Source organism: Ruegeria sp. AF3, from assembly GCF_056536285.1.
The window spans coordinates 2,366,687-2,423,675 of the sequence record NZ_JBQFJM010000001.1 but is presented as its reverse complement, the minus strand read 5'-3'; the positions used below and the strand labels follow the sequence as shown (position 1 = coordinate 2,423,675).

Sequence of the window (56,989 nt, the reverse complement as noted above, 5' to 3'; positions counted from 1 at the left end):
ATTGCTTGTTTATGTGTTCGGGCCAATTCAATTGCGGCGGTATGGACGACCTGATTGACCGCTGCCTTAGCCACACGGTAGCTGATCCAACCACCTGTCCGATTATCCCCGATTGATCCCACCCGCGCCGAAAGCACCGCGAATACAGATCGTCTATGTCGCGGCAACAGCTGATACGCGCGGCTTAGCACCAATGCCGGACCAACGGCATTCAACGCAAACTGATCCATCATGGCTTTGGCTGAAATCGCCCGAATGGTCTTTTCCGGCACAGCGCCGTCTATCTCTAACGCGCCCGAAGCCACCAGAATCAGATCAAACTGGTCTTGCAGGCTTTCAAGCATCAGCATCACCCTGTCCCGATCAGTCAGGTCAAAGCCGTCCTCCGACCGGGACAAACGCGTGACCGAAACGCCCTGCTCAACCAGCCGTCCGGTAACAGCTGCGCCAATTCCGCCAGAAGCACCAATTATCAATGCAGTTTCCATCCGTGACCAGCTAGCGGCGCTGTGCGAACAATCAAGGCTGTCGAAAAAGGGCAGTTGCCAGAAGTTCGCGTATTGCAAATTGGTTCTTTCCATTCCCGGCGGGCTCTGTATAACCTCAATCCCATGATCAACCGCGCAGATATCCCTTGTGTCGACACCGCCCTTCGCGGTGCGTCGCTGCGTGGCCTACTGATCCTAATCCGCCTCTGAGCGTGCCATCCGGCGCGCCCGCTCAGAGGAGGACGCCAGCGCGCCATAGGCTTTAGGACAGAAGAAGAAAGAGAACCCCATGACCAACGTGACCGACCAAGACCGCGTCTTGATCTTCGATACCACTTTGCGCGACGGCGAGCAGAGCCCCGGCGCCACCATGACCCATGACGAAAAACTCGAGATCGCCGAGCTGCTGGACGACATGGGCGTCGATATTATCGAGGCCGGCTTCCCCATCGCGTCGGAAGGCGATTTCAAGGCTGTGACCGAAATTGCACAACGGTCGAAAAACAGCCGCATCTGCGGTCTGGCCCGCGCGAATTTTGCCGATATCGACCGCTGCTGGGAGGCGGTAAAACACGCCGAGAAGAACCGCATTCACACGTTCATCGGCACTTCACCGCTGCACCGTGCCATCCCCAATCTGACGATGGACGAAATGGCGGACAAGATCCACGAAACGGTCAGCCATGCGCGCAACCTGTGCGAAAACGTGCAGTGGTCTCCGATGGACGCGACCCGAACCGAATGGGATTACCTGTGTCGTGTGATCGAGATAGCGATCAAGGCCGGGGCAACCACGATCAACATCCCGGATACGGTGGGCTATACCGCTCCGGTGGAAAGCGCGGACTTGATCAAGCGGCTGATCGAAACGGTGCCGGGGGCGGATGACGTGATCTTTGCCACCCATTGCCACAACGACCTTGGCATGGCGACCGCGAATTCGCTGGCCGCTGTCGCAGGCGGTGCGCGCCAGATTGAATGCACCATCAACGGTCTGGGCGAACGCGCAGGCAACACGGCGCTGGAAGAAGTGGTCATGGCGCTGCGCACGCGCAACGATATCATGCCGTGGCACACTGGCATCGACACCACCAAGATCATGCACATCTCGCGTCGGGTTGCGACGGTCTCGGGTTTTCCGGTGCAGTTCAACAAGGCAATTGTTGGCAAGAACGCTTTTGCCCATGAAAGTGGCATCCATCAGGACGGGATGCTGAAAAACCGCGAAAACTTTGAAATCATGCGTCCTGAGGACATTGGTCTGTCGGGAACATCCCTGCCGCTTGGTAAACATTCGGGTCGCGCTGCCTTGCGCGACAAGCTGGAAACGCTTGGGTTTGAGGTTGGTGACAACCAACTCAAGGATATCTTCGTCCGGTTCAAGGATCTGGCGGATCGCAAGAAAGAGGTGTTCGACGACGATCTCATTGCGCTGATGACGCTGGACGAGGCTGACGACCACCTGCAACTGGTTTCGATGAAGGTGACTTGCGGCACGGGCGGTAAGGCGGAATCGACGGTCGAGCTGGAAGTTGAAGGCGTGGACAAAATCGCCACCGAACATGGCGACGGCCCGGTGGATGCAACCTTTAAGGCGATTCGTGCGATTTATCCCAACACGGCGCGTCTTCAGCTTTATCAGGTTCATGCCGTAACCGAGGGCACGGACGCGCAGGCAACGGTTTCCGTGCGCCTGGAAGAGGATGGCATGATCGCAACAGGCCAGTCGGCAAACACCGATACCGTCGTGGCGTCAGCTAAGGCTTATATCCACGCTCTCAACCGCCTGATCGTGCGCCGTGAAAAGGCTGGACCGGGCGCAGATGCGCGCGAGATCAGCTATAAAGACCTGACCTGATCGACGAAGCTCCAGAAAACGGCCCGAACTTCCGGGCCGTTTTTTACCTCAGGACAATCCGGCCTTAGCCAGCCCCTGGATAAGATGCTGCAAATCCTCTTCGCGTCCGTAATGAAGGTTCGCGACAAGGTCCTGAACAGTCAAATCCGGCTGTGACACATGGATTTCCTTGACATGTTGGCGGGCTTTGGCCTCGTTGCCCAGCCAACTGTGACACGCCGCAACATAGGCGTGCTGAACCACATCCAATGCCGGCAAGCGCGAAAAGTCCTCGATCGCAGCTTCATATTGCTTTGCGCCGAAATGGGCTTTGCCCAAATGGCTCCAGAACCGGGCCGGATGATGGGGGTTCAGCCGCATCGCTTTTTCGATCCACTCGGCGCCTTCCTCGGGCCGACCAGACCAGGTCAGCAACTCTCCCATCTGCACCACGACCAAATCGTAGTTTGGATTCAAAGACAGCGCGCGTTCCTGATGGTAGCGGGCGCGCCCAAGGTCATTTTGCAAAATTTCCACCGCCGCCATCAACCTGTGTACGTCGGCATCGTTATCGTCCAGTGATGCCGCCTTCTTGGCCGAATCCAGCGCCAGCATCTTCATCGCCTCGCCGTCCTCGGCCCAGCCGTACCCCCAGGCCTGACCGCGAATGCAACCGCGCCAGGCATGGGCATGAGCATATTCCGGGTCCAGTTCGATGGCCCGCTCGATCAGTTTCATCGCTTCGGCATTGTCCTCACGTGTGCTGCGGTGGTGCAGAACCTTTGCGGCCAGAACGCACTCATACGCCGCGAAATTTGAAGGGGTCTTTCGCTTTAACTCTTCCTGTTGCGACGCTTCGATGCGGCCCGGCAGTGTCGCCACAACTGCCGAAGTGACCTCGTCCTGGATGGTAAAGATATCATCCAGGTCACGGTCGTATTTCTCGGCCCAGATATGGGCGTCGTTCTGACTGTCGATCAACTGTACCGTGACGCGCAGGCGATTTCCGGCTTTGCGCACACTGCCTTCGACGATGTATTGCGCGCCCAGAGTCTCGCCGACTTGGCGAAGGTTCACGGCCTGCCCCTTGTAGACGAAACTGGAATTGCGCGAAATCACGAACAACTCGTGCCGACGGCTGAGTTCGGTTAACAGGTCTTCAGTCAAACCGTCGACGAAGAACTCCTGTTCGGGATCGCCGCTCATGTTCTCGAACGGCAGAACCGCAATTGTCGGTTTGACGACTCTGGTTGAGCCGTCCTCTTTGGAATTTTCACCAGCCGCCGCAGCAGGCGCGTCCAGTTCAACGCGGAAGGCATGAACCGGCTGGGAAATATTCTTGAGCGAAATCTCCCCCAGATCCTGAAAGCGAAGATCCAGCCGACTGGTCACCTGGTTGTGCACCGCGCCGGAAATCAACACGTCACCAGGAGAGGCAGACTGTTCCAGGCGCGCGGCCACATTGACCCCACTGCCGAAAATATCCCCGTCTTCAAAGATGATTTCATCCAGATTGATGCCGATCCGAAATTGGATGCGCTGATCCTTAGGCACATCTGCATTTCTGCGAAACATCCGGTTCTGGACTTCGACGGCACAAGCCACGGCATCGCAGGCGCTGGTGAACTCGACCAACATCCCATCGCCGGTTGTCTTGATAACAGTGCCTCGGTTTTTTTCGATCGACGGGTCGATTAATTCGATCCTATGAGTGCGCAAACGGGCCAAGGTGCCTTGTTCATCCGCTTCCATCAGGCGGCTGTAACCCACCATGTCTGCTGCCAGAACTGCTGCGAGTCTGCGATTCATTGCGATCCCCCCAGCGCCAAGTCTAGTGCCGCATGCCCTGACCGAACAAGAATTTTAATCGGTACATGCAGGGCGTGTATCGGCGAGGTGGCGTGCGCCTTCAACATGTCGTCTGGTGTCAGCCGAGACCGGAAAAAAGCGCATCCAGTTTTTGCGTTTCTTCGGCAAACCCGAATGGCGCATTCACAAAGAACATCCCGGACCCCACCATCCGATGCCCCGCGCGCGCGGCGGGAAAGCGGACCTCATGACGCACAGATTTCGGCATATTCTGAGCCTTCAAAGCGGCGACCATCCTGACGTGCCTCTCATCTGTCAGGATCGGGTACCAAAGGGCAATCACGCCCACATTCCACTTGCGGTGCAGCTTGGCGATAATGCCGGGCATGCGGTCGTAATCGGTTTTCACCTCGTAACTGGGGTCAATCAGCATCATGCCCCGGCGCGGAGTCGGAGGCAGCAAAGACTGTGCCAGATCGAACCCATCCTGCTGATAGACCTTCGCCCCAAACGGCGACATCGCCAACGACAGGGCCGCAAATTCCTGCGGGTGCAGTTCCGCGAGGTTCAAACTGTCCTGTTCCCGCAACATAGTCGCGGCAATCATCGGCGATCCCGGATAGGCCGTGTCGCCGTACCGGGCCTGTACCTGCTTCAGGACCCGCTCCATCGGGTGGTCGGACCCGAACCACCCTTCCCGCTGTGCGCGACCGATCCCTGCCGCTGCCTCTCCTGTCCGAATGGATTCGTCTGCATCCAACCGGTACAACCCGCGCCCGGAATGCGTCTCGATATAGCTGAGCGGCTTGTCTTTGCGTGTCAGATAATCCAGCACCCACGCCAGTAATGCGTGCTTTTGGACATCCGCCAGATTCCCGGCGTGGTAAATGTGTTGATAAGAGAGCATTTTGCCTTCTAAAGTCCCATTCAATAAGGCGGAAAGGTGCTGATTGTCGCGGAATCAGCCCTTTTACCAGGCGTGATGGCACCCTATAAGTCATCCGTCCCGGAACCGTCGAGTCGCGGGCAGTAGAAAACCGACATTACAGGATCAGGGAAAACATGGGGATCTTTGGCAATCTGGGCGGCCTGTTCACAGCGGACATGGCTATCGACCTTGGAACAGCAAACACGCTGGTTTACGTCAAGGGGCGCGGTGTCATCCTGTCTGAACCTTCGGTTGTGGCCTATCACGTCAAGGACGGTGTGAAGAAAGTTCTGGCCGTTGGCGAAGATGCAAAGCTGATGCTGGGTCGGACACCCGGTTCGATCGAGGCCATCCGTCCGATGCGCGAAGGTGTGATCGCCGATTTTGATACTGCCGAAGAAATGATCAAGCACTTCATCCGCAAGGTGCACAAGCGCTCGACTTTCTCGAAACCCAAGATCATTGTCTGCGTTCCCCATGGCGCAACCCCGGTCGAAAAGCGCGCAATTCGTCAGTCGGTCCTGTCAGCAGGTGCCCGTCGCGCGGGCCTGATTGCCGAACCGATTGCGGCCGCGATCGGGGCCGGCATGCCGATCACCGACCCGACCGGCAACATGGTTGTCGATATTGGCGGGGGCACCACCGAGGTTGCGGTTCTGTCGTTGGGCGACATTGTCTATGCCCGTTCGGTCCGTGTTGGTGGTGACCGGATGGACGAGGCCATCATTTCCTACCTGCGTCGCCAACAGAACCTTCTGGTGGGTGAATCCACGGCTGAGCGCATCAAGACAACCATCGGCACCGCCCGCATGCCCGACGACGGGCGCGGTCAGTCGATGCATATCCGGGGGCGTGACCTGTTGAACGGCGTGCCCAAGGAAATCGAGATCAGCCAGGCCCAGATAGCCGAAGCGTTGTCAGAGCCCGTGCAACAGATCTGCGAGGCGGTTATGACCGCACTTGAGACAACGCCCCCCGACTTGGCTGCGGACATTGTCGACCGCGGTGTGATGCTGACCGGTGGCGGTGCGCTGCTGGGCGATCTGGACCTGGCCCTGCGCGAACAGACAGGCCTGGCGGTATCCATTGCGGACGAAAGCCTGAATTGTGTGGCTTTGGGCACCGGCAAGGCACTGGAATATGAAAAACAGCTGCGCCACGCGATTGACTACGAAAGCTAAGGCGCGCACCCTCGGAAGATAGGGTTATATCGGCGCGAGCAGCACGGGAAGGTAACCTGTGGCAAAAGACCGATCACAGCGCGATGAGTACACGCCCCCCCTGCGACGCTTGTTGCTGGGGATCGTTGTGCTGTGCCTGCTTGGTATCTTCCTTTTGTGGCGGATCGACAGCCCGCGCGTAGAACGGTTCCGCGCGCGAATCGTGGATACGGTTGTACCATCGATGGAATGGGCCATGGTCCCGGTGACTGCCGCCGTCAATCTGGTGCGTGACTTCCAAAGCTATCAGCGCCTGACCGAGCAAAACAGGGAACTGCGTAGCGAACTGCGCCTAATGCGCGCCTGGAAAGAGGCTGCTTTGCAGCTTGAACAGGAAAACGCGCGATTGCTGGATCTGAACAATGTCCGCCTTGACCCTCGTCTGACCTACATCACCGGCGTTGTCATGGCCGACAGCGGGTCGCCATTCCGGCAATCCGTTCTGCTGAATGTCGGAGAGCGTGACGGGATCGTAGATGGATGGGCCACGATGGACGGCATTGGCCTGGTGGGCCGGATATCAGGTGTTGGCCCTGACACGGCACGCGTGATCCTTGTGACGGACGCGACCAGCGCCATTCCCGCAACCATTCAACCTTCTGGGCAGACCGCTCTGATCAAAGGCGACAACAACCCCGCGCCCGCGGTGGAGTTTCTTGAGAACCGCGAGTTGGTTCGCCCCGGCGACCGGGTGATCACTTCGGGTGATGGCGGCGTGTTTCCTGCGGGCCTGCTGATCGGTCAAATCGCGGCAGACCCCGGGGGGCGCCTGCGGGTCCGACTGTCGGCAGATTTCGAAAGGCTCGAGTTTCTCAGGGTTCTGCGGTTTCACTCGGCTCCGCCCATTCAGGATCCGGGCAGTATCGTAGGCCCCACCCGCCCAGAGGTGGCATTGACCCCGGATGAGGTCAGCGATGGATAGACCGACTTCGCAAATCTGGGCCATGCGCAGCCTTTATGCCTTGCTGGCTTTTGCTGTGCTGTTTCTGCACCTGTTGCCATTGGACGCTCAACCCGATCGTTGGCCTTTTCCCGACGTCCTGATTGCCCTGACTTTTGCCTGGGTGTTGCGGCGGCCCGATTACGTCCCGACTGTTTTGGTCGCGCTTGTCATGCTGATGGCCGACTTTCTGCTGCAACGTCCACCGGGTCTATTGGCAGCGCTGACCGTAGTCGGGTCGGCCTATCTGCGGTCAGCGGCTTTGGGTATGAGGGATGCGGGATTTGCCGGGGAGTGGATGTCTGTCGGCATTGTGATCACGGCGGTCATCTTGATGAACAGGTTAGTACTATCGGTGATGTCCGTGCAGCAGGCTGCAATGGGGCCGGTCGTGGTTCAGCTTGTGCTGACGGTCGCTGTCTACCCGTTGGTCGTGTTGCTTAGCCAAAGCGCGTTGGGGGTTCGCCGCATATCCGCTGCTGATGTCAGCGCTGTGGGAAGCCGGGCATGAAACAGCGCAAACCCAAATCCCAGGGCCTTGCCTATAAGCGTCTGCCACGCAGAGCGCTGTTGCTGGGCGGTCTACAGGCGGTGTTCATAGGCAGTCTGGCGGCACGAATGCGGTTCATGCAGGTAGAACAGGCCGACGAATATCGCTTGTTGGCCGAAGAAAACCGCATCAACATCCGGCTTATCCCACCGACCCGTGGGCGTATCTATGACCGGAACGGTCAGATCATCGGCCAGAACTCACCTTCCTATCGCATCGTCATTGTGCGTGAGGATGCCGATGACGTGGAAAAAGTCATCGCCAAACTGTCGGAACTGATCCCTCTGAACGAAGATGAGATCGAGCGCGCCAGGACTGAAATGCGCCGCTCGGCCCCGTTTCTGCCGGTGACGCTGGCGGATCAGGTTACGTGGGAGGATATCTCGAAGGTTGCGGTCAATGCTCCGGCGCTGCCGGGCGTAACGCCCGAGGTCGGCCTGACGCGGCAATACCCACGATACGAGGATTTCGCCCATATCGTCGGCTATGTCGGCCCGGTCAGCGACTATGACCTCAGCAAAATCGAAGACCCTGAGCCGGTATTGCGCATCCCAAGATTCCAGATTGGAAAGGTCGGCCTTGAGGCAAAGCAGGAAATCGAACTGCGCGGCAAAGCCGGTGCAAAGCGGGTCGAGGTCAACGCGACGGGGCGTGTCATGCGCGAGCTTGACCGGCAGGAAGGACAACCCGGGGCAGATCTGCAACTGTCCATCGACGCTGAACTGCAACAATATGCACAGGCGCGACTGGCGGGCGAAAGTGCGGCCGCAGTTGTCATAGACTGCGAAACCGGCGACCTGCGCGCGGTCGCCTCGGCACCCAGTTTTGATCCGAACCTGTTTGTTCGCGGCATTTCGGTCGCCGATTACCGGGCACTGACAGAAGACAAGTATCGTCCGCTGGCGAATAAGTCCGTGCAAGGCACATATCCTCCGGGATCGACCTTCAAGATGGTCACCGCGCTGGCCGCGTTGGAAGCTGGCGTAGTCTCCCCCGGCAACACCGTGTACTGCCCCGGGCACCTGAAGGTCGGCAGTCGTCGCTTCCATTGCTGGAAACGTGGTGGGCACGGGACGGTCGACCTCAACCTCTCGCTGAAACGCAGCTGCGATGTCTATTACTATGACGTGGCTCTGCGGGTTGGCATCGACAAGATCTCTGACATGGCCCGCACTTTGGGACTGGGGGTCAAGCATGATATCCCGATGTCTGCAGTGGCAGATGGGCTGGCCCCCAATCAGGAATGGAAGCAGCGCGCGTATGGTCAGGAGTGGCTTGTGGGCGATACGGCAAACGCGTCCATCGGTCAGGGCTTCATGCTGGCTTCGCCGCTGCAACTGGCTGTGATGACCGCCCGCATCGCCACCGGTCGTGCAGTCACGCCGCGCCTGGTGCGCTCGATCGACGGTGTTGAACAACCCTCGGGCGCCGGAGAACCACTGGGCCTCAATTCCTACAATCTGGAACAGGTCCGCAAGGCCATGTTCTCGGTCTCGAATGACAGGCGGGGCACGGCATATCGAAGCCGCATCATCGCGGATGAGTTCCGGATGGCAGGGAAAACCGGAACCAGCCAGGTTCGAAACATAACCAAGGCCGAACGGGCGGCAGGCGTGATCCGCAACGAGGACCTGCCGTGGGAACGCCGCGACCACGCACTGTTCGTTTGCTTTGCACCGTTTGATAACCCGAAATACGCCGTAGCCGTGGTTGTTGAGCATGGCGGCGGCGGGTCCACGGCCGCAGCCCCGATTGCACGCGACATCATGCTGCAAGCTCTTTATGACGGCACTCCGCCGCTTGAAGCCTACCCCGTCGCCGACCGCGAACACATCAAAGAACAGCAAAAACGGCTGGAGGGTGAAAAACGCCCCAAGGCGCGACCGGATGGAAAGGACCGTGCATGAGCTATCTTGAATATGCCGTCAAATCCACGCCGTCGGGGTTTCGCAAATTCCTGTATATGAACTGGCCGCTGACGTTGCTGTTGATCAGCACCGCCAGCGCGGGCTTTCTGATGTTGTATTCCGTTGCGGGCGGTTCGTGGACGCCCTGGGCCGAGCCGCAGATGGAACGTTTCGGGCTTGGTCTGGCAGTGATGTTCATCATCGCACTGGTTCCGATCTGGTTCTGGCGCAACATGTCGGTGCTGGCCTATCTCGGCTCGGTGGCTTTGCTGGTATTTGTTGAACTGTTCGGCACCATCGGAATGGGTGCGCAGCGCTGGATCGACCTTGGGTTCATGCGCCTGCAACCCTCGGAGGTCATGAAAGTCACGCTGGTCATGTTGCTTGCGGCCTATTACGACTGGCTTCCCTCGCATAAAACATCCCGCCCGCTTTGGGTTCTTATCCCGGTTGTCCTGATCATCCTGCCTACATTGCTGGTTCTGAAACAGCCCGATCTCGGCACATCTATCCTGCTTCTGGCCGCAGGAGGTGGGTTGATGTTTCTGGCAGGGGTTCACTGGGCCTATTTTGCCGCCGTTATTGCTGCTGTCGTGGGTCTGATCGCCACTGTTTTCAACAGCCGTGGGACCGACTGGCAATTGCTGAAGGACTATCAGTTTCGGCGCATCGACACCTTTCTGGACCCGTCCACCGATCCCCTGGGGGCCGGTTACCACATAACCCAATCCAAGATTGCCTTGGGTTCCGGGGGCTGGAACGGGCGTGGGTTCATGCAGGGCACGCAGTCCCGCCTGAACTTCCTGCCCGAAAAGCACACCGATTTCATTTTCACGACGTTGGCCGAAGAGTTCGGATTTGTCGGGGGAACGACCCTGTTGACCCTTTATGCCTTGATTCTGGTTTTCTGCATGGTCACGGCACTGGCAACCAAGGACCGGTTTTCATCTCTGGTCACGCTGGGTATCGCGCTGAACTTCTTCCTGTTTTTTGCCGTCAACATGTCGATGGTGATGGGCATGGCTCCTGTCGTGGGTGTACCATTGCCGATGGTCAGCTATGGTGGCTCGGCCATGCTGGTTCTAATGGCAGCCTTTGGCATCGTCCAAAGCGCCCATATTCACCGCCCCCGTTGATCTGAAAGGTCTCTGATGTCTGTGAACGTCCTGTTTTCCGCGCGCCCTGCCCTATGGCCGGTGTATGAGCCGCTGCTGACACAATATCTTGATGAGGCGGGTCTGGACGTTCAGCTTGGAACCGAGTTCGAACCGGATCAGGTCGACTACGTTGTTTACGCCCCAAACGGAGGGGTACAGGATTTCAGACCTTTCACGCGCCTGAAAGCGGTGCTGAGCCTTTGGGCCGGGGTCGAAAAAATCGTGGGTAACGAAACACTGACCGTTCCGCTGGCGCGGATGGTGGATCACGGTCTGACGCAGGGTATGATCGAGTGGGTGGTTGGCCACGTGCTGCGCTACCATCTGGGGATGGACCGGCACATCATGGTACAGGACGGTGTCTGGACCCCAGACGTCCCACCGCTGGCGCAAGAGCGCAACGTTTGTATTCTGGGGATTGGAGCATTGGGTGAAGCCGTGGCCCGCGCGCTGACAGCGCTTGAGTTTCGGGTCTCAGGCTGGAGCCGTACAGCCAGGGACATTCCCGGTGTAACATGCCTGCATGGTGCCGAAGGGTTGCGCCAGGCGCTTTCTCACGCAGAAATTGTAGTACTGTTGCTGCCCGATACTACTGCCACTGAAAATGCGCTGAATGCGGAAACGCTGGCCCTGCTGCCCAAAGGTGCGCGGATCATCAACCCGGGACGGGGGCCGCTGATTGATGATGATGCGCTGTTGAATGCCCTGAACTCGGGTCAGGTGGGCCACGCAACGCTGGATGTGTTTCGTGTCGAGCCCTTGCCCGCCGACCACCCCTATTGGGCGCATCCGAATGTCACCGTGACCCCTCACATAGCGTCCGAGACACGCCCTGTCACTGCCGCACAGGTCATTTGCGAAAACATCCGGCGTGGCGAAGCCGGTGAGCCCTTTGTGCACCTGGTCGACCGCACGCTGGGCTACTGACGTCACGCCGCAATCAAACCGCGGCCTTTTAACAGGGCATCCACGCCCGGCAATCGCCCCCGGAACGCAAGATACAGGTCCTCCGCCTCGCGCGAACCGCCGGTGGACAAGATATTATCTTCCAGCGCTTTGGCCCTTTCGGGATCGAAGGCGCCACCTGCTTCTTCGAAGGCGGCAAAGGCGTCAGCATCCATCACCTCGGACCACATATAGCTGTAATAGCCCGAGCTATAGCCATCGCCTGCGAATACATGCGCAAAGTGGGGCGTGGCATGGCGCATTCCAATGGCTTGCGGCATCCCCAACCCGGCTAGAACCTCGGCCTGTTTTGCCATCGGGTCTGCTGGGGCGTCGCCATCGTGGAAGGCCAGATCAACAAGGGCCGAGGAGACATATTCCACCGTCTGGAACCCCTGGTCGAAATTGGCGGCATTCAGCACTTTTTCAAGCATCTCTTGCGGCATCGGCTCGCCCGTTTCCGCATGGGTGGCAAACTCGGTCAGAACTTCGGGCACTTCCAGCCAGTGTTCATAAAGCTGGCTGGGCAGTTCGACAAAATCGCGCGCAACCGAGGTACCCGAGATGCTTTCATAGGTGACGTTGGACAGCATCTGGTGCAAGGCGTGGCCAAACTCGTGGAACAGGGTGCGTGCATCGTCATAAGACAGCAGTGCCGGATCACCCTTGGCGAAGTTGCAGACATTGACGACAATCGGTGCCTGTTCATTCGGGAATCTGGCCTGTGCCCGCATCGCGCTGCACCAGGCACCTGATCGCTTTGACCCCCGTGCAAAGTAGTCACCGATGAACACGGCGACGTGCCGACCGTTGCGTGTAACCTCCCACGCGCGGCAATCAGGGTGATAAAGCGGCACGTTCAAAGGCTTGAATTCCAGCCCGAACAGGCGATTTGCGCAAGCAAACGATGCCTCGATCATTCGGTCAAGCTGTAGGTAGGGTTTCAGTTCCGCCTCATCTAGATCATGTTCCGCCTTGCGCCGCTTTTCAGAATAATAGCGCCAGTCCCATGCTTCCAGCGGGCCGTTGACGCCGTCGTCCTGCATCATCCGGGTCAGGATTTCTGCGTCCGCATCGGCGCGGGCCCTGGCAGGTTCCCACACCTGCATCAACAGCTCACGCACCCGGTCCGGCGTGCGCGCCATCTCGGTTTCCAGCTTGTAATCGGCAAAACTGTCATAGCCTAACAGCTTGGCACGTTCTTCACGCAAGCCCAGAATCTCAGCCGCGATCTCGCGATTGTCGGTCTCGCCGCCATTCGCCCCGCGGGCAGCCCAGGCGCGATATGCTTTTTCGCGCAGGTCCCGACGAGGTGAAAACTGAAGAAACGGCACGATCAGCGACCGGGACAGGGTAACAACCGGCCCCCCCGCGCCCTTTTCCGCACCAGCAGCGCGCGCCGCATTCACAACAAAATCCGGCAGGCCCTGCAGATCTTGTTCGGTCAGGTCCATGAACCAATCCCGCTCATCCGCCAGCAGGTTCTGGGTAAAGGATGTCCCCAACGAGGCGAGGCGCGACTTGATTTCTTGCATACGAGCGTCTTCCTCCCCGTCCAACGCCGCGCCTGCACGAACAAATCCTCGATGGGTCAGCATCAGAACGCGTGCCTGTTCCTCAGTCAGGTTCAGGTCATCGCGCCGTGCCCAAAGGTCGGCAACGCGTTCAAACAGCGCCTTGTTCGAGGAAATTCCCGAGAAGTGCGCCGAAAGCTTGGGTGAAAACGCGCGCTGCAACTCTTCCCGCTTTGGGTTGCTGTCTGCGCCTGCAACGGTGAAGAAGACCGACAGAACCTTGTCCAGCTGCTCGCCCGCAGCCTCGAGGGCTTCGACTGTGTTGGCGAAAGTAGGGGCCTCTGCATTTGCTGCAATCGCATCAATCTGGGCGTTATGCGCGGTCATCGCCTGATCCAGAGCCGGGGCAAAATCATCATCCGAAATATCGGCGAAAGGGGCTATTTCGAATGGGGTGGTCCAGTTGGACAGGATCGGGTTGGTCATGCGGATCTCCTTTGACCCTATAGCTAGTTCGCCATGGCCGGGTGTTCCAGAACCCCCAGCCCACGTTAAGAAAGGTTAATTGCTTGCGGTACCGCAGATGAGGCAATCGGCACGGCGGGTCAGAGTGATCCTGCGGCTTTCGCCGTATAGGGCGTCGTAGATCAGCATCTCACCCCGCAGCGCCATGCCAGCGCCCGTGATCACCTTTATCGCCTCAACCGCCATCATCGATCCGACGACGCCCGGCAACGGGCCAATCACACCGGCCTCGGAACAGGACGGGGCCAGACCCGGTGCCGGGGCTTCGGGAAAGATACACTGATAGCACGGGCTGCCATTGGCTGGGTCAAACACGCTGAGCTGCCCTTCCCACTGCGACAAGGCCCCCGAAATCAGAGGCTTGCCCAGCGCGGCGGCAGTCCGGTTGGCCAGATATCGGGTCTCAAAATTATCCGTACCGTCAAGGATCAGATCGAAGTCGGCAAAAAGATCTGCCGCGATTTCATCGCTCAATCTGCGATGAAAGGGCAGAACCACCACATTCGGGTTCTGCGCCTCCATCGCTTGCTGGGCGGAAAAGACCTTGGGCATATCGATATCTGCATCGCGGTGGATCACCTGCCGCTGAAGGTTCGCATTCTCGACTATGTCGTCGTCAATGACCCCGATTGTACCCACACCTGCGGCCGCCAAGTATTGCAGCGCCGGGGCGCCCAAACCTCCCGCACCGATCACCAGAACACGGGCTTGTTTCAACTTTTTCTGACCCGGCCCGCCCAATTCGCGCAGCACGATGTGGCGGGCATACCGGTTCAGCTCGGTTTCAGTGAAACGGTCAGAGGGCATGGTAGATTCCGGCTTGGAGGCTTGTACTGCGCGGTTGCGCAGGGCCTTCAGCACACGGCCATATAGCAAAACGATGGCAGCGAATCCCGCAAGGATCAGCCACAGCGCCGCAGACCCACCGGTTGCTTCGCGCAGGGGATGCCCATTCGGCAAGATCAGATGAGACAGGATCACCCCGACCAACAACACACTCACCAACACCACGCGCGCGGTTTTTGACGTGCCAGCGATATAGCCGACGCCCCATAGCCCCGCTGCCAGAACAAGAACCAGCAGCATCAGCCGCGCCCGGTCGAGCCGAAACCACCAGCCCCGCGATCTGTTTCACCCAATGCCTCAGCCAGTTCGAATGCCGCCTGCACAACAGGGGCAACTACCAGCTGCGCGATACGATCGCCATGGGCAATCTCGAACCGTTCCTGACCGGCATTCATCACGATCACCCCCAGAGGTCCGCGATAGTCACTGTCGATAGTGCCCGGCGTATTGAGCAGCGTGATCCCGTGTTTCAGTGCAAGGCCCGAGCGGGGACGGACCTGAACCTCGTATCCCTGCGGGATTTCAATGCGCAGACCGGTCGGCACTAGCGCCCGCTGTCCGGGCTCCAGCATAATCGAAGCCCCCTCGGGCAAATTGGCACGCACGTCCGCGCCAGCAGCACCCGCAGTTTCGTAGGACGGAAGCGCCACGGCGGGGTCTGCCCCGTCTTCGCGGATCACTCGAATTGCAACCATGGTTTTGCCTTTCCTTCAGCCCGCCAACGCGTCTGCGATCCTGCTTGCCAACCGCCGCGCAACCTCGGCCTTGCCCATACGCGGCCATTCTTCGGCTCCGCTGTCCGAGATCAGGATAACTGCATTCTCGGACCCGCCCATGATCCCGGTGGCAGGGCTGACATCGTTGGCAACAATCCAGTCACAGCCTTTGCGCAGTCGCTTGGCGGTGGCATGTTCGATCACGTCATCGGTCTCGGCTGCAAAGCCGACAACCAAAGGTGGGCGCCCATTTTCCATCCGCGAGACGCGTCTGAGAATGTCGGGGTTCTCGGCAAATTCCAGAACCGGCAGACCGTCGCGGCTTTTCTTCAGTTTCTTGTCCGACGCACTGGCCACGCGCCAATCTGCCACAGCCGCCGCAAACACGCCCGCGTCGACGGGCAGCGCCGCATCAACCGCGTCCGACATCTGTTGCGCGGTCTCGACCGGCACGACCTGCACACCCGCCGGTGGCGGTACGTCAGCAGGGCCCGTGACAAAGATCACCTCGGCCCCCAAATCCGCAAGCGCCTGTGCCACGGCCGAGCCCTGCGCCCCGGAAGAGCGGTTCGCGATATACCGAACCGGATCAATCGGCTCATGCGTCGGGCCCGACGTCACCAGCACGCGCTTTCCCACCAAGGGTCCTGCCGCAAGCTGCGCCTCAACCGCCGCGACGATTTCCAGCGGTTCCGACATGCGTCCGGGGCCATATTCACCGCAGGCCATATCACCTTCATTTGGGCCAACAAAGCCCACGCCATCCGCTTGAAGCTGCTTCAGGTTGCGTCGCGTCGCCGGGTGTTCCCACATGCGCACATTCATCGCGGGCGCACATAGAACAGGCGTGTCCGTCGCCATCAGAAGGGTCGATGCCAGATCATTTGCCAACCCCCCGGCCATCTTGCCCATCAGGTCCGCGGTTGCGGGGGCCACAACAATCAGATCGGCAGAGCGTGACAGTTGGATATGACCCATCTCGGCCTCGGCGGTCAGATCGAACAGATCGCCATAGACCTTTTCTGAGGCAAGAGCAGACACGGACAGAGGTGTTACAAATTCCTCTGCCGCACGCGTCAGTACAGGCGTCACAGCTGCGCCACGCTCACGCAGCCTGCGGATCAGATCCAGCGATTTGTAGGCCGCTATTCCGCCGCCAATGATCAGCAGAATGCGTTTGGATGACAGCATGTTCAGCCCTTCCTGTCCCGGTCGGCCCCGACATTAGGCAAGGCCAGCAGGTTGTTCCAGCGATTAATTCTGAACCTGAAACGCCGCACAGGGGTCTTCACGCTCTACTGTGGGGCTATCGATTACGAGATCAAAGTCGCCATCGATAATATCGTCCTCAGACTGTCCGACCGAGACCACCTTCCATCCGGGTTGAAGCCGTTCAAGATATGTCGGGATACCTCGGTCTTTGCGCGCATGTCCGTTCCCAGTGATCACGGCAACCGGGCCACCCGTTTCTTCCATCGCGCGCATCACGGCGCGAGCCAGCACAGCATCGCGCAGTCGCTGGATCGCAACCATCTGGGGTAACATCTCGGGCGGGAGAGCATCGCAATGCGCGGCCAGTTGATCCGCCTCGCGCGCCTCCTGCTCCTCAGGCGTCAGCGGTACAGTCAAACCATAGCGCGCCGCATCTGCACCCAACGCGGTGGCTGCTCCGCGTTCCATCGCGGCCCGCGCGGCAGCACGCGGCACCATGGCCCCGTAAACCGGCGCGCCTGAGGCCTTGAACACCGGATAATACAGCCTAAGAGGTGGCCAACCGCTTTCTGCCCATTGCAGAATGCGGCTCAACTCTTCAGGGTTGGACACCGCTTTTTGCGCCAGCCGTTGCGCGCCTTCTTCGGTAACCATCTCCCAGACAACAGCCGAGGGTGAGATTTTCATAATCGCTTCAGCTTGAATAAGGTGGTGGCGGGGATTGTCGTGAACCTCTCCCAGAATGACCACATCCGCATCCCGCATCGCGAGAGCCACATCATCAGAAATAAGATTTTCCGCCAGTCCGGGTCGCGCTGCTGTAACCGTAAGGCCCAGAACACAGGCAAGAATCGCAAGCTGTTTCATGCGATGAAGTGTTGCACCTCGCTCGACTGGGCTTCAAGGTTCTTGCGCATTTTTGCGAACGCCGCAGCCTCAAGCTGTCGCACGCGTTCCTTGGACAGACCCAACTCGACGCCGAGACTTTCCAGTGTCCGCGCAGGCTCGCGCAGTTTGCGTTCGCGCACAATGAACCGCTCGCGGTCATTCAGTGCGTTCATCGCGATCAGCAACCATTGGCGCAATTGTTTGGTATCGTGGGTGTGTTCAACTGCTTCGGCGGCCTGTTCACGTTCATCTTCCAGCGCATCGATCCATTCACGCCCGTCTTCGTCGGCGGATTGCACCGCGTTCAGGGAAAAATCCGACCCTGACAGCCGACCTTCCATCAGTTCCACGTCGCGCAGAGGAACCCCGATTTCCGTGGCGATCATCTGATGCAACTGGTGGCGATCCAGTTCAAGACCTTCGGTCGCGGCCTCGCGTTCAAGGCGGGCCTGAACCCGACGCATGTTGAAAAACAGCGATTTCTGCGCCGAGGTGGACCCCGTTCGCACCATGGACCAGTTCCGCATCACATAGTCCTGAATGCTCGCCTTGATCCACCACACCGCATAAGTCGAAAACCGCACGCCGCGATCAGGGTCGAACTTGTCTGCGGCCTTCATCAATCCCAGACCGGCCTCTTGGATAAGGTCATTCATCGGCGCGCCATAGCGTTTGAACTTGGCTGCCATCGAAATTGCCAGCCGCATATACGCTGTGATCAGGCGGTGCAGTGCCTGTTCGTCACGCTGGTCACGCCAGGCATAAGCCAGCTTCAGTTCCGTTTCCGCATCCAGCAACTCGGCCTTCATCGCTTGCCGGGACATCGAAAAATCTGTCGCGTTGTCCAGAGCCATAAACCTCTCCCCTGTTTTGCAGGCGTTGGCCGGGCTTGCCATGCCGACCTATGACCGATACGCAAAACAGCACCAATTGGATCATCTTTAGGTAAGTACTGTGACGTCAGATTTAACCTTAATTCTGGGTGGAGCTGCTTCGGGCAAGTCGGCATTTGCCGAGAACCTCGTTGTTTCCACTGGGAAAAATCGAGTTTACCTAGCGACATCACAAGTGTTTGATGACGAGATGCGGCAGAAGGTTGATCGCCATCTGGTACAGCGGGGCGGCGGTTGGACCACGATTGAAGAGCCTCTTGACCTGGGACCGGTGCTGTCCAGCCTATCCTCGGATCAGGTGTGTCTGGTAGATTGCGCCACTTTATGGGTCAGCAATCATTTGCTGGCCGAAACCGATCTGGGGGCAGTCCAAACTGACCTGCTAAAGGCCCTGCGCGCATGCACAGCGCAGGTAGTGATCGTGTCGAACGAGGTCGGGCACGGTATTGTTCCCGATAACCCGCTTGCCCGTCGCTTTCGCGAAGCGCAGGGTCGGCTGAACATCGCACTTGCGGCACAGGCTGATCTGGTGGTGCAAGTGACCGCCGGGTTGCCGTTGGTCCTGAAAGGGCAGCTGCCGTGACGCGACTGCATCTTGTTCGCCATGGGCCTACGCATGCAAAGACGATGGTTGGCTGGTCCGATCTGCCTGCTGATCTAAGCGATACAGCAGCGCTGAAGCGCCTGCACGATCATTTGCCACCCGATGCATTTGTGATTTCGTCCGACCTGTCGCGTGCAATTGACACTGCTTCGGCCATTCAGGGCCAGCGTCACCGTCTGCCACATCACCCGAACCTGCGGGAAATCCATTTCGGTCAGTGGGAGCTTCGCGGGTTTGCCGACATTGAAGCCGAAGACCCCGAGCTGGCTTTTGCCTATTGGGACAACCCCGGTGATGTCCGCCCACCGCAAGGTGAAAGCTGGAATGAGGTCCGCGACCGGGTCGATTCCGCGATCGACGCGCTTATGTCCGCGCATACGGGCCGCGATCTGGTGATCGTCGCGCATTTCGGCGTAATCCTAACGCAAGTACAACGCGCCCTTGGTCTGGACGGGCAGCGGACCTTTGCGCATCGGATCGACAACCTTTCCGTTACGGATATTGCTGTCAACGGCGGGGTGTGGACTGTCGGATCGATCAATCACCTTCCGTGAACAGGTCCAACACAAATCACTGATTTACCGGTCCGCAAAACTGAGGCATCGTCCGCGCATGACTTATGACCTTTATATCGGCGATCGCCTCTTCTCCAGCTGGTCAATGCGCGGCTGGTTGATGCTTGAGAAATTCAACCTGCCCTATCGCAGCCACATGATCGGCCTCTATTCCGGCACCATGGCGCAAGACATGGAACCGCTGGCCCCTGCCCGCCTTGTCCCTGCCCTGCGCATGCCGGATGGAACGGTTGTGGGGGAAAGCCTGGCGATGGCCGAAACCCTGGCCGAACGCCACCCCGATGCCGGGTTGTGGCCTTCGGATGCCGCAGCCCGGGCAACAGCCCGCTGGCTATGCGCCGAAATGGTAGCCGGTTTCAGCGCCCTGCGTGGAGAATGCGCCATGCAGCTGCGCAACGTGTGGCAAGGCTTTACGCCGTCTGAGGCGACTTTGTCAGACCTGGAGAGGATTGAAACACTCTGGGCACATGCGCGGAGCATGTCAGGGGTAGACCAAGGCCCGTTATTTGGTGCCTATTCACTGGCAGACGTCTTCTACACACCCGTTGCTGCGCGGATAATAGGATATGGGCTGCCGGTGTCAGAGGCGAACCGGGCTTATTGCATGGAATTGCTCTCTGATCCCATAGTCAGACAGTGGCGCGCCATGGGATTGACCGTTGTGTACGACACCTTCCCATACGCGCAGGATTTACCGTCCAGCCCCTGGCCGGTCGGGGGTGTATCTGCTGCGAAGCCGGTTTCAGGTGGTCCGTCAATCAACGCCGCCTGCCCGTATTCCGGCAAGCCTGTCACCGATTTCCTGGAGCTAGACGGACAATGTTGGGGGTTCTGCAACCCATTCTGCCGGAACAAAACCGTGGCCGATCCCGAAGCATGGCCCAAATTCGCGGCCATGCGCGCAGCCGTTAACGACTCTTAAACCAGAACCGTGGCAGCAACGTCCTGTTAACCAAAACAGGACTGCCATGGTCGCCCGCGCCCACACCGTTGCTTTTCAAGGCGTTGATGCCCGCCCGGTCGAGGTGCAATGCGCAGTCTCACCCGGACTGCCAGCCTTTTCCATCGTGGGCCTGCCCGACAAAGCCGTGTCCGAGGCGCGTGACCGCGTCCGCAGCGCGCTGAACGCGATGGCCATTGCGCTGCCGTCCAAGCGGATCACCATCAACCTGTCCCCCGCCGACCTTCCTAAAGAAGGCAGCCATTTCGACCTGCCCATCGCGGTCGCGCTTTTGTCCGCGCTCGACATCATCCCTGCCGATGCCGCGGAAAGCACCGTTGCATTGGGGGAGTTGTCACTCGACGGTTCTCTGGTGCCCGTTGTTGGTGCTTTGCCCGCCGCGATGACGGCCGCGTCAGAAGACCGCACATTGCTTTGTCCGCGCGCCTCCAGCGCCGAGGCGGCCTGGGTCGATGCCACTCAGGTGATCGGTGCCGGATCGCTTGGAGAGGTCGTGCGCCATTTCTCAGGCCAATCCCCTTTGCCAGCGGCACAACCCGGCGAAGTGAACCTGACACCGTCCAACCGCGACCTGCGCGATGTGAAAGGGCAGGAGCGCGCCAAACGCGCCCTGGAAATCGCCGCCGCCGGACGTCACCATCTGATCATGATCGGCACGCCGGGATCGGGCAAATCCATGCTGGCGGCGCGGCTTCCCGGAATTCTACCGCCGCTTACAGCCGTGGAAGCCCTGGAAACGTCGATGATCCAATCGCTATGCGGGTTGCTGGATGAAGGCGGAATAAACCGCACACGCCCGTTCCGCGAACCGCACCACACGGCCTCGATGGCGGCCATAGTAGGTGGTGGGAAAGGGGCCAAACCGGGCGAAATCTCATTGGCCCACAATGGTGTGTTGTTCATGGATGAATTCCCTGAGTTTCCACGGCCGGTTCTGGAAACCCTGCGCCAACCCATTGAAACCGGCGAAGTCATAGTGGCGCGCGCGAACGCCCATGTGAAGTACCCTTGTCGTTTCATGCTGGTGGCCGCCGCCAACCCTTGCAAATGCGGCTATCTGACCGACCCGTCCCGTGCCTGTTCGCGGGCACCGGGATGTGGCGAAGATTACCTGAACCGAATCTCGGGCCCTTTGATGGACAGGTTCGATCTGCGGATCGAAGTTCCGCCCGTGGGCTTTATTGACCTTGATCTGCCCCCTTCGGGCGACAGTTCGTCGACGGTTGCAGCACGTGTCGAAAGGGCGCGTGCCATACAGGCAGACCGGTTCCGTGACACGCCGGAGTTACGACAAAACGCTGACGCAGAAGGCAAAATACTGGAAGAGATCGCCACGCCCGATGCCGAAGGAAAAGAACTGCTGTTGAAAGCTGCGGATCGGTTCGGCCTGTCAGCTCGGGCCTTCCATAGAATCCTGAGGGTGGCGCGCACCATCGCCGATCTGGACGGCGCGACCGATATCCGCCGCCCACACGTGGCCGAGGCACTGAGTTTTCGCATCTCTGCCCGGGTTATGGCCTAAAGCCTGGCCTCGATGGCCTGCCAGATCTTTTCCGCAATATTTACGCCATCAAACCGTTCCAGCTCTTGAATGCCAGTCGGTGAAGTCACGTTAATCTCGGTCAAATAGTCGCCAATAACGTCAATTCCGACAAAGACCTGACCCTTTTCCTTCAGCAAAGGTCCAATCGCCGCGCAGATCTCAAGATCGCGTTCGGACAAGCCGATCTTTTCCGGACGTCCGCCAACATGCATGTTCGACCGCGTTTCGCCTTCGGCTGGTACACGGTTAATCGCGCCGACCGCTTCGCCATCCACCAGGATCACCCGTTTGTCGCCATTGCTGACATCCGGCAGGAATTTCTGCACGATCAAAGGTTCGCGCGAGAATCCGGTGAACAGCTCATGCAAGGAAGTCAAGTTGCGGTCATTGGCATCAAGCCGGAACACACCCGCGCCGCCGTTCCCGTAAAGCGGTTTGAGGATGATATCGCCGTGCTGTTCCTTGAACGCCTTGATCGTCTGCAAGTCGCGCGCAATCGTTGTTGGCGGGGTCAGTTCGGGGAAATCCAGCACCAGCAGCTTTTCCGGGTAATTGCGCACCCAGAACGGATCGTTGACGACAAGCGTCTGCCCCTTGAGACGATCCAGCAAATGCGTGGACGTGATGTAATGCATGTCAAAAGGCGGGTCCTGACGCAGCCAGACGACATCGAAATCGGCCAGATCCACCTCACGTTCGGGGCCCAGAACCGCAGGATCTCCGGCAACCCTTTGCACGGTCATGTCGTGACCTCGCGCGGTGATACGACCTTGCTGATAGGCCAAGTGATCCGGACCGTAGAAAAACAATGAATGCCCGCGCGCCTGCGCCTCTTCCGCCAGACGGAACGAACTGTCGGCGTTGATATCCACGGCCCCGATCGGGTCCATTTGAAAGGCGATCTTCATGGCATGTCCCTCAGTTTCCCGCCAGATACATGGACCAGCACGCCTGTGGGTTCAATGGGGCTTAGCCAAAACCAAAGGCGTTTTCGATGATGTGAACCGCGCCAGAGCCATCTACAAGTGCCGCGTCAAAGCGCACGTTTGTCAGTTGCCCGGTCGGCTCGTTTTCCAAGAACTGCGCGGCAGAGGCATAGATTCGTTCGATCTGCCTGCGGCTGATCCGGGCAGCGGCCTTTTCAAAGCTGGTGCTTTTCTTAACTTCGATGAACACAAGCCCGTCGCCGTCGCGCGCAATCAGGTCGATCTCTCCGCCAGCGCCCCGCCAGCGGCGATGCGCTATGGCAAAACCCCGACGTTCGTAATCTGCGGCGACCTGTGACTCTGCGGCCTGTCCAGCGTGGTATGAGATCGAACCCTGTCGTTCACTCCGCCCCATGTCATCCCTTGCCCAATTTCAGAGCTTTCTGGTAAATCGGTCGGCGCGGCAGGTCGTACATTTCCGATATAAGATCCGCTGCATCCCGAACCGAGTGATTTTCCAAAGCTCGTTTCAAAGCTTCTTCTAGGTCGGATTCGTTAACACTTTGCGAATGACTGCGGTCCACCAACAGGACGATTTCGCCTTTGACGGTCTTGTCCCGATACTCCGCTGCCAGTTCGGACAGGCTGCCGCGGCGGACCTCTTCAAACTTTTTCGTTAGCTCTCGACAAAGCGCAGCCTGCCGTTCAGGTCCCAGGCATTCAGCCAGGTCCGACAGACAGGCGGCAACGCGTTTCGGAGATTCGTAGAACACCAATGTGCCGGGGATGTCCTTCAACGCCTCGATGCGGGTGCGGCGCGCTTTGGTTGCGTTAGGAAGGAAGCCTGCAAAAAAGAAGGCGTCAGTGGGAAGCCCCGCCAACGTCAGGGCCGTTACAACAGCAGACGCGCCGGGGGCACAGGTAACGGTATACCCGGCTTCTGCGGCCTGCTTGCCCAGATCATAGCCCGGATCGGCAATCAGCGGCATTCCCGCTTCGGACGCGTAGGCCACCGATTGCCCTTGCGCCAGCGCCTCCATAATCTTGCCGCGTGCGCCTGCGCCGCTGTGGTCGTGATAGGCCTGGATACGCCGGCCTTCCAGCGGGATGCCATGTATTTCCATCAAGCGACGTAAACTGCGGGTGTCTTCTGCCGCAATTACATCGGCTGAGGCCAAAACATCCAAGGCTCTGAGCGTAATGTCGCGTGCTGTTCCAATCGGAGTGGCAACAAAATACAGGCCCGCAGCCAACTTGATCTTTTGGAAATTCAAAGCTGGACCCTCACAGCGTGACGTTTATTATCGCGGCTCAACAGAACAGAAGCATTCGCAGCCGTCGGATCAGGGAGTTTTCATTTAGATGTTTACCGTTTGCAAGCCCGTAAGCAAGCTGGCGAAAGTCGCCGCTGCCCTGACGACCGCAGCGTTTCTTGCTGCCTGTGAACCGGGTGGTCTTGGCGGAGGCCCCTCGATCAATACCTCAAAGCCGGTTCCTGTCGCCTTGCTGGTTCCCAGAGGATCTGCGCAATCTGGTGATGCAGCGCTGGCGCAAAGCCTTGAGAATGCCGCGCGGCTTGCGATGTCGGATTTGCCGAATGTCCAGATCGACTTACGCGTTTATGACACGGCCGGAAACCCGAACACGGCGACAGCCGTTGCACAGCAGGCTGTCGCGGACGGGGCAAAAATCATCATTGGTCCGGTATATGCCCAGGCAGCAAATGCTGCCGGATTGGCGGTGCTGAGCAAGAACGTCAACGTTCTTTCGTTTTCAAACAACGCCAGCATTGCAGGCGGCAACGTCTTTGTATTGGGCCCGACCTTTGACAACACGGCCAACCGGCTGGTGAATTATGCGGGCAGTCAGGGCAAGGTTAACACGGTGGTCGTGCACAGCAACGACGCCGCAGGACAACTGGGCCAGTCCGCTATCGCCAATGCCATAGCGAACAGCCGGGTCAACAATGCAGGGACCGTCGCATACGACCGGTCGCAACAGGGCGTCATCAATGCGGTTCCCACGATCAAGGCCACTGTTGATTCGACGGGCGCGGATTCGATCTTCCTGACGGCGACCACGGCGGGGGCATTGCCGCTGTTCTCGCAATTGCTGCCAGAGGCCGGTGTTTCTCCAGCAACCACGCAATACATTGGCCTGACACGTTGGGATATCCCTCCGCAAACTCTGGAACTTCCAGGGGTTCAGGGGGGATGGTTTGCATTGCCTGACCCGTCCAAGGCACAAGCCTACCGTCAGCGTTACAACGCAACCTACGGCGAAGCACCGCACCCAATCAGCGGTTTAGCCTATGACGGTATCGCCGCAATTGGGGCCTTGGTCAGCCAGGGCAAATCAGATGCCCTGACCGCTTCGGCCCTGACACAGAACGCCGGTTTCCAGGGCGTTGGCGGCATCTTCCGCCTGCGCCCGGACGGCACCAACGAACGCGGTCTGGCGGTTGCCACGATCCAGAACAAACAGGTGGTTGTGATTGACCCTGCCCCACAAAGCTTCTCTGGCGCCGGTTTCTGATCTGACTGGCGCGATCAACGTGCCCGAAAGCGCGTTGATCTGCCCCGCCGGGGACATCTTCGACAGCACTGCCGTCAATGATGCACTGGCTCAGGCCTTTGAGGCCTGCCCGGACAACACCAAAATGCGGTCCGAGACGGTGCGCATTCTGCGCGAGGCTCAAAAGTCTGGCCGCGCGGTCATTGCAGAGGCATTTGGCGAACGTCCTTTCGACGCGCGGGCACTCACGCGCTCATACACTTACCTGACGGATCAACTGGTTGGGACGGCGATGCTGGTCTCAAGCACACGCCTGCATCCGCTTGCAACGCCCACCCAAGGTGAAAAGATCGCCGTTCTGGCTGTTGGCGGTTATGGGCGCGGGGAAATGGCGCCGTTTTCCGACGTCGATCTGCTGTTTCTCACCCCCTACAAGATCACCGCATGGGCCGAGAGCGTTATCGAGTCGATGCTTTATATCCTGTGGGATTTGCGGCTGAAGGTCGGGCATTCCTCACGCACGATCAAAGATTGTCTGCGGCTGGGTGCCGAGGATTTCACGATCCGCACAGCGATGTTGGAGCAACGCTATCTGGCCGGTGACAAGGCGCTGGCGGACGGGTTGGACCGAAGGCTGAAAGACGAACTGTTCAAGGGAACCGAACGCGAATTCATCGAAGCAAAGTTGCACGAACGTGATGAACGCCACCACAAACAAGGCGAGCGTTACATGGTCGAACCCAACGTGAAGGAAGGCAAAGGCGGCCTACGCGATTTGCAATCCCTCTACTGGATCGCGAAATATGTCTATGGCGTTCAGGACGTGGCCGAACTGGTGCCTTTGGGCTTGTTCACACCCGAAGAGTTCAAGACCTTCGTTCAGGCCGAAGAATTCCTTTGGGCTGTGCGTTCGCACCTGCATCTTGTCACCGGTCGTGCGACCGAGCAGCTTACCTTTGACATGCAGGTCGAGGTTGCCGCGCGCATGGGGTACGAGGACCGCGCCGGGCGTCGCGCAGTCGAAGTGTTTATGCAGCGGTATTTCCGCGAAGCCACCCGCGTGGGTGAGTTGACGCGCATCTTCCTGACCAAACTCGAATCGCTGCACATGAAAGGTGCGCCGTTGCTGGAACGCATTTTCCGCAGGCGTCGACGGGTCAAGGCGGGATACAAGGTGGTTCACGGCCGTCTGGATCTGGTGGAACCTGAAAAATTTCTATCCGACAAAGTGAACCTGCTGCGCCTGTTCGAAGAAGGTTTGCGGACAGGTATGCTGATCCATCCCGATGCCATGCGGCTGGTGAGCGCGAACCTGCATCTGATCGATGACGAGATGCGCGGCGACAAGGAAGCCCAGCGCATTTTCCTGGATCTGATGTTGAAACACGGCAACCCGGAACGTGCATTGCGACGTATGAACGAACTGGGCGTGCTGTCCGCTTTCCTACCCGAGTTCGAGCACATCGTGGCGATGATGCAGTTCAATATGTATCACAGCTATACGGTGGACGAGCATACGATCCAATGCATCGTCAATCTTGCCCAGATCGAACGCGGAGAACTGGTCGAATCCCTGCCTCTGGCGTCATCGATTCTGAAAGGCGGGGTGAACCGAAAGGTGCTGTACGTCGCGCTTCTTCTGCATGACATTGCGAAAGGTCGCCCCGAAGATCACTCGATCCTTGGGGCACAGATCGCGCGCAAGGTGGCGCCTCGGCTCGGCCTGAACAAATCGGATTCCGAAACCGTTGAATGGCTGGTGCGTTATCACTTGCTGATGTCCGACATGGCGCAAAAACGCGATATCTCCGACCCTCGGACGGTGCGCGATTTTGCCAAAGCCGTTCAGACAACCAAACGGCTGGATTTGCTGACGGTTCTGACGGTTTGTGACATTCGCGGTGTTGGCCCGACCACCTGGAACAACTGGAAGGCCACCTTGCTGCGCGCCCTGCATGCTGAAACAAAGCGTGCACTGGAAACCGGTATGGAAGATCTGAACCGGGCGAACCGGGGGGCCGAGGCCAAAACAGCGCTACGCCGCGCCTTGGACAACTGGTCCAAGGCTGACCTCAAGGTCGAGACCGGGCGCCACTACGCCCCGTATTGGCAGGGCCTGAACCTTGCGACGCATATCGAGTTTGCCGAGATGCTGTACGCGCTGGAACAAAGCGGCGATCCCGGCGCGATGGAAATTCGCCTGCAACCTGATGAAGACCGTGATGCGACGCGGGCCTGTTTCGCCATGGGAGATCACCCCGGTATTTTTGCCCGCATCGCCGGGGCACTGGCTCTGGTCGGCGCGAATGTCGTGGATGCACGCAGCTATACCACCAAAGACGGCTACGTGACGGACGCGTTCTGGATTCAGGACGCCGAAGGGCACCCGTTCGAGGCATCGCGCCTTCCACGCCTGACGCAGATGATTCACAAGACCCTGCGCGGCGAAGTCGTCGCCAAGGAAGCACTGAAGTCGCGTGACAAGATCAAGAAACGCGAACGCGCTTTCAACGTGCCAACTCATATCACGTTCGACAATGAGGGCTCTGAAATCTACACAATCATCGAGGTGGACACACGCGACCGCCCAGGCCTGCTGTTTGATCTGACCCGGACCCTGGCCGCGGCGAACGTGTATATCGCCAATGCCGTGATCGCGACCTATGGCGAACAGGTGGTCGATACGTTCTACGTCAAGGATATGTTTGGCTTGAAGTATTACTCGGAAAGCAAGCAGCGCGGACTTGAGGCGAAGCTGCGCACGGCAATCACCGAAGGCGCCGAGCGTGCGGCCTCATGAAGCAAATACGGTTGTTCTCTGGCCTGTTCACGGTCGGCTTCTGGACGCTCGCCAGCCGAATTCTGGGGTTTCTGCGGGAAATACTGTTGACGGCCTATATTGGACCAGGCCCTGTGATGGATGCCTTTGTTGCAGCCTTTCGCCTGCCCAACATGTTCCGCCGCTTTTTCGCCGAGGGGGCATTTAACGCGGCCTTTGTGCCGATGTTCTCCAAACGACTGGAAGCCGACGAAGACCCTCAGGGTTTCGCGCAGGACGCATTCAATCTTCTGGCCGTGGCTGTTCTGGCGCTGGTCGGGCTGGCCATGGTTTTCATGCCCGGTCTGGTGTGGCTGACCGCCGAAGGGTTTTACGGCGATGAACGGTTCGATCTGGCGGTGGATTATGGATATGTTGTGTTTCCATACATCCTGTTCATGTCTCTGGCTGCCTTGTTTTCTGGTGTTCTGAATGCAACCGGGCGGTTTGCGGCAGCGGCAGCTGCACCTGTTCTGCTGAACATTTTCGCCTGCACCGCCCTGATCGCCGGTGCCATGTCCGGCGGCGAAGTGATCCGGTGGTTGATCCCGGTCATTCCGGTGGCCGGTGTCGCGCAACTGGCGCTGGTCTGGGTTGCTACCGAACGCGCCGGCATCCACATCCGCCCCAGCATGCCGCGTCTGACGCCCGAAATGCGACGGATGGTACGTATCGCAGTCCCGGCCGCGCTGGCGATGGGGGTCACGCAGGTCAATCTGGTTGTCGGGCAATTGGTTGCGTCGAAAATCGAAAAGGCCGTCAGCTGGTTGTTTGCCGCAGACAGGCTCTACCAGTTGCCTTTGGGTGTGGTAGGCATTGCTGTCGGCATAGTCTTGTTGCCGGACCTGTCCCGCCGCTTGCGCGCGGATGACAAAGAGGGCGCACGCAATGCCTTTTCCCGGGCCGGTGAGTTCACACTGCTGCTGACGCTGCCTTCGACTGTCGCCCTCGTGGTTATGCCAACCCCCCTCGTATCCGTGCTGTTCGAACGCGGCCAGTTCGGCCCCGAGGATACGGCCGCCACGGCCCTTGCGGTTGCCATCTACGGGGTAGGGCTTCCGGCTTTCATGTTGCAAAAATTGCTGCAACCGCTGTTTTTTGCGCGCGAGGATACACGTTCCCCGTTTCACTACGCGGTTGTTGCGATGATCGTGAACGCAGCTCTGGCGTTTGGTCTGTTTCCACTGGTGGGCTGGATCGCACCGGCAATTGCTGCATCGACTGCCGGGTGGGCGATGGTTGTGCTACTGGCCTTGGGCTCACGACGTATGGGTGAAGAGGCACGCTTCGATGACCGGTTCAAAAAGCGCGCGAGCAGGATTGTGGCCGCTTCGCTTGGGATGGGCGCGATCTTATACGCCGCGCTCTACCTGTTCGGGTGGGCGTTGGAAGTTCCCGGCTGGCGTTATCTGGCACTGCTGATCCTGATCATGGTCGCTGCCGTCTCATATTTCCTTCTGGGCCATATCTTCGGCGCCTTCAAACTGTCGGAGTTCAAACACACTCTGCGCCGGTCCTGATCAATCCCGGCGAATGCGTCCGACGATCCGGGACCACGCGCCCGGTGCAACAAGAAAAGACAAGCCAAAACCGGTGGCAAACCCACCCAGATCGGCAACCCATTCCCAGTTGCCACCAAAGATCAGGCCGAAAAGAAACTGTATGCCCATAAGGACTGCAATCAATTGAAATGCCCGTGTTTGGTTTGCACCTACAAGTGACAGTTTGCGCCACAACAGCCACGTAAATGCGCCGATCAGGCCATACACCGGCGGGAACCCTCCGATCAGCGGATAGCGTGGGTCCAGTAACACAGCGTAGGCAAGCGCGCCGCCAATGCCTGATACGATAAAAATCAGCAGCATCGGGAAACCGCCGAACACTTCGCCAACCATTTTGCCCATCGCCAGCACGAAAACACAGACGAAAATCGCCTGCGTGAAATTTGCGGACACAAAGGGGTAGGTCACGAAGCGGATGACATGTTCGAATGGCCAGCGCCCGTTCAGTACCATCCAGTCGAAAATATCCGCCGAGAACGCATAATGCTGGATCGCATCCAGCCGCCAGCCCACCGCTGCTGGTCCTCCAACCAGCCCGCGTGATCCCAGCGTGAAGGCAATTTCTATCCCGATGATGAACAGAACCAGCGCCACCACAGCAGGTGGCAGTGGGTTCACAGGCGGTGTGTAATGTTCACTGCTCATTGGGCTGGCCTTTCGCGGCTGTTGACGTCCCTTTGCCTCATGGGTAAGCGACGGGGGCTGATTTTTCCAGACAGGAGTTCCCTTTGATGACTGAGTCCCAATTCACGCCGCGCGTGTTTTCCGGCATCCAGCCTTCGGGAAACCTGCACCTTGGGAACTACCTTGGTGCACTCAAGCGTTTTGTCGATATGCAGGGTCCCGAATTCGAAACCGTCTATTGCATGGTCGATTTGCACGCCATCACCGTATGGCAGGACCCAGATCGCCTACGCGAAAAAACACGCGAGGTTTGCGCGGGCTTTATCGCGGCGGGCCTTGATCCAGAAAAATCAATCCTGTTCAACCAAAGCCAGGTGCCCGAGCACACTCAACTGGCCTGGATTTTCAACTGCGTCGCCCGAATGGGCTGGATGCAACGGATGACGCAGTTCAAGGACAAGGCGGGCAAAAATGCGCAAAATGCCTCGCTTGGCCTGTTTGCGTACCCTGCCCTGATGGCAGCCGATATTCTTGTCTACCACGCGACACATGTTCCTGTGGGCGAAGACCAGAAGCAACACCTGGAATTAACCCGCGATATCGCGATCAAGTTCAACCATGACTACGGCGTCGACTTCTTTCCCGTGACTGAGCCCGTGATTGGAGGCCCTGCCCCGCGCGTGATGAACCTGCGGGACGGTTCGCGCAAAATGTCGTCCTCCGATCCCTCGGACATGAGCCGGATCAACCTGACCGATAATGCCGATGCGATCGCAAAGAAAATCCGCAAGGCCAAGACCGACCCTGACGCTTTGCCGTCGGATGTTGAAGGTCTGGAGGGCCGCCCCGAAGCGCGTAATCTGGTCAATATCTACGCAGCACTCAGCGAACAAAGCATCGAGCAGGTTCTGGCCGAAGTTGGCGGCAAGCAGTTCGGTGATTTCAAACCGATGCTGGCTGATCTGGCGGTCGCCAAGCTGGCCCCAATCTCGACTGAGATGTCGCGCCTTATGGGAGAACAGGCCGAGATTGACCGGATTCTGGCTCACGGGGCCGAACGCGCCCGCCAGATCGCTGCTCCGATCCTGCAAAAGACCTATGAAATCGTCGGTATGGTCGGATCGGCATCACGCTGAATGCACTGGACCTTCGCCTGACGCCCACCTAGGGTCTGCCTGAACCAGAGGAGGGCGTCATGGCAACCGGCAAAAACATCCGGACCTACTTTCAGGGCCAATGGCATGACGGGGATACACCCATCATGCGCGCAGCGGATCATGGGGCCTGGCTTGGATCATCCGTATTCGATGGTGCCCGCTATTTCGACGGGTTGGCCCCTGATCTGCACGCCCATTGCGCCCGGGTGAACCGGTCCGCCGAAGCCCTGATGCTGTCACCCACCATGACAACCGAACAGATGGTCGAATTGGTGCATGAAGGGTTGCAAGCCTACAGCCCTGACACAGCTGTTTATATCCGCCCGATGTATTGGGGCATTGATGGCGACAGCACGGCAATCGTTCCGCAGGAAAACAGCACAGGGTTTGCCATCTGTCTGGAAGAAATCCCGATGGCACCGGAAACGGCTTCAGCCACGCTGTCGACCACGCGGTTCCGTCGCCCGGTACTGGAATCAGCAGTGGTCAACGCCAAGGCCGGGTGCCTTTACCCCAACAATGCGCGCATGTTGCAAGAGGCGCGCTCAAAGGGATTCTCGAACGCACTGGTCGCTGACGCGATGGGCAATGTGGCCGAAACGGCAACAGCCAACATCTTCATGGTCAAGGATGGCGAGGTCTTTACCCCGATCCCCAACGGCACATTTTTGGCAGGGATCACGCGGGCGCGACATATCAAGAATCTGCGCGAGGATGGTGTTACAGTTCATGAAACGGTCTTGGGTTTCGAGGATTTTCACCAGGCGGACGAGGTTTTCATGTCCGGCAATATGAGCAAGATCACACCTGTGACTGCGCTAGAAGACACACAGTTTCAGGTTGGTCCAATTGTCCGCCGTGCCCGCGCACTTTACTGGGACTGGGCTGCAAGCGAACGCTAGTAATCGACATGAACGTGTCCGAGTTGCCAGCACGCAAACGCTCGGGCATGATCTCTTAAAATTGAAGAGGACACCCATGCGTAAGTTCTTAGTTGTTCTGGATGACAGCCGTGAATGCCTGAACGCAATGCGGTTCGCCGCGATGCGTGCCGCGCATACAGGTGGCGGCGTGACGATCTTGTCGGTTATTCCGCCGGACGAGTTCAATCACTGGATCGGTGTTGCCGAAACCATGCGCGAAGAAGCCCGGGAACGTATCCATGCCCATTTCGAAGTCTTCGCCAAATGGATGCGCGACAAACAGAATGTAGAACCTGAACTGGCCATTCGCGAAGGTGATCCGGTGCCGCAGATCATCGAACATGTTCAGTCTGACCCAGAGATCGGCGTTCTCGTTCTTGGGGCGGGAACTGACAAGAAAGGCCCCGGCCCGCTGGTGACCCAGCTCACAAAGAACTCTGGCAGCCTGCCGATCCCGATAACGATTGTTCCCGGTGATCTGAGCAAGGAAAAGCTGGAAGAAATCACCTGAGGATCGAACGTGGCGAAGACGTTGCAGTTCTGGTTCGACTTCGCCTCGACCTATTCCTATCTCAGCGCGATGCGAATCGAACAGGCCGCACGGGGCACAGGTGTCTCGGTCGACTGGCAACCTTTTCTGTTGGGGCCGATTTTCGCGGATCAGGGATGGCGCACATCGCCGTTCAACCTGTATCCGGCCAAAGGGCGCTATATGTGGCGTGACATGGAACGTCTTTGCAGCGCACGCGGGCTGAAATTAGTTCGGCCTGACCCGTTCCCGCAAAACTCCCTCACCGCAGCGCGCCTGACTCTGGCCCTTGCGCATGGTGAGGAACGGGCTGCCTTCGCAAAGGCTGTCTTCAGCGCTGAATTCGGGGACGGACGGGACATCTCGGACGAAGACGTGCTTGAGGATTGCCTGAAGATGGCAGATCTGCCTGCGGCAGTGATGAATCGCCGAAAAGATGCGAGCATCAAGGCTGCTCTGTTCGAGCAATCCGCGCGCGCAAAAGCACTTGGCCTGTTCGGCGCACCGAGTTTTGTGGCGGGGGCAGAGCTGTTTTGGGGAGATGACCGGCTGGATGAGGCGATTCGTTACTTGCTCACGATTTAGAATCGTTCCAAATATTGACTTCTCCGACCCCTGAGCGCATATCAGAAACACCTCAGACGGAGCTGCCTCATGTTCATCCAGACCGAATCCACCCCAAACCCGGCCACATTGAAATTTCTACCCGGCCAAACGGTGCTTGAGGCAGGAACCGCGGATTTCCCGACAGCCGAGGCTGGTGATAAGTCCCCACTGGCCAAACGAATCTTTGCGGTAAACGGTGTGACCGGTGTGTTTTTTGGAAACGACTTTGTCACTGTGACCAAATCCGACGAAGTTCAGTGGGATCACATCAAACCTGCAATTCTTGGCGCAGTGATGGAGCATTATCAATCCGGCCAGCCTGTCATGGGTGCAGACGCGGCAGCGGCCTCGGGTCATGCCGAACATACCGGAGAAGATGCGGAAATCGTCAATCAGATCAAAGATCTGCTGGACAGCCGCGTGCGCCCGGCCGTGGCACAGGATGGTGGCGACATTACCTTTCATGGCTTTGATCGCGGCGTGGTCTATCTGCACATGCAAGGTGCCTGCGCGGGGTGCCCGTCATCGACCCTGACACTGAAGATGGGTATCGAAAACCTGCTGCGCCACTACATCCCTGAAGTGACCGAGGTTCGACCAGTTGCCGTCTGACCCGACGATCCTGGCATTTGATACATCGGCCGCGCATTGCGCGGCCGCTTTGTTGCGTGGCGGTGTGATCGCAATGTCCCGTGTCGAAGACATGGCACGCGGCCAGGCCGAACGGTTGATGCCCTTGTTGCAAGAAGTACTGACCGAAGCCGGTTGCGTATGGGCCGATCTGGACGCCATCGGTGTTGGGATTGGGCCCGGCAATTTCACGGGTATACGCATCTCGGTCTCTGCCGCCCGGGGCCTTGCCTTGGGCCTTGGCGTCCCCGCGGTGGGTGTTTCTGGATTCGATGCTCTGATTGAACTGGCAGAAGAGAGCCAACTTCCAGCCATCCCTGCGCCGCGCGAACAGGTGTATGTACAACTTCCCGGAACCGGCCCTTGCCTGTTGCCTTTGGGCGAGGCCGAACAGCATGGGCCTTTGTATGTCTGCCCCGACCCCGCATTGCAGGTACAAGCCGTTGCCAAACTTGCCGCAAGACGATGGCACAGCGTCAGTGCGTCTCCAGCCCCGCTATATGTCAGACCTGCGGACGCGGCCCCGTCCCGAGATGTGCCGCCTGTGTTGCTGGACCAATGACGCCTTACGAGATGGCAGCGACACATGCAGCGGCGTTCACCCAGTCACGCCCATGGACTGCCGATGAGTTCGCCAGCCTTTTGGAGAACCGGTTCACTGATTACGTTGGGGATGCCCGTTGCTTTGCCCTGTTTCAGGTGATCGCGGGTGAGGCAGAGTTGCTGACGATTGCGACTCATCCCGCGTTTCAAAAACAAGGGCTCGGGTCACAGGCGATGCACGACTGGCACGACCGGGCAGTCACTTTGCAGGCAAACCGCGCTTTTCTGGACGTCGCTGCCGACAATGTTGCAGCAATCGCTTTGTACTGGCGATGCGGGTATCGCCAGTGCGGTCAGCGCAAGGGTTATTATTCCAGAAAAACAGGCCCAAATATCGATGCTCTCGTAATGGAACGCCGACTGCCCTAACGGCAACCAAAGATTTTTTAGACCATTTGGTCAGAAATCAATTGACCATGACGGTTGCAAACGTCCTTAATTCCCGCCATCACAACACTTATGCTCGCTAAAAGTGGGTAAACGGGGCTAATCTTACCTCGTGCCAACAAAAAAAATGGGAGACTTAAATGACCCTGATGAAATCCTTGATGGGTGCTGCCGCTGCTGTCGCTCTGACCGCAGGTGCAACTTTCGCCGAACCGGCGCTGATCTTTGACCTGGGCGGCAAGTTCGACAAATCTTTCAACGAAGCCGCGTATAATGGCGCGCAGCGTTGGGCCAATGAGACCGGCGGCGAGTACCGCGAGATCGAGATCCAGTCGGAAGCACAGCGCGAACAGGCTCTGCGCCGTTTCGCAGAATCAGGTGCCAACCCGATCATCACCATGGGCTTTGGTATGGCCGATCCGTTGTCGGCCGTTGCAGGCGATTATCCTGAAACCAAATTCGTGGCTGTCGACGTGAACTGGCTGGACATCCCCAACATCCGCCAGATCGGCTTTGCCGAGCATGAAGGGTCGTACCTGGTTGGCATGATGGCAGCAATGGCGTCGAAATCGGGAACCGTTGGCTTTATCGGCGGTATGGACATTCCGCTGATCCGCCACTTTGGCTGCGGATACGCACAAGGCGCCAAAGCCGTGAACCCGGACATCAATGTTGTCGCCAACATGACCGGCACCACCCCTGCGGCATGGAACGACCCGGTAAAAGGTTCGGAACTTACAAAAGCACAGATCAGCCAGGGTGCTGACGTGATCTATGCCGCGGCTGGCGGTACAGGTGTTGGCGTTCTGCAAACGGCAGCCGACGAAGGCATCCTGTCGATCGGCGTGGACAGCAACCAGAACCACCTGCATCCGGGCAAGGTCCTGACGTCGATGCTGAAACGTGTGGACGTCGCGGTGTATGACGCGATGAAAGCAGGTGACGCCGTAGAAACCGGCGTGTTCACCATGGGACTGGCCGAAGAAGGTGTAGGCGTCGCCATGGACGATAACAACAAAGAGCTTGTTTCGGTCCAAATGAACGATGCGGTGGAAGAAGCCCGCAAAGCCATCATCAACGGCGATATCACCGTTGTCAGCTATTACGAGAACGACAGCTGCCCCGCACTGCAGTTCTGATATCGCGCGGGGCGGAAGGAACCCTTCCGCCCGGCCATCCACTCTGCCATCCGTGCCACCTGCCGGATGGGCTTTTCGGCAGTTGAGGGTAAGACATGACCGTCCCCGCCATTGAGCTCAAAGGGATCTCCAAATCCTTTGGGCCGGTTCAGGCCAACAAAGACATCTCAATCAGCGTCGCCCCCGGTACGATCCATGGGATCATCGGTGAAAACGGTGCGGGCAAATCCACGCTGATGAGCATCCTCTACGGCTTTTACAAAGCCGACAAAGGTGAAATTTGGATCAACGGGACAAAGACCGAAATCCCTGACAGCCAGGCGGCTATCGCCTCGGGCATCGGGATGGTGTTTCAGCACTTCAAGCTGGTGGAGAATTTCACTGTTCTGGAAAACATCGTTCTGGGTGCCGAAGATGGCGGCCTTCTGGCTCCGTCTCTGGCCAAGGCCCGCAAAGAACTGAAAGAACTGGAAGAAGAATACGAACTGTTCGTTGACCCCGACAAACGCATTGATGAGATCGGTGTGGGGATGCAGCAGCGTGTCGAAATTTTGAAGGCATTGTATCGCAAGGCCGAGATTCTGATTCTGGATGAACCGACTGGCGTTCTGACCCCGGCAGAGGCTGACCAGCTGTTCCGTATCCTGGATCGTCTGCGAGCCGAAGGGAAAACGATCATCGTGATCACCCACAAGCTGCGCGAAATCATGGAAAACACCGATACCGTTTCGGTCATGCGCCGTGGGCAGATGACGGCTACGGTGAAAACTTCAGACACCAGCCCTGAAGAACTGGCCGAACTGATGGTAGGCCGTAAGGTTTTGCTGCAAGTCGACAAGGTGCCTGCGACGCCGGGCAAACCCATCCTTGAGATCGAAAAGCTGAGCGTTTTTGATTCCGCTGGTGTTGAACGGGTTAAAGGTATCGACCTGACCGTTCGTGCCGGTGAGATCGTTGGCATTGCCGGTGTGGCGGGCAATGGACAGTCGGAGTTGCTAGAGGTTCTGGGCGGGATGCGTCCGGGACAAGGCTCGATCAAGCTGAATGGCGAACCGCTGGCACTAAGCGGTGCCGGATCAGACGGTCAGGCGCGTCGTGCACAGCGCATCGCGCACGTGCCCGAAGACCGTCAGCGCGAAGGCCTGATTATGGATTTCCACGCCTGGGAGAACGTGGCCTTTGGCTATCACCGGGACCCCGCTTATCAGCGTGGCCTGTTCATGGACAATTCCGCGCTGCGCGCTGATACCGAAGCCAAGATCGAGAAATTCGATGTTCGGCCACCGGATCCTTGGCTTGCCGCCAAGAGCTTTTCGGGCGGGAACCAGCAGAAAATCGTCGTTGCCCGCGAAATCGAGCGAAACCCTGACCTGCTGCTGGTCGGCCAGCCGACGCGCGGCGTTGACATCGGTGCGATCGAATTCATTCACAAGCAGATCGTTGCCCTGCGCGACCAAGGCAAGGCGATCCTGCTGGTTTCGGTTGAGTTGGAAGAGATCTTCTCGCTGTCCGACCGGATCGCAGTGATGTTCGACGGGCATATCATGGGCGAACGCCTGCCCAGCGAAACAGATGAAAAAGAACTTGGCCTGCTGATGGCCGGTGTTGCAGGAGAGGCCGCATAGGATGGAAAAAATGCCTAAATGGGCCGATGTCGTTCTGATCCCGCTGATCAGTCTGTTGCTGGCCGCTTTCCTGTCTGCGCTGGTCATCCTCGCCATCGGAGAAAACCCCGTCGAAGCTGTTAAGCTGATGGTAACAGGCGCGTTGGGGTCAACCTATGGCTGGGGCTATACGCTCTATTACGCGACAAATTTCATGTTTACCGGCCTTGCGGTCGCCGTCGCATTCCACGCCCGCTTGTTCAACATTGGTGGCGAAGGTCAGGCGATGTTGGGCGGTCTTGGGGTGGCCATGGTTTGCCTGTACGTCGACTGGCCGCATTGGAGCATTGCATTGCTTGCGGCCTGCGCGGCATCAATGCTGTTCGGTGCGTTTTGGGCCGCTATCCCAGCCTATCTTCAGGCCAAGCGCGGCAGCCATATCGTGATTACCACGATCATGTTCAATTTCATTGCCGCTGCCTTTCTGAACTACATGTTGGTCAACATCATGCGCCCGCAAGGGTCGCAGGACCCGGCAACCGCGCGATTCCCCGAAACCGTCCATCTGCCAACTTTCCAGTCAATGTTCTCGACCGCAGAAAACGTGGTGTTCCGGGGGGCTCCGGTAAACATTACATTCTTCATCGCGTTGCTGGCCTGTGTCGTCGTCTGGGCGCTGATCTGGCGGACCCGGCTGGGCTATGAAATCCGAGCTTATGGCCACTCTGAAACCGGCGCGGTCTATGCCGGTATCTCACCGGTTCGCATTACTATTGTTGCGATGCTGATCTCGGGTGCGCTGGCAGGTTTGATGGCCATCAATAACGTCATGGGCGAGGCGGAGCGCCTTGTCCTGAACTCGACCGAAGGCGCTGGGTTCATCGGGATTGCCGTGGCCCTTATGGGGCGCTCACATCCTTTCGGCGTATTGCTGGCCGCGCTTTTGTTCGGGTTCCTGTATCAGGGCGGGGCGGAACTGGCCCTGTGGGCATCGATCCCGCGCGAGCTGATCGTAGTCATTCAAGCGCTGGTGATCCTGTTCACCGGTGCGCTGGACAACATGGTACGGATGCCGCTTGAGAAACTGTTCCTTGGTATGCGGAAGAGGGCAGAGTAATGGACTTCTTTGTAACCCTCATCCAGGTTCTGGATTCGACCATCCGCCTATCCACGCCTCTTTTGCTGGCCTGTTTGGCCGGTCTGTATTCGGAACGGGCTGGCATTTTCGACATCGGGCTGGAAGGCAAAATGCTGGTGGCCGCGTTCTTTTCTGCGGCTGTCGCGGCGGTTACGGGTTCAGTCTGGCTGGGCTTGCTGGCAGGCATCGGATCCTCATTGGCGCTGTCAGGGCTGCACGGGTTGGCATCGATAACCTTCCGGGGCAACCAGCTGATTTCGGGTGTCGCAATAAACTTTCTCGCCTCGGGCCTGACAGTGCTTGTCGCCCAAAGCTGGTTCCAACAGGGCGGTCGAACGCCCTCGCTCTTTGGTGGCGGCCGGTTCGAGCCTATCAACTTTCCATTTGCCGATGCGCTTGGAGGGGTTCCGATTGTCGGCCCGATCTATTCCGAACTGCTCTCGGGCCATTCGATCCTTGTTTATGTGGCATTCCTGATGGTTCCAGCAACGTGGTGGGTGCTTTTCCGCACACGGTTCGGCCTGCGCCTGCGGGCTGTGGGTGAAAACCCGGCAGCCGTCGACACGGCAGGTGTATCCGTGGTTGGCCTGCGCTTCGCAGCCGTCGCGATCTGTGGCGTACTTTGTGGTATCGCGGGCGCTTATCTGGCGACGGCTTTGCAGGCGGGGTTCGTCAAGGAAATGACCGCTGGTCGTGGCTTTATTGCGCTGGCCGCCTTGATCTTTGCCAAATGGCGCCCGTGGCACGCCATGTGGGCCTGTTTGCTGTTTGGCCTGCTTCAGGCGGTAGCACTTCGGTTCCAAAACATCGATCTTGGTGGCGTAGTGATTCCGGTCCAGGTGATGGACGCCCTGCCCTATATCCTGACAGTTGTTATTCTGGCCGGTTTTGTCGGCAAGGCCGTGCCACCACGGGCAGGCGGAGAGCCCTACATCAAAGAGCGCTGATAAGGCCAGTTCCGAATGGAGTTTCAGTCCTGTTCGCTGCAAGGCGGCATGCAGAGTTGATTTTGCATGCCGCAACCGTTCTAAGAGGGTATGCACGTATACCTTCCCATAGCCGAAGTTTCTGTCAGCCCATTCCTGCTGTTGGGGATCGGTGGGGTCGTCGGTGTTTTATCTGGCATGTTCGGTGTCGGCGGAGGATTTTTGATCACTCCGCTGCTGTTTTTTATCGGCATTCCCCCGGCGGTTGCCGTTGCGACATCAGCCAATCAGGTTGTCGCTTCTTCCATTTCGGGATTGTTGGCGCATCTCAGGCGCAAGACCGTGGACCTGAAAATGGGAAGCGTTCTGCTGACCGGAGGGTTGTTTGGCGCGGCCCTGGGTATGGTGGTTTTCAATTTTCTCAAGCATCTCGGACAGGTCGATCTGGCTGTACAGATTTGCTATGTCGTGTTTCTGGGGGCCATCGGAACCCTGATGTTCATTGAAAGCCTTGCCGCCATCCGAAAAGCCAGAAAGCCTGGGTATCAACCTGCCCCCAAGCGACGCCAGCGTACATGGGTTCACGCACTGCCCTTCAAGATGCGGTTTCGGGCATCAAGCCTGTACATCTCGGTCATACCACCTGCACTGGTCGGGTTTGGTGTTGGCATCCTGTCGGCGATCATGGGTGTCGGCGGCGGGTTCATCATGGTACCCGCGATGATCTATGTTCTTGGCATTCCGACCAAAGTGGTTATCGGGACATCCCTGTTCCAGATCATTTTCGTCGCCGGTTTCACAACCATGATACATGCGTCGACAAATTTCAGCGTCGACATAGTGCTTGCCCTGTTCTTGTTGCTTGGCGGTGTTCTGGGCGCGCAATTGGGGACGCAGATCGGTGCACGTCTGAAAGCCGAACAGCTGCGCATTTTGTTGGCGTTGCTGGTCATGGGCGTTGCCGGAAAGATCGGATTTGACCTTCTATTGCCGCCGTTGGAGATCTTTTCTCTGGCAGAGCCTGGAGGGGTATGATGTTGTTTTCCCCGTACCACGCGACAATAACCGCTCTTGAATTCGAGTTTGATAGAAGGCAAGCCAAGACCCAGCGCAAAGTGACGGTATCATGCATATTTACCTGCCCATAGCCGAAGTCTCGGTAAATGCATTTCTACTCCTTGGTCTGGGTGGAATGGTTGGAATTCTGTCGGGGATGTTCGGGGTCGGCGGCGGGTTTCTCATGACGCCGCTGCTGTTTTTCATTGGCATACCACCGGCTGTTGCGGTTGCGACAGAGGCCAATCAGATTGTTGCATCGTCCTTTTCCGGGGTGCTGGCCCATTTTCGACGAAAGACCGTTGACCTCAAGATGGGTACGGTTTTGTTGACAGGCGGTCTAGTCGGGGCTGCATTGGGCGTTGTTGTCTTTAACTATCTAAAAAGCCTGGGCCAGGTCGACCTTCTGGTAACTCTTTGTTACGTGGTCTTCCTTGGTATCATTGGCAGCCTGATGTTCATCGAAAGCTTGAGGGCGCTGCGCAAAGCCAAGAAAGGCGGGGCAGCGCCAGCCAAGCGCCGCCAACGTGGCTGGGTTCATTCGATGCCCTTCAAGATGCGCTTTCGCACATCAGGTCTTTATATCTCGGTCATTCCACCGGTTGTAGTTGGTCTAAGCGTCGGGGTCTTGTCCGCGATTATGGGGGTCGGTGGCGGCTTCATCATGGTCCCGGCGATGATTTACCTGCTGGGAATGCCCACGAAAGTCGTTGTCGGCACATCGTTGTTTCAGATCATCTTCGTAACCGCATTTACCACGATGCTGCACGCGACCACCAACTATACCGTGGACATTGTCCTGGCGGTTTTGCTGCTGGTCGGGGGCGTCATTGGCGCCCAGATCGGAACCGTAATCGGATCGCGCATGCCGGCTGAACAGCTTCGCGTTCTGTTGGCGGCGCTGGTTCTGGTCGTCTGCGGTAAACTGGCCCTTGATTTGCTTCTTGAACCATCCGAGCTTTATTCGCTTGGCAACAGCGGGGGGCATTAAGAATGCTGCGCTATGTCTTTGCCGCTTTGTGCCTGCTCTGCCTGCCCGCCGCAGCCGATGAAGAGCAGGTCGTCCTGGGCCTCAGCCAGGATCGTGTTGCGATCACTGCCGACTTTGACGGGTCTGAGATCCTCATTTTCGGGGCCATCAAACGGGAATCACCCATTCCGCCAGGCCCACCAGTCGCGGTTATTGTAGCGGTTGCAGGCCCGTCCGAGCCCGTAACGGTTCGCCGCAAAGAGCGAAAGCTAGGGATTTGGGTAAACACAGATAGCGTTCTGGTCGACCTGGCACCAAGTTTCTACGCAGTTGCCACCAGCGAACCGTTGGATCAAATTCTGACCGATACCGAAGACCTGCGTCACCGCATTTCGATCGAACGCGCGATCCGGTCGGTCGGAGCGGCGATGCACATCCGTGGTGCTCAGGATTTTGCAGATGCCGTGATCCGTATCCGTGAATCTGAACAGCTGTATTCCATCCGCGAGAACACAGTGGCCGTGGACGAACAAACTTTGTTCCGAACGTCAATCGACATGCCCGCGGACCTGACCGAAGGGGATTATTCCGCCCGGATCTTCCTGACCCGCGGAGGAGAGGTTGTATCGCAATACGAAACCAAAATCGACGTCCGTAAAGTCGGGTTGGAGCGGTTTCTGTACAATATGTCCCGTCAGCAACCCGTTTGGTACGGGCTGATGTCATTGGTTATCGCAATTGCCGCGGGTTGGGGCGCGTCGACAGCGTTCCGACTGTTGCGGGAAAACTGACACTCACCCCCTGCCGATATAGGGCATGGTCGTGGCCATGACCGTCATGAACTGCACATTCGCCTCGGGCGGCAGGGTGGCCATATGCAGAACGGACCGCGCGGCATCCTCAACCGCCATGGTTGGGTCCGGCGTCTGGCCTGCCGCCTGCGCCGCATCCACCAGATCCTGAACCATCTGTGTGCGTGCGTTGCCGATATCGATCTGACCACATGCAATTCCAAAGGATCGTCCATCTAGTGAAAGGCTGCGCGTCAGCCCCGTAATGGCATGTTTGGTCGCCGAATAATGTACAGAATTCGGGCGCGGAACATGCGCTGCAATCGAGCCGTTATTGATGATCCGCCCGCCCTGCGGGCTTTGATAACGCATGATCCCAAAGGCCTCACGCGCGCATAGAAACATACCGTTCAAGTTGACGTTGACGGTTTGATACCAATCGTCCAACGCGATTTCGTCGATTGTGCCCCCGCGGGCAAAAATACCAGCGTTGTTAAACAGAACATCAAGTCGCCCTGTCCGATCCATGAAGGCGTGGAACGCTTGTTTGACTGCGTCCGGGTCGGTCACATCGGCGGGCATTGCTATGGCCGCCGGGTATTCTTGCGCGAGGGCATTCAGCTTGTCCGCGCTGCGCGCCAGCAGCCCGACCGTCCAGCCCTGCGCCAGAAAAAGCTCGGCGGTGGCCCGACCGATGCCAGAGCTTGCACCAGTTACGATTATGGAACCCATGTCTCTTCTGCCTCCAGTGCGAGTGAAACTGCGGGGACCGCGCGCAAATCATCTATCTGCAACGGGTGGGTGGGTTTTGACAATCGATTGCGAACCACCCAGATCAAACGCTCCTGTGCGCGGGTGATCGCGACATAAGCCAAACGCTTCCACAAAGGCTGCCCGGCCTCAGTACGGCCCATCCGGGCGGCGGCGTAAATGTCAGGGGCAAACACCTGAACCGTGTCCCACTGTGATCCTTGTGCCTTGTGTATCGTCACCGCAGCCCCGTGCAAAAACGTCGCCCCCATACGAGCGGCAAAAGGAATGAAGGGCTCTTCCTCATCCGGTTTTTCGATCTGGACAATCGACGCGGCGCTGACCTGTGGGTCTTCGGCCCCGATCACATGCAAGCGAGAAAACCCCGGCTTGCGACCGGGGCCAAGATAGACAACCTGGGCCCCCTTGATCAGGCCGCGCGCCTCAAGATCCAACCGCTTTTTGCGGTGCTTCAACGGCAACTCGATCCCGTCGCAGATCAGCGGCTCACCTTCCAAAAGCTCCGTATCCGGTGCGCCATGAACTTGCCTGAACGCCTGTATCAAACGAATGCGCGTGGCGTTACGCCAGACCAGAACCGGGCTGCGCGCCATCAGATCAACTTCGACCCGCTGCCCCCAAACGACCCTGTCATCCCGGCGGGCGGTGTCTTCGACCAAACGCTCAAATTCTTCAAATCCCATCGACGGATTGGCAAGAGCGTGCGCCAGGTCCAGGATCGGGTTATCCGCGTCTTGCCGATGTACCCGCTGAAGCGTCAGCTTTCGTGGTTCGGGCAAGGCTTCAAACACCATGCTACCGGACTGATTGACCGGAGCCAGCTGTGCGGGATCACCGAACAGCAGAAGGGTCGGGAATATCTCTTTCAGGTCTTCGAACTGACGATCATCCAGCATCGACGCCTCGTCGACAAACCCGATGTCCAGCGGTTCCTCGCGGCGTTTCCAACCTGTAATGAAGTCCGAACCGCGCAATCCGGCAGCGGCCAGCGCTCCGGGAATCGATTTGTTGTTACGATAAAACGCAGCAGCACGGTCCAAAGCTTCGTCTGTCAGACCTTCGATCTCGGGGCGCTCATCATTTCCGGCCAGCCACTCGGCGATACGCTCGTATTCTGGGTCATAGACCGGCGTATAAAGGATGCGGTGAATAGTAGTTGCCGGAACACCGCGAAGGCGCAGAACACTTGCGGCTTTGTTTGTGGGGGCCAGAATGGCAAGGCTGCGCTTGTCTCTGGATTTACGACTTTCGTAGTCACCGGACACGACCTGAACACCGGTCTCCGCCAGCGCTTTGTAAAGTTCGGCCAGTAGCAACGTTTTGCCGGACCCGGCCTTGCCGATGACAGCCATCACGCCAGACTTCCCTGCCCCCGGCAGTTTGAGAAGGGCATCGTCCTCCAGGTCGACACCGGCTGAGCGCAGCATCTCGGCGATGCTGTCATACGCGGCGGCCTGATCATCTGAGAAGGTCACGTTGGGCAAAGACATGGCGCGACCCTACAGGGCCGCGCCAACCATCACCAGATGCGGAATTGCGTTTTCCGGTCCTTAGGCAGACAAGGCAAATCGGTGCAGTTTGGATCGCCCGAAAGCCGCCTTGAACCACATGCGCGAAAGCTCACGCGGGATCCCTGCCCGTTCAGCCACGCGGTTGCAATCATCCGCTGAATAGGGCCACAACCCAACCGAGATCTGGTCACGCCCTTTGCCTTGGGTTCCAAGAACCTTGGGGGACGACCCGATCAGACGATAGATCCGGATCATACGGGCATCAAAAACACCGGCAATATGCGTCAGGCCAAAGCCTTCCATCATCTCGCCCCCGCTTAGCATGATGGCCCCGGCAGTGTGCGGGCTGGCTGTGCGGGACAGGCAGAACCGGGTCACCTCCCAGATCAGCGGGCTGCAAATCGGCTTGCCGCCGTTGAGATGCCCAAACACCTCATTGATCATTACCCGGCCTGTTGTCGGCAATACCCGCATCGACCCGCCATGGCTGCCATCCGGTTCTTCCCAGATGACATAAAGCGGGTTGAGGTCGTCGTACTCATCCCGCTCTTCTCCTTTTTTGTTGACATGGACATCCCACCCCAACCGGGTTTTGAACTGATCTGCGCGATCCTTGAACATCCCCTCAGCCAGAGTCGGAAATCTGTGTAACTCATCGGCATATAGATAACGCAACATGACTATTCCCCTTGTCGTCCTGTGCAGGAACGAAGGGGGTACAGAGTCGTGGTTAATATTGCGTTTTGAGGACGCTTTGCACTTAAACGACTATTAATCCCCGGCTGAGTGCCGTTGCGATTGCGTGGGTCGTGTTAAGGGCTCCGAGTTTCGACCGGGCGCTTTCAATGTAAACGCGTAACGTGTGTTCGGAAATCGACAGGGAATGCGCCACCTGAGCGCGGCTGTAACCCAGTGCCAAAAGGGTAATTGCGTCAATTTCTCGGGGCGACAGGCCGCGCGTTGCATCCGGTTGCCTGTCTTTTTCAAACTCCAGCGCTTTGCGATTGATATAGTGCGCAACAAGAATCAACTCGCGCCCGAAGGTCGAGATGAAGGTCTGCCAAGTTTGATCGTCGCAACTATGGTTAACGGTAAAAAGAGCGAACTGGCCGTTTGGCCCTCGGATCGGGATCGAGTATCCCTGATTGCCGACCCCATGGTCGTGGGCATCCTGAAGGAATGATTTGGCCACCTTGCTGGACCAGTCCAGAGACTTCCAGTCAACTGGGTGAAATCGCTGGAAACACCCCAGAATTACAGGATCAATACGATGATAGTTTTTTTCCCTGTATCGTTCGTCCCAGGCGTCTGAGTACGTCGTATACCCGTATTGGTCCCCTGCGCCGTCAACCCAGTGATATGTCAGATGTGCGACCTTCAAAATGTCTCGCAGACATTCGGCGACGGTGCTGAGCTCTTCAAGCGTGCTGGTGTTTTCCAAATCCTGAAGGATTTGACCCAAATCGGTTTTCGTTCCCATCCGCGGGCGCCCGTGCCTCGTTCTTCAGGGACGCGATCTCGGCCGCCGCAATCAGCCTTGTATCATCAAGCTGTTCTGCAAGCGCGCTCAACCCATTCGCAACGGCAAAAGCGTTGAGGTCCGATAGTACGTCCAATATCCACTCATTTTGCGCCATCAGGGTCTCTCTGAAACAGTTAACGAAGCGTTAACACAACCATAACATGTATGATCTTTTTCGACCTATTCACCGGTTTCTACTCCCCAAAAATAGCGGGAGTAATAATCGCAAGCATTTGAAACCATGAAAAAGGTCTGCAAACAGCAAACCACCCGCGAACCGGCAGTGCGATTCGCGGGTGGTTTTTGTCTAAGGTCCTGAACTGTTTCAGCCTGCGTCCAAAACTTCTTCGAGTGTGCGCAGCCCGGTACGCGGCGCCTGAACAAGCACAGACATGTTGCCCGGCTTGTGTTCATTCCGCAGCATTTTCATATGTGCTTCCGGAAGGTCGTTCCAGGCAAACACCTCGGACATACAGGGGTCCAGACGGCGCTCGACCATCAGCTTGTTCGCCGCTGCCGCTTGTTTCAGATGGGCAAAATGCGAACCCTGCAGGCGTTTCTGGTGCATCCACATGTAACGTACGTCGAATGTGCAGTTGAACCCGGACGTCCCCGCACAAATCACAACCATGCCGCCTTTTTTCACCACGAAGGTCGAGACCGGGAAGGTGCTTTCGCCCGGATGCTCGAACACCATGTCGACATTGTTGCCCTTGCCGGTGATATCCCAGATCGCCTTGCCGAACTTGCGGGCCTCTTTGAACCACTCGGCGTATTCAGGCGTATTGACCGTGGGCAGTTGGCCCCAGCAATTAAAGTCGCGGCGGTTCAAAACCCCTTTTGCGCCCAGACCCATGACGAAATCGCGCTTGCTTTCGTCCGAAATCACCCCGATCGCGTTTGCCCCGGCTGTGTTGATCAACTGGATAGCATAAGACCCCAGACCGCCCGAGGCACCCCAGACCAGAACGTTCTGACCCGGTTTCAGGTCGTGCGGTTCGTGACCAAACAGCATACGGTAAGCTGTCGCGAGTGTCAGCGTGTAGCACGCCGCTTCTTCCCAGGTCAGGTGCTTGGGGCGCGGCATCAACTGCTGAGCTTGCACGCGTGTGAACTGGCTGAACGAGCCGTCAGGTGTTTCATAGCCCCAGATCCGCTGACTGGTCGAGTACATTGGGTCGCCGCCGTTGCATTCTTCGTCGTCGCCATCGTCCTGGTTGCAGTGGATAACAACTTCATCGCCAACCTTCCAGCGCTTGACCTTGTCACCAACAGCCCAGACGATACCCGATGCATCAGAGCCTGCGACATGGTACGGTGCCTTGTGGCCATCGAAGGGGCTGATCGGCTGGCCCAGTGCAGCCCAGACACCGTTGTAGTTAACGCCTGCTGCCATCACCAGAACAAGTACCTCATTGCTGTCCAGCGTGGGTACATCGACCACTTCCTGCTGCATCGCAGTGTTTGGCTCGCCATGGCGTTCCTTTCGGATGGCCCATGCGTACATTTGTTTCGGGACATATCCCATCGGAGGGATCTCACCCATTTCATAGAGGTCTTTTTCAGGTGCCTCATACGACGCGATACCGGTTTCGGTGTCCAAAGCCATGCTGGCCTCCTTTTTCAATACTTTTGCCGCGACGCAGAATCGCGTGCTTTATCAGATGAAATATTGGCCATCGCGAAATATTGCAACCGTTTTTGATGCTAAATTGTAATTTTATGACCCAGCGGTTGCAGAAATTATTTTGCATACGCAGAAACAGAAGGGCGCGCGGAAACCGGTACAGATGCTGCATAATACTCCAGCAAATCACCGCGTTGCCCAGATTCGGAAAGAACATGCCCCTGCCGCTTGAGTATCCGTCGTTCAATCAACTGATCCAAAGCGCTTGATATGGCCGACGCATTGTCTTGGGTCTGCTTACCGTCACGTTCCATCATCGCCTGAATACAGGACCGCAGATCCTGTTCCGCCATCGGCCCATTGTCACGTATCAGCAAACAAGCCGCAGGGGCCGGGACCAACGGGATCGCGTTCTGGATACGCTGCATCAATGTGCGCGCCAGATCGGTCATCATGTCATCACTGCCCTTGGCCCGGAACTCTTTCAGAGAAATCGGGATTCCGTACCGGACCGATGCCAGCCCAAACCGCTTGTAACGCCCGATCACTCGCCGCCAGAACTGTTTGAGAATCCAACGCGTGATGACCCCGATCCGGGCCCGAAAACGACGCTCTTTTCCCAGTGCCGCACGGGTCAGAATGGTGTCTTCGAGCACACGGTCATAATTCAAAGCGACAGGAACGAATACGACATCACGCCCCTGCGACGTCGTCCCATCCATTATATACTTGAGCAATCCAAGCTTTGGGCGGGCGAGCGCTCCTGTCAGGCTTAAACCACCTTCTGGAAACATGGCTTGCGTAACACCGGCTTCGGTCGCATGGCGCACATAGGTGGACAAAACCTGCCGGTAGAGCTCGCTGCCTGACTTGCGCCGGATAAAGTAGGCCCCCATTGCCCGGATCAACCGGCTCAGCGGCCAAACCCGCGCCCATTCTCCTACTGCGTAGGATAAAGCAGAGTGCGGGGCCGCCAGATATGTAACCAATACGTAGTCCATATTGCTTCTGTGGTTCATCACAAAAACAACGGTTGCATCAGGGTCGATTGTCCTGACCGCGTCTTCGTCCTCGTAGCTAAGCCGCACCTCGTAGAACGTGTTGCTTAACAGCCGGGCTAGCCGGATCGCAAAACTGAAATAGGCGAAGGCGGAAAAGGACGGCACGATCTCGCGGGCATAGCGGCGTGCCTGCTCGGACGCAACGGCTTCGGGTATTCCAGTTTCGAGGGCGTGATGCTGAACCGCTTTACCAACCTGCGGATCATAAATCAGCCGTTGAATCATGTCGTGCCGACGGGCCAGCTTGAACGGTTGGATCGGACGTTGCAGGCGCTGGTTCAAACGCGCCACGGCACGTTCCAACCGGCGGCGGAAAAACCATCGGACTGACGGGAACAGAAAATGTGAAGCGAAAGTAACCATGGCAAAGACCACGATCAGCACAAAAAGCCAAAGCGGAAGTTCCACGGTTTGCGTCATGGCCGCACCTTGCCACCAATCGCAGCTGCTCACAATCTGAACAATTGCAGGATGCCGCAACGCAGCGAATTGACATGTCCCGAAAATTGCGCTTTAGAACCTCAGGACGTAATTTTATTGCCCACCGAAACGCGAGGCCCCTTCATGACGCAGATGCAGAAAGATCGCCCCTGGCTCATCCGGACCTATGCCGGTCATTCCACCGCCAAGGCCTCGAACGCGCTTTATCGAGGCAACCTCGCCAAAGGGCAAACCGGTCTTTCGGTTGCCTTCGATCTGCCCACCCAGACCGGATATGACAGTGACCACACGTTGGCACGTGGCGAAGTTGGCAAAGTCGGGGTGCCCGTCTGCCATCTGGGCGATATGCGGGTTTTGTTCGATCAGATTCCGCTGGAACAGATGAACACGTCAATGACGATCAACGCGACCGCCCCTTGGTTGCTAGCCCTTTACATCGCCGCGGCCGAGGAACAAGGCGCTGACGTTTCCAAATTGCAGGGCACGGTCCAGAACGACCTGATCAAGGAATATCTGAGCCGGGGCACTTATGTTTGCCCGCCAAAACCGTCGCTGAAGATGATCGCAGACGTGGCTGAGTATTGCTATTCCAATGTCCCCAAGTGGAACCCGATGAATGTGTGTTCCTATCACCTGCAAGAGGCAGGCGCGACACCGGAACAAGAACTTGCTTATGCGATGGCAACAGCCATTGCCGTGCTGGACGAGCTGCGCCCCCGTGTTCCGGTCGAAGATTTTCCGGCACTGTGTGGTCGGATTTCGTTTTTCGTGAATGCAGGAATCCGTTTTGTTACCGAAATGTGCAAAATGCGCGCGTTTGTTGATCTTTGGGATGAAATTCTGCAACAGCGGTATAGTGTTGAGAACCCAAAGTTCCGCCGCTTCCGCTATGGTGTGCAGGTAAACTCACTGGGCCTGACCGAACAGCAGCCAGAGAACAACGTGTACCGTATCCTGATTGAAATGCTGGCCGTGACGCTGTCGAAAAGCGCGCGCGCCCGCGCGGTGCAGTTGCCTGCATGGAACGAGGCACTTGGCCTGCCACGCCCCTGGGACCAGCAATGGTCCATGCGGATGCAGCAAATTCTGGCCTATGAAACTGATCTGTTGGAATTCGATGACCTGTTCGATGGCAACCCGGCTGTTGATGCCAAGGTCGAAGAATTGAAAGCAGGCGCGCGGGCAGAGCTGGCGAACCTGGATTCGATGGGCGGTGCGGTTGCGTCTATTGAGTATATGAAATCCCGCCTTGTGGATTCCAACGCCGAACGTCTGAACCGGATCGAACGCAACGAAACCGTCGTGGTCGGCGTGAACAAATGGATGGAAGGCGAGGCTTCCCCCCTTCAGACTGAAGATGGCGGCATCATGGTCGTTGATCCTGCCGTGGAACAGGAACAGATCGACCGCTTGAATGCGTGGCGGGCTGAGCGGGACGAAGCGGCTGTTGCAGCGACCTTGGCGGCGTTGCGCCAAGCGGCTCAGACAGGAGCAAACGTCATGGAGCCGTCCATTGCCGCTGCCAAGGCGGGTGTGACCACCGGCGAATGGGCCGAAGAGATGCGCAAGGTCTTCGGCACTTATCGTGGTCCGACCGGCGTTTCCGGATCGGTCTCGAACAAAACCGAAGGGTTGGATGACCTGCGCGCGGCGGTTGATGCCGTCAGCGACAAACTGGGGCGACGCCTGAAATTTCTGGTTGGAAAACCGGGATTGGACGGCCATTCCAACGGCGCCGAACAAATCGCGTTCCGTGCCCGCGACTGCGGCATGGATATCAGCTATGAGGGTATCCGGCTGACCCCGGAAGAAATTGTCACCTCAGCCCGCGACGATGACGCACATGTCATCGGGTTGTCGATCCTGTCCGGTAGCCATCTGCCTTTGGTCGAAGATGTGATGGATCGGCTGCAGAAGGCTGGCTTGTCTCACATTCCCGTGGTTGTCGGCGGAATTATTCCGGATGACGATGCCGCAAAATTGAAAGCCATGGGTGTAGCCAAGGTTTACACCCCCAAAAACTTTGAACTTAATGCGATCATGAGCGATATCGTAACACTGGTTGACCCCAAAAACCTCGCAGCCGAGTAACTGAGGTTTTAGACCCTTAATTCCCCGTTTCTTCCCTTTTGATATTTGGGATGGAATAAACCATTCGTTAGAATTACGGTGCGCGCTCAAGTGCACCTTAAATAATATCCTTCGGAGATGAATGATGGGGATCAATCTTGAACAGATGTCGCGTAAAGACCTTTTGGCATTGCGTCACGATGTCGAAAAAGCCTTGGTAGGAGCCGAAAAACGCGAGCGCCGTGAGGCTTTGAAAGCCGCAGAAAAGGCTGCCGCGGAATTCGGATACTCGCTGTCCGAGCTTTCAGGCGACGCACCCCGCGCATCCAAGAACACGAAAACAAAAGAAAAATACCGCAACCCTGCCAATCCGGAACAAACCTGGACAGGTCGTGGCCGCAAGCCGAAATGGGTGCATGACGCGTTGCAGGCGGGTGCCGATATTTCCGATCTTGAAATCTGATCGGAGCGGAACAAACAATGACAATTCATATCGGCGCTGAAAAAGGCGAAATTGCAGAAACTGTTCTATTACCCGGAGATCCTTATCGGGCGAAATGGGCGGCCGAGACTTTTTTGGACGATGTGAAGCAAGTCAATAACGTTCGGGGGATGCTTGGGTTTACCGGAAATTGGAAGGGAAATCCTGTAACGATACAGGGCAGCGGCATGGGAATGCCCTCGCTCTCCATTTACGTAAACGAGTTAATTCGCGATTACGGCGCAAAAACCCTGATCCGAATTGGGTCGTGTGGCGGAATGCAGGACAGCGTAAAAATTCGAGACGTCATTCTGGCAATGACGTCAACAACGCTGAGTACGCCGTCACGCGGTATCATGAAAGAACTGAACTTTGCACCCTGCGCCGATTGGAGTTTGTTGCAGGCGGCCGCAAAGGCGGCGGCTGCCAAAGCAACCCCTACCCATGTCGGCGGGATTTATTCTTCGGACGTTTTCTATGATGAGCGCCCGGACCTGAATGAACAGATGGTGCGACACGGGATTCTCGGCGTCGAAATGGAGGCGGCCGAGCTCTATATCCTTGCAGCGCGCCACAAATGCCGTGCTCTGGCAGTTCTCACCGTTTCCGATCACCTTCTGACGGGAGAGGCTCTGCCATCCTCGGAACGTGAAAGCAGCTTTGGAGACATGGTGGAAATCGCGCTACAGGCCGCATTCCCGGGCAACTAGCGGTAAGGTGGGTACCCGCCGATCCTAACGCCCGTGCGTGCGATCATAGCCATTGCGCGCCGGGCTTTCCCAACCATCCAGGTCTGTGACCGTCGCGGCAAATGTTTCGACCAACAAGGGATAACACGCGGCTGTGTCCGAGGAATGCTCGGACGAGCAATCCCCACCCGGACAGGCGCTGAGATTGCCAAGCAGATCGATCTCGGCAAAGAATTCCAGATAGTCGCCGGGGCGAACGGGCGACGCTTTCATGAAATACTGACCTGTATCCCGAGTGAAACCGGTACACATGAAGACGTTCAGAACGTCGTGCACCGCGGGTTCGGCCTCATCCATCGGGATATTCAGATGATCCGCCAACGCGCGGGTCAGGTTGGAATGGCAGCAATGATGATACTGCGTGCCGGACAGCAAATTGCCCGTATATGGATCACAACGCGTGCCAATCACGTCATGAACCGACCCCCCATGGGTATCGATCCCGTACCATTCCAGTGTATCCGCTATGATCGTGGCCATCGGGCGCAGATGTGGGAAACTGGACCACATCCGCTCTCCGGTGGTCAGGTGCGTGCCATGCAGAGCCCGCGTTTTCCCGGAATAAAAGCGCTCGGACAAATCATTGCGGTTCCACAGGTTCAAATCGCCAACCTGCGGGCCTTGAACCGATGTGATGCGAAAGAAATGCCCGGCAGGTACATCGAAACAGCGCGCCTCACGCGGAGGAACCAGGACTTCGCCGGTTTTGACTGCCCGTTGGCGTACAGATCTCATCCAGGGCAAATCTGGTCGCGGCAAGGCATCGTTCGGATAACAAATAACAGGGGCGACCGAACGACGGGCTTCGGCATCTTCGGGGGGGCGGGCAGTATTCTCAGAACCGGTCATGGCGTGCAGAGTGGCGGATTCTCTGGCTCGCGAAAAGCCCTATTTTCAACGCTCACTTGCCTTCAGGCATCGCATAGGTTGGTCCGTCGCAGCGATTTCCGCTCCACAATAGCTGCACCGCCAGATGCCATGACGTCTGTTCTGTCGCCAGCGACAATCACGTGTCAGCGTCGAATGACGCGAGCGCCAGAAAAAATAGGCGAACACTCCGGCGGCCAACAAAAGCAGAAGAACAGGCATTCCTCTGCTTTGCCGATTGACCAATGTTTTTCAAGGGCTGTCGCATTTGGTCAGGCCGCGTTTGCGTATTCGAACAGCTCGGGCTCTTTGTCGGCTTTAACCGGTTCCGGCGTGTAGTAGGCCCATGCCTGCTCCAGCAGTTTCAGCGCCTCTTTTGCGTCGATTTTTTGTTTGGATGTGTTTGCATTCATTGGAGTGATCCTGACTCGAACTCATCACTCCTCCCTGACCAAAAAATAAGGCAATGTAGCCGGGGCCACATCGCCTTATTTTGCAAGATCGACATGCGCTTACCGCAATTCGGCGCAGGTGCTTATACCGCGCGTTCGACCATCATCTTTTTAATCTCGGCAATCGCCTTGGCCGGGTTCAAACCTTTGGGGCAGGTCTTGGCACAGTTCATGATGGTGTGGCAGCGATAGAGCTTGAACGGATCTTCCAACTCGTCCAGACGCTCACCCGTGGCCTCATCCCGGCTGTCGATGATCCAGCGATATGCGTGCAACAGAGCAGCAGGGCCGAGATACCGGTCGCCGTTCCACCAGTAGCTCGGGCACGAGGTCGAGCAGCTGGCGCACATCACACACTCATAGAGACCATCCAGCTTTTTCCGATCTTCGATCGACTGCTTCCATTCCTTTGCAGGACGGTTGGTCTTGGTTTCCAGCCACGGCATGATCGACGCATGCTGGGCATAGAAATGGGTCAGATCAGGGATAAGGTCCTTGACCACAGGCATATGCGGCAGCGGATAGATTTTCACGTCGCCCTTGATCTCATCCATGCCATAGATACAGGCCAGCGTGTTGATCCCGTCAATATTCATCGCGCACGAGCCGCAGATGCCTTCACGGCATGACCGGCGAAATGTCAGGGTCGGGTCGATTTCGTTCTTGATCTTGATCAGCGCGTCCAAAACCATCGGCCCGCACGTGTCCATATCGACAAAGTAGGTATCGACACGGGGGTTCTGTCCGTCATCCGGGTTCCAGCGATAGATCTGGAACTTTCGCACATTGGTCGCGCCATCCGGCTTTGGCCAAGTCTTGCCGGTGATAATCCGGGAATTTTTGGGCAGGGTCAGTTGAACCATGTCAATTCTCCATTCAGCACAAGGCCGCCTTTCAGCCTGTCCGGGCGCGCTGAGACGCCCCTCGGTTATAATGCCCCCAATGGGCGATGTTCACGTCAAAATCCGCCGCGAGCCAGTCCGCAACGCGCTGCGGATCATCACAGTCGATATCAAAGCGCAGGTAGCGCGGGTTGCCGTCGAAATAGGCTTCTACTTCGGCATGGTGCACATCATACATATGTGCCCAGCCGTGTTTCACTTCATCGGCCGTTTGTCCATTGGCCTTGCAGCATCGCTCAAGGTACCTACCGCCGGAATGGTTGGCACGGGATGCGATCCAGTCATCGCGATTGCGCGTGTTCAGCAAGAAAAAGGCGTCCGGGTAAGCCGCATGCAATTCACGGAAGAAACGCGCCCCGTCCAGCATGAAGCGTGCGCTGACGAAAGCGATGTCGGTGAAGGCCCGCACCGCTCCGAACCCGTCCAGTGGTCGTCGCCCCATGGCTATGTTGGTCAACATGCGGTGCGCAAGGTTTCGGCCCTGGTCATCTTCCCAATGAACTGACGGTATCCCGCTGTTCTGGAACAGCCTGTGAAACGAGGTCGTTGCACAGCGGTTCAGCCCGATCAGGATGATCTTGGGATAGCCTGAACCGGATTGCAGGACCTCGCCCGTCATGACAAGCACCGGACACGGACCGACCACTGGCCAATGGCCATTGCGGTTTTCGTGGGTATTTGGCGCTTGCTCACCATTGCCTGCTGTCCGAGCCTTTCAGAACGTACGTGCCTTGGGTGCGATTTTCTTCAGGCTGATGCCACCTTCGTCTTCGGTCGTCAGCGGATCGACGATCACGGGACGATAGCTGAGCTCAACCTTGTTGCCTTCGACCCGACTAACCGTGTGAACACGCCAGTTTTCGTCATCACGTGCAGAGAAATCCTCGTGCGCGTGGGCACCACGGGATTCCTTGCGCGCCTCTGCGCCGACGATCGTGGCCAGCGCGTTGGGCATCAGGTTGGTCAGTTCCAGCGTTTCCATCAGGTCACTGTTCCAGACCAGCGACCGGTCGGTGACTTTCAGATCGCCCATCTTGGCAGCGATTGCCGTCATCTTCTCGACGCCTTCGGCCATGGTCTTGGCGGTACGGAACACGGCAGCATCCGCCTGCATGGTTTTCTGCATCTCAAGCCGCAACTCGGCGGTCGGGATGGAACCGCTAGCGTTGCGCACCGCGTCGAACCGGTCAAAGGCCTTATCGACCGATGCCTGGTTCAAAACCGGGTTCGCAGCTTCTGCATCCACAACTTTGCCTGCCCGGATCGCCGCCGCGCGGCCAAAGACCACAAGGTCAATCAGCGAGTTCGAGCCCAAGCGGTTCGCACCGTGGACCGAGGCGCAACCGGCCTCGCCCACTGCCATGAGACCTGGAACCACAGCTGTCGGGTTCTCGGCCGTTGGGTTCAGAACTTCACCCCAATAGTTTGTGGGGATACCGCCCATGTTATAGTGCACGGTTGGCAGAACCGGGATCGGTTCCTTGGTGACATCCACGCCGGCAAAGATCTTGGCGCTTTCCGAAATGCCCGGAAGACGTTCTGCCAAAGCTTCGGCTGGGAGGTGACTGAGGTTC

General features: G+C 57.8%; 55 protein-coding genes (2 of these 55 cut by a window edge). 31 read left to right on the top strand and 24 right to left on the bottom strand.

The window, feature by feature from the left end; genetic code table 11:
- Positions 1 to 488 carry the 5' portion of an SDR family NAD(P)-dependent oxidoreductase gene (locus tag ACR3FC_RS12220; protein WP_480475204.1) on the bottom strand. It extends 178 nt beyond the left edge of the window, so 488 of the gene's 666 nt are visible here — the first part of the coding sequence; it begins with the start codon at positions 486 to 488; its stop codon lies off the left edge, out of view.
- 289 nt (positions 489 to 777) lie between these two features.
- Between ACR3FC_RS12220 and ACR3FC_RS12215 the strand changes: the two genes are divergently transcribed.
- Positions 778 to 2,346, top strand: a complete 1,569-nt coding sequence (locus tag ACR3FC_RS12215; RefSeq protein WP_480475202.1) for a 2-isopropylmalate synthase — start codon at positions 778 to 780, stop codon at positions 2,344 to 2,346.
- A gap of 48 nt (positions 2,347 to 2,394) precedes the next feature.
- On the opposite strand, the gene ACR3FC_RS12210 is transcribed toward ACR3FC_RS12215, so the two are convergent.
- Both ACR3FC_RS12210 and ACR3FC_RS12205 read right to left on the bottom strand, forming a co-directional pair.
- Positions 2,395 to 4,134 (bottom strand): adenylate/guanylate cyclase domain-containing protein, encoded by a 1,740-nt coding sequence (locus ACR3FC_RS12210; protein WP_480475200.1) that lies wholly within the window; start codon positions 4,132 to 4,134, stop codon positions 2,395 to 2,397.
- Positions 4,135 to 4,252: 118 nt separating this feature from the next.
- Positions 4,253 to 5,041, bottom strand: a complete 789-nt coding sequence (locus ACR3FC_RS12205) for a 23S rRNA (adenine(2030)-N(6))-methyltransferase RlmJ (RefSeq protein ID WP_480475198.1) — start codon at positions 5,039 to 5,041, stop codon at positions 4,253 to 4,255.
- A gap of 155 nt (positions 5,042 to 5,196) precedes the next feature.
- On the opposite strand from ACR3FC_RS12205, the gene ACR3FC_RS12200 reads away from it, so the two are divergent.
- Genes ACR3FC_RS12200 through ACR3FC_RS12175 form a run of 6 tightly spaced genes read left to right on the top strand, consistent with a single transcriptional unit; the run spans position 5,197 to position 11,763 of the window.
- Positions 5,197 to 6,243, top strand: a complete 1,047-nt coding sequence (locus tag ACR3FC_RS12200; protein ID WP_480475196.1) for a rod shape-determining protein — start codon at positions 5,197 to 5,199, stop codon at positions 6,241 to 6,243.
- A gap of 58 nt (positions 6,244 to 6,301) precedes the next feature.
- Positions 6,302 to 7,204: a rod shape-determining protein MreC gene (gene mreC, locus ACR3FC_RS12195; RefSeq protein WP_480475194.1), complete on the top strand. Its 903-nt coding sequence runs from the start codon at positions 6,302 to 6,304 to the stop codon at positions 7,202 to 7,204.
- Entirely contained in the window at positions 7,197 to 7,733 is a 537-nt protein-coding gene (locus ACR3FC_RS12190; protein WP_480475192.1) for a rod shape-determining protein MreD, read from the top strand. Before mreC ends, ACR3FC_RS12190 begins: the two co-directional genes overlap by 8 nt.
- Positions 7,730 to 9,679, top strand: a complete 1,950-nt coding sequence (gene mrdA / locus ACR3FC_RS12185; protein ID WP_480475190.1) for a penicillin-binding protein 2 — start codon at positions 7,730 to 7,732, stop codon at positions 9,677 to 9,679. Before ACR3FC_RS12190 ends, mrdA begins: the two co-directional genes overlap by 4 nt.
- Positions 9,676 to 10,815 (top strand): rod shape-determining protein RodA, encoded by a 1,140-nt coding sequence (rodA, locus tag ACR3FC_RS12180; protein WP_480475188.1) that lies wholly within the window; start codon positions 9,676 to 9,678, stop codon positions 10,813 to 10,815. The genes mrdA and rodA overlap by 4 nt, the downstream gene beginning before the upstream one ends.
- A 15-nt stretch (positions 10,816 to 10,830) precedes the next feature.
- Positions 10,831 to 11,763, top strand: coding sequence for a 2-hydroxyacid dehydrogenase (locus tag ACR3FC_RS12175; RefSeq protein WP_480475186.1), 933 nt, complete (start codon positions 10,831 to 10,833; stop codon positions 11,761 to 11,763).
- 2 nt (positions 11,764 to 11,765) lie between these two features.
- Here the strand turns inward: ACR3FC_RS12175 and ACR3FC_RS12170 are convergent, their stop codons facing one another.
- The 6 genes from ACR3FC_RS12170 to ACR3FC_RS12145 form a co-directional block, all read right to left on the bottom strand.
- The gene (locus ACR3FC_RS12170) at positions 11,766 to 13,781 is read right to left on the bottom strand and encodes a M3 family metallopeptidase (protein WP_480475184.1); all 2,016 of its coding nucleotides are present in this window, start codon (positions 13,779 to 13,781) and stop codon (positions 11,766 to 11,768) included.
- Between the two features lie 75 nt (positions 13,782 to 13,856).
- Positions 13,857 to 14,906 carry a HesA/MoeB/ThiF family protein gene (locus ACR3FC_RS12165; protein ID WP_480475182.1) on the bottom strand — a complete coding sequence of 350 codons (1,050 nt, stop codon included), beginning with the start codon at positions 14,904 to 14,906 and terminating at the stop codon, positions 13,857 to 13,859.
- The gene (gene dut / locus ACR3FC_RS12160; RefSeq protein WP_480475180.1) at positions 14,906 to 15,361 is read right to left on the bottom strand and encodes a dUTP diphosphatase; all 456 of its coding nucleotides are present in this window, start codon (positions 15,359 to 15,361) and stop codon (positions 14,906 to 14,908) included. The genes ACR3FC_RS12165 and dut overlap by 1 nt, the downstream gene beginning before the upstream one ends.
- A 15-nt stretch (positions 15,362 to 15,376) precedes the next feature.
- Positions 15,377 to 16,573 (bottom strand): bifunctional phosphopantothenoylcysteine decarboxylase/phosphopantothenate--cysteine ligase CoaBC, encoded by a 1,197-nt coding sequence (gene coaBC / locus ACR3FC_RS12155; RefSeq protein WP_480475178.1) that lies wholly within the window; start codon positions 16,571 to 16,573, stop codon positions 15,377 to 15,379.
- Between the two features lie 63 nt (positions 16,574 to 16,636).
- Complete coding sequence (locus ACR3FC_RS12150; protein ID WP_480475176.1) at positions 16,637 to 17,461, bottom strand: ChaN family lipoprotein; 825 nt, start codon at positions 17,459 to 17,461, stop codon at positions 16,637 to 16,639.
- Positions 17,458 to 18,336: an RNA polymerase factor sigma-32 gene (locus tag ACR3FC_RS12145; protein ID WP_480475174.1), complete on the bottom strand. Its 879-nt coding sequence runs from the start codon at positions 18,334 to 18,336 to the stop codon at positions 17,458 to 17,460. Before ACR3FC_RS12145 ends, ACR3FC_RS12150 begins: the two co-directional genes overlap by 4 nt.
- 100 nt (positions 18,337 to 18,436) lie before the next feature.
- On the opposite strand from ACR3FC_RS12145, the gene cobU reads away from it, so the two are divergent.
- From cobU to ACR3FC_RS12125, 4 genes are read left to right on the top strand one after another with little or no spacing between them, the layout of a single operon-like run.
- Entirely contained in the window at positions 18,437 to 18,958 is a 522-nt protein-coding gene (cobU, locus tag ACR3FC_RS12140) for a bifunctional adenosylcobinamide kinase/adenosylcobinamide-phosphate guanylyltransferase (RefSeq protein ID WP_480475172.1), read from the top strand.
- Positions 18,955 to 19,533, top strand: coding sequence for a histidine phosphatase family protein (locus tag ACR3FC_RS12135; protein ID WP_480475170.1), 579 nt, complete (start codon positions 18,955 to 18,957; stop codon positions 19,531 to 19,533). The genes cobU and ACR3FC_RS12135 overlap by 4 nt, the downstream gene beginning before the upstream one ends.
- A 58-nt stretch (positions 19,534 to 19,591) precedes the next feature.
- A complete protein-coding gene (locus tag ACR3FC_RS12130; RefSeq protein WP_480475168.1) occupies positions 19,592 to 20,476 on the top strand; it encodes a glutathione S-transferase in 885 nt (294 codons plus the stop codon).
- A 46-nt stretch (positions 20,477 to 20,522) separates the two neighbouring features.
- Positions 20,523 to 22,037 (top strand): YifB family Mg chelatase-like AAA ATPase, encoded by a 1,515-nt coding sequence (locus ACR3FC_RS12125; protein WP_480475166.1) that lies wholly within the window; start codon positions 20,523 to 20,525, stop codon positions 22,035 to 22,037.
- Here ACR3FC_RS12125 and gshB read toward each other — a convergent pair.
- The 3 genes from gshB to rsmI all read right to left on the bottom strand — a co-directional run bounded on the left by gshB (position 22,034) and on the right by rsmI (position 24,258).
- Positions 22,034 to 22,966, bottom strand: a complete 933-nt coding sequence (gene gshB / locus ACR3FC_RS12120; protein ID WP_480475164.1) for a glutathione synthase — start codon at positions 22,964 to 22,966, stop codon at positions 22,034 to 22,036. The genes ACR3FC_RS12125 and gshB overlap by 4 nt on opposite strands.
- Positions 22,967 to 23,027: 61 nt before the next feature.
- Positions 23,028 to 23,399, bottom strand: a complete 372-nt coding sequence (locus ACR3FC_RS12115) for a YraN family protein (protein ID WP_480475162.1) — start codon at positions 23,397 to 23,399, stop codon at positions 23,028 to 23,030.
- 1 nt (position 23,400) lies between these two features.
- Positions 23,401 to 24,258, bottom strand: coding sequence for a 16S rRNA (cytidine(1402)-2'-O)-methyltransferase (rsmI, locus tag ACR3FC_RS12110; RefSeq protein WP_480475160.1), 858 nt, complete (start codon positions 24,256 to 24,258; stop codon positions 23,401 to 23,403).
- Between the two features lie 88 nt (positions 24,259 to 24,346).
- Here rsmI and ACR3FC_RS12105 point away from each other — a divergent pair, with 88 nt between their 5' ends.
- Genes ACR3FC_RS12105 through murJ form a run of 3 tightly spaced genes read left to right on the top strand, consistent with a single transcriptional unit; the run spans position 24,347 to position 29,836 of the window.
- Positions 24,347 to 25,519: a penicillin-binding protein activator gene (locus ACR3FC_RS12105; protein ID WP_480475158.1), complete on the top strand. Its 1,173-nt coding sequence runs from the start codon at positions 24,347 to 24,349 to the stop codon at positions 25,517 to 25,519.
- Complete coding sequence (locus ACR3FC_RS12100; RefSeq protein WP_480475156.1) at positions 25,479 to 28,298, top strand: [protein-PII] uridylyltransferase; 2,820 nt, start codon at positions 25,479 to 25,481, stop codon at positions 28,296 to 28,298. Before ACR3FC_RS12105 ends, ACR3FC_RS12100 begins: the two co-directional genes overlap by 41 nt.
- Positions 28,295 to 29,836 (top strand): murein biosynthesis integral membrane protein MurJ, encoded by a 1,542-nt coding sequence (gene murJ / locus ACR3FC_RS12095; RefSeq protein WP_480475154.1) that lies wholly within the window; start codon positions 28,295 to 28,297, stop codon positions 29,834 to 29,836. The genes ACR3FC_RS12100 and murJ overlap by 4 nt, the downstream gene beginning before the upstream one ends.
- Here the strand turns inward: murJ and ACR3FC_RS12090 are convergent, their stop codons facing one another.
- The gene (locus ACR3FC_RS12090; protein WP_480475152.1) at positions 29,837 to 30,523 is read right to left on the bottom strand and encodes a rhomboid family intramembrane serine protease; all 687 of its coding nucleotides are present in this window, start codon (positions 30,521 to 30,523) and stop codon (positions 29,837 to 29,839) included. It lies immediately after the preceding gene.
- Between the two features lie 86 nt (positions 30,524 to 30,609).
- Here ACR3FC_RS12090 and trpS point away from each other — a divergent pair, with 86 nt between their 5' ends.
- The 14 genes from trpS (at position 30,610) to ACR3FC_RS12020 (ending at position 42,961) form a co-directional block, all read left to right on the top strand.
- Positions 30,610 to 31,638 carry a tryptophan--tRNA ligase gene (trpS, locus tag ACR3FC_RS12085; RefSeq protein WP_480475150.1) on the top strand — a complete coding sequence of 343 codons (1,029 nt, stop codon included), beginning with the start codon at positions 30,610 to 30,612 and terminating at the stop codon, positions 31,636 to 31,638.
- 59 nt (positions 31,639 to 31,697) lie between these two features.
- Positions 31,698 to 32,561 (top strand): branched-chain amino acid aminotransferase, encoded by an 864-nt coding sequence (locus ACR3FC_RS12080; protein WP_480475148.1) that lies wholly within the window; start codon positions 31,698 to 31,700, stop codon positions 32,559 to 32,561.
- Between the two features lie 76 nt (positions 32,562 to 32,637).
- A complete protein-coding gene (locus ACR3FC_RS12075) occupies positions 32,638 to 33,093 on the top strand; it encodes a universal stress protein (protein WP_267366250.1) in 456 nt (151 codons plus the stop codon).
- 9 nt (positions 33,094 to 33,102) lie between these two features.
- Entirely contained in the window at positions 33,103 to 33,696 is a 594-nt protein-coding gene (locus ACR3FC_RS12070) for a DsbA family protein (RefSeq protein ID WP_480475146.1), read from the top strand.
- A gap of 69 nt (positions 33,697 to 33,765) precedes the next feature.
- Positions 33,766 to 34,329 (top strand): NifU family protein, encoded by a 564-nt coding sequence (locus ACR3FC_RS12065; RefSeq protein WP_480475144.1) that lies wholly within the window; start codon positions 33,766 to 33,768, stop codon positions 34,327 to 34,329.
- Complete coding sequence (gene tsaB / locus ACR3FC_RS12060) at positions 34,319 to 34,909, top strand: tRNA (adenosine(37)-N6)-threonylcarbamoyltransferase complex dimerization subunit type 1 TsaB (protein WP_480475142.1); 591 nt, start codon at positions 34,319 to 34,321, stop codon at positions 34,907 to 34,909. The genes ACR3FC_RS12065 and tsaB overlap by 11 nt, the downstream gene beginning before the upstream one ends.
- Entirely contained in the window at positions 34,906 to 35,319 is a 414-nt protein-coding gene (locus ACR3FC_RS12055) for a GNAT family N-acetyltransferase (RefSeq protein ID WP_480475140.1), read from the top strand. Before tsaB ends, ACR3FC_RS12055 begins: the two co-directional genes overlap by 4 nt.
- A 158-nt stretch (positions 35,320 to 35,477) precedes the next feature.
- Entirely contained in the window at positions 35,478 to 36,476 is a 999-nt protein-coding gene (locus tag ACR3FC_RS12050; protein ID WP_480475138.1) for a BMP family lipoprotein, read from the top strand.
- A gap of 95 nt (positions 36,477 to 36,571) precedes the next feature.
- Positions 36,572 to 38,101, top strand: a complete 1,530-nt coding sequence (locus tag ACR3FC_RS12045; RefSeq protein WP_480475136.1) for an ABC transporter ATP-binding protein — start codon at positions 36,572 to 36,574, stop codon at positions 38,099 to 38,101.
- A 1-nt stretch (position 38,102) separates the two neighbouring features.
- Positions 38,103 to 39,197, top strand: a complete 1,095-nt coding sequence (locus ACR3FC_RS12040) for an ABC transporter permease (protein WP_480475134.1) — start codon at positions 38,103 to 38,105, stop codon at positions 39,195 to 39,197.
- A complete protein-coding gene (locus ACR3FC_RS12035; RefSeq protein WP_480475132.1) occupies positions 39,197 to 40,165 on the top strand; it encodes an ABC transporter permease in 969 nt (322 codons plus the stop codon). Before ACR3FC_RS12040 ends, ACR3FC_RS12035 begins: the two co-directional genes overlap by 1 nt.
- 90 nt (positions 40,166 to 40,255) lie before the next feature.
- Entirely contained in the window at positions 40,256 to 41,179 is a 924-nt protein-coding gene (locus tag ACR3FC_RS12030) for a sulfite exporter TauE/SafE family protein (protein ID WP_480475130.1), read from the top strand.
- Between the two features lie 91 nt (positions 41,180 to 41,270).
- Entirely contained in the window at positions 41,271 to 42,191 is a 921-nt protein-coding gene (locus ACR3FC_RS12025; protein ID WP_480475128.1) for a sulfite exporter TauE/SafE family protein, read from the top strand.
- Positions 42,192 to 42,193: 2 nt separating this feature from the next.
- Positions 42,194 to 42,961: a TIGR02186 family protein gene (locus tag ACR3FC_RS12020; RefSeq protein ID WP_480475126.1), complete on the top strand. Its 768-nt coding sequence runs from the start codon at positions 42,194 to 42,196 to the stop codon at positions 42,959 to 42,961.
- 3 nt (positions 42,962 to 42,964) lie between these two features.
- On the opposite strand, the gene ACR3FC_RS12015 is transcribed toward ACR3FC_RS12020, so the two are convergent.
- The 6 genes from ACR3FC_RS12015 to ACR3FC_RS11990 form a co-directional block, all read right to left on the bottom strand.
- The gene (locus ACR3FC_RS12015; protein ID WP_480475124.1) at positions 42,965 to 43,693 is read right to left on the bottom strand and encodes an SDR family oxidoreductase; all 729 of its coding nucleotides are present in this window, start codon (positions 43,691 to 43,693) and stop codon (positions 42,965 to 42,967) included.
- Positions 43,681 to 45,222 carry an ATP-dependent DNA helicase gene (locus ACR3FC_RS12010; protein WP_480475122.1) on the bottom strand — a complete coding sequence of 514 codons (1,542 nt, stop codon included), beginning with the start codon at positions 45,220 to 45,222 and terminating at the stop codon, positions 43,681 to 43,683. The genes ACR3FC_RS12015 and ACR3FC_RS12010 overlap by 13 nt, the downstream gene beginning before the upstream one ends.
- 60 nt (positions 45,223 to 45,282) lie before the next feature.
- Entirely contained in the window at positions 45,283 to 45,921 is a 639-nt protein-coding gene (locus ACR3FC_RS12005; protein ID WP_480475120.1) for an acyl-homoserine-lactone synthase, read from the bottom strand.
- A gap of 82 nt (positions 45,922 to 46,003) precedes the next feature.
- Positions 46,004 to 46,723 carry a helix-turn-helix transcriptional regulator gene (locus tag ACR3FC_RS12000; RefSeq protein WP_480475118.1) on the bottom strand — a complete coding sequence of 240 codons (720 nt, stop codon included), beginning with the start codon at positions 46,721 to 46,723 and terminating at the stop codon, positions 46,004 to 46,006.
- A 367-nt stretch (positions 46,724 to 47,090) separates the two neighbouring features.
- Positions 47,091 to 48,374: a crotonyl-CoA carboxylase/reductase gene (gene ccrA / locus ACR3FC_RS11995; protein ID WP_480475116.1), complete on the bottom strand. Its 1,284-nt coding sequence runs from the start codon at positions 48,372 to 48,374 to the stop codon at positions 47,091 to 47,093.
- A 134-nt stretch (positions 48,375 to 48,508) separates the two neighbouring features.
- Positions 48,509 to 49,873 (bottom strand): 1-acyl-sn-glycerol-3-phosphate acyltransferase, encoded by a 1,365-nt coding sequence (locus tag ACR3FC_RS11990; protein WP_480475114.1) that lies wholly within the window; start codon positions 49,871 to 49,873, stop codon positions 48,509 to 48,511.
- Positions 49,874 to 49,924: 51 nt separating this feature from the next.
- On the opposite strand from ACR3FC_RS11990, the gene ACR3FC_RS11985 reads away from it, so the two are divergent.
- The 3 genes from ACR3FC_RS11985 (at position 49,925) to deoD (ending at position 53,155) form a co-directional block, all read left to right on the top strand.
- Positions 49,925 to 51,985, top strand: coding sequence for a methylmalonyl-CoA mutase family protein (locus ACR3FC_RS11985; protein WP_480475112.1), 2,061 nt, complete (start codon positions 49,925 to 49,927; stop codon positions 51,983 to 51,985).
- A gap of 124 nt (positions 51,986 to 52,109) precedes the next feature.
- Positions 52,110 to 52,427 carry an H-NS histone family protein gene (locus ACR3FC_RS11980; protein ID WP_480475110.1) on the top strand — a complete coding sequence of 106 codons (318 nt, stop codon included), beginning with the start codon at positions 52,110 to 52,112 and terminating at the stop codon, positions 52,425 to 52,427.
- Between the two features lie 17 nt (positions 52,428 to 52,444).
- Entirely contained in the window at positions 52,445 to 53,155 is a 711-nt protein-coding gene (gene deoD / locus ACR3FC_RS11975; protein ID WP_480475108.1) for a purine-nucleoside phosphorylase, read from the top strand.
- Positions 53,156 to 53,179: 24 nt separating this feature from the next.
- Here the strand turns inward: deoD and ACR3FC_RS11970 are convergent, their stop codons facing one another.
- From ACR3FC_RS11970 to sdhA, 5 genes are all read right to left on the bottom strand, one after another.
- A complete protein-coding gene (locus tag ACR3FC_RS11970; RefSeq protein WP_480475106.1) occupies positions 53,180 to 54,043 on the bottom strand; it encodes an urea carboxylase-associated family protein in 864 nt (287 codons plus the stop codon).
- A 290-nt stretch (positions 54,044 to 54,333) separates the two neighbouring features.
- Positions 54,334 to 54,474, bottom strand: coding sequence for a hypothetical protein (locus ACR3FC_RS11965; protein WP_267363816.1), 141 nt, complete (start codon positions 54,472 to 54,474; stop codon positions 54,334 to 54,336).
- A 122-nt stretch (positions 54,475 to 54,596) separates the two neighbouring features.
- The gene (locus ACR3FC_RS11960; RefSeq protein WP_117870326.1) at positions 54,597 to 55,376 is read right to left on the bottom strand and encodes a succinate dehydrogenase iron-sulfur subunit; all 780 of its coding nucleotides are present in this window, start codon (positions 55,374 to 55,376) and stop codon (positions 54,597 to 54,599) included.
- 31 nt (positions 55,377 to 55,407) lie between these two features.
- A complete protein-coding gene (locus ACR3FC_RS11955) occupies positions 55,408 to 56,034 on the bottom strand; it encodes a sulfotransferase (RefSeq protein WP_480475104.1) in 627 nt (208 codons plus the stop codon).
- Between the two features lie 96 nt (positions 56,035 to 56,130).
- Positions 56,131 to 56,989, bottom strand: partial view of a succinate dehydrogenase flavoprotein subunit gene (gene sdhA, locus ACR3FC_RS11950; protein WP_480475102.1) — the 3' end only. It continues 947 nt past the right edge of the window; 859 of the gene's 1,806 nt are visible here — the last part of the coding sequence; the start codon falls outside the window, past its right edge — the gene reads right to left on this strand; the stop codon is at positions 56,131 to 56,133.

Coding starts and splice junctions, on each gene's coding strand:
- ACR3FC_RS12215 (WP_480475202.1), top strand. CDS start 778: ATGACCAACGTGACCGACCAAGACCGCGTCTTGATCTTCGATACCACT.
- ACR3FC_RS12210 (WP_480475200.1), bottom strand. CDS start 4,134: ATGAATCGCAGACTCGCAGCAGTTCTGGCAGCAGACATGGTGGGTTAC.
- ACR3FC_RS12205 (WP_480475198.1), bottom strand. CDS start 5,041: ATGCTCTCTTATCAACACATTTACCACGCCGGGAATCTGGCGGATGTC.
- ACR3FC_RS12200 (WP_480475196.1), top strand. CDS start 5,197: ATGGGGATCTTTGGCAATCTGGGCGGCCTGTTCACAGCGGACATGGCT.
- ACR3FC_RS12190 (WP_480475192.1), top strand. CDS start 7,197: ATGGATAGACCGACTTCGCAAATCTGGGCCATGCGCAGCCTTTATGCC.
- mrdA (WP_480475190.1), top strand. CDS start 7,730: ATGAAACAGCGCAAACCCAAATCCCAGGGCCTTGCCTATAAGCGTCTG.
- rodA (WP_480475188.1), top strand. CDS start 9,676: ATGAGCTATCTTGAATATGCCGTCAAATCCACGCCGTCGGGGTTTCGC.
- ACR3FC_RS12175 (WP_480475186.1), top strand. CDS start 10,831: ATGTCTGTGAACGTCCTGTTTTCCGCGCGCCCTGCCCTATGGCCGGTG.
- ACR3FC_RS12170 (WP_480475184.1), bottom strand. CDS start 13,781: ATGACCAACCCGATCCTGTCCAACTGGACCACCCCATTCGAAATAGCC.
- ACR3FC_RS12165 (WP_480475182.1), bottom strand. CDS start 14,906: ATGCTGCTGGTTCTTGTTCTGGCAGCGGGGCTATGGGGCGTCGGCTAT.
- dut (WP_480475180.1), bottom strand. CDS start 15,361: ATGGTTGCAATTCGAGTGATCCGCGAAGACGGGGCAGACCCCGCCGTG.
- coaBC (WP_480475178.1), bottom strand. CDS start 16,573: ATGCTGTCATCCAAACGCATTCTGCTGATCATTGGCGGCGGAATAGCG.
- ACR3FC_RS12150 (WP_480475176.1), bottom strand. CDS start 17,461: ATGAAACAGCTTGCGATTCTTGCCTGTGTTCTGGGCCTTACGGTTACA.
- ACR3FC_RS12145 (WP_480475174.1), bottom strand. CDS start 18,336: ATGGCTCTGGACAACGCGACAGATTTTTCGATGTCCCGGCAAGCGATG.
- ACR3FC_RS12130 (WP_480475168.1), top strand. CDS start 19,592: ATGACTTATGACCTTTATATCGGCGATCGCCTCTTCTCCAGCTGGTCA.
- ACR3FC_RS12125 (WP_480475166.1), top strand. CDS start 20,523: ATGGTCGCCCGCGCCCACACCGTTGCTTTTCAAGGCGTTGATGCCCGC.
- gshB (WP_480475164.1), bottom strand. CDS start 22,966: ATGAAGATCGCCTTTCAAATGGACCCGATCGGGGCCGTGGATATCAAC.
- ACR3FC_RS12115 (WP_480475162.1), bottom strand. CDS start 23,399: ATGGGGCGGAGTGAACGACAGGGTTCGATCTCATACCACGCTGGACAG.
- ACR3FC_RS12105 (WP_480475158.1), top strand. CDS start 24,347: ATGTTTACCGTTTGCAAGCCCGTAAGCAAGCTGGCGAAAGTCGCCGCT.
- murJ (WP_480475154.1), top strand. CDS start 28,295: ATGAAGCAAATACGGTTGTTCTCTGGCCTGTTCACGGTCGGCTTCTGG.
- ACR3FC_RS12090 (WP_480475152.1), bottom strand. CDS start 30,523: ATGAGCAGTGAACATTACACACCGCCTGTGAACCCACTGCCACCTGCT.
- trpS (WP_480475150.1), top strand. CDS start 30,610: ATGACTGAGTCCCAATTCACGCCGCGCGTGTTTTCCGGCATCCAGCCT.
- ACR3FC_RS12080 (WP_480475148.1), top strand. CDS start 31,698: ATGGCAACCGGCAAAAACATCCGGACCTACTTTCAGGGCCAATGGCAT.
- ACR3FC_RS12075 (WP_267366250.1), top strand. CDS start 32,638: ATGCGTAAGTTCTTAGTTGTTCTGGATGACAGCCGTGAATGCCTGAAC.
- ACR3FC_RS12065 (WP_480475144.1), top strand. CDS start 33,766: ATGTTCATCCAGACCGAATCCACCCCAAACCCGGCCACATTGAAATTT.
- ACR3FC_RS12055 (WP_480475140.1), top strand. CDS start 34,906: ATGACGCCTTACGAGATGGCAGCGACACATGCAGCGGCGTTCACCCAG.
- ACR3FC_RS12050 (WP_480475138.1), top strand. CDS start 35,478: ATGACCCTGATGAAATCCTTGATGGGTGCTGCCGCTGCTGTCGCTCTG.
- ACR3FC_RS12045 (WP_480475136.1), top strand. CDS start 36,572: ATGACCGTCCCCGCCATTGAGCTCAAAGGGATCTCCAAATCCTTTGGG.
- ACR3FC_RS12040 (WP_480475134.1), top strand. CDS start 38,103: ATGGAAAAAATGCCTAAATGGGCCGATGTCGTTCTGATCCCGCTGATC.
- ACR3FC_RS12035 (WP_480475132.1), top strand. CDS start 39,197: ATGGACTTCTTTGTAACCCTCATCCAGGTTCTGGATTCGACCATCCGC.
- ACR3FC_RS12030 (WP_480475130.1), top strand. CDS start 40,256: ATGCACGTATACCTTCCCATAGCCGAAGTTTCTGTCAGCCCATTCCTG.
- ACR3FC_RS12025 (WP_480475128.1), top strand. CDS start 41,271: ATGCATATTTACCTGCCCATAGCCGAAGTCTCGGTAAATGCATTTCTA.
- ACR3FC_RS12020 (WP_480475126.1), top strand. CDS start 42,194: ATGCTGCGCTATGTCTTTGCCGCTTTGTGCCTGCTCTGCCTGCCCGCC.
- ACR3FC_RS12015 (WP_480475124.1), bottom strand. CDS start 43,693: ATGGGTTCCATAATCGTAACTGGTGCAAGCTCTGGCATCGGTCGGGCC.
- ACR3FC_RS12010 (WP_480475122.1), bottom strand. CDS start 45,222: ATGTCTTTGCCCAACGTGACCTTCTCAGATGATCAGGCCGCCGCGTAT.
- ACR3FC_RS12005 (WP_480475120.1), bottom strand. CDS start 45,921: ATGTTGCGTTATCTATATGCCGATGAGTTACACAGATTTCCGACTCTG.
- ACR3FC_RS12000 (WP_480475118.1), bottom strand. CDS start 46,723: ATGGGAACGAAAACCGATTTGGGTCAAATCCTTCAGGATTTGGAAAAC.
- ccrA (WP_480475116.1), bottom strand. CDS start 48,374: ATGGCTTTGGACACCGAAACCGGTATCGCGTCGTATGAGGCACCTGAA.
- ACR3FC_RS11990 (WP_480475114.1), bottom strand. CDS start 49,873: ATGACGCAAACCGTGGAACTTCCGCTTTGGCTTTTTGTGCTGATCGTG.
- ACR3FC_RS11985 (WP_480475112.1), top strand. CDS start 49,925: ATGCCGCAACGCAGCGAATTGACATGTCCCGAAAATTGCGCTTTAGAA.
- ACR3FC_RS11980 (WP_480475110.1), top strand. CDS start 52,110: ATGGGGATCAATCTTGAACAGATGTCGCGTAAAGACCTTTTGGCATTG.
- deoD (WP_480475108.1), top strand. CDS start 52,445: ATGACAATTCATATCGGCGCTGAAAAAGGCGAAATTGCAGAAACTGTT.
- ACR3FC_RS11970 (WP_480475106.1), bottom strand. CDS start 54,043: ATGACCGGTTCTGAGAATACTGCCCGCCCCCCCGAAGATGCCGAAGCC.
- ACR3FC_RS11965 (WP_267363816.1), bottom strand. CDS start 54,474: ATGAATGCAAACACATCCAAACAAAAAATCGACGCAAAAGAGGCGCTG.
- ACR3FC_RS11960 (WP_117870326.1), bottom strand. CDS start 55,376: ATGGTTCAACTGACCCTGCCCAAAAATTCCCGGATTATCACCGGCAAG.
- ACR3FC_RS11955 (WP_480475104.1), bottom strand. CDS start 56,034: ATGACGGGCGAGGTCCTGCAATCCGGTTCAGGCTATCCCAAGATCATC.